The organism is Ruegeria sp. HKCCA5463 (assembly GCF_013034175.1).
Classification (GTDB): domain Bacteria; phylum Pseudomonadota; class Alphaproteobacteria; order Rhodobacterales; family Rhodobacteraceae; genus Ruegeria.
This window is the reverse complement of sequence record NZ_WQFL01000008.1, coordinates 224,599-266,821: the sequence shown is the minus strand read 5'-3', so window position 1 is coordinate 266,821 and position 42,223 is coordinate 224,599. Positions and strand designations below refer to the sequence as shown.

The window sequence follows — 42,223 nt, the reverse complement described above, 5'->3', positions numbered from 1 at the left end:
CCGCACCAAGATCATCCCGCCGCTACCGTGGTCGACTTTCTCACCGCCGTTCTCATAACCAACTGTAACAAGAGAACTTCATCGCTTTCAGAAAATGATCTCATAATCGGCGCAACTATGCAGAACGGGGAATCGATATGCTGTGTCGCTTCGAACCTGAAGGTTTGGTGGCACCGCGTTGAATAAAGGCTTCAGAAAAATTCTCCAAATCTGGCCCATGATCCATCTAAGCTGGTGTCTTTTACCGTGATTTCAACGGGTTCAACAATTTTGTCCGAGGGGGGCACAAATCAGATATTTCGCCTTGTATTCCCGTCGCTTGCAAGGATATACCCGTCGATGGAGACGTGGCCGAGTGGTCGAAGGCGCTCCCCTGCTAAGGGAGTAGGCGGGAAACCGTCTCGAGGGTTCGAATCCCTTCGTCTCCGCCATTTACCTATTTCAGTGAGTTGATGTGGCGTGTTTAACGTGCCGTATTCCTATAAATAGCAGGCACTTACTATCTAGTAGTATCATCTTGAGTTTTACCCAGTTGTCCTTAATATTTTCTATTGAGTGGTATATTGTGTGGTATTTCCATGGCTGCGCTCGGCGGGAAGCTGACAAAGAAGCTAGTAGAGAATCTTGGCCAGGGTCGGCATGGCGACGGTTCTGGCCTGTACCTTGTTGTTGACCCCTCTGGTGCGCGACGCTGGATCGTGCGCGTAACGGTCAAAGGGCAGAAGAACCGCAAGGGCGCACCGCTGAGAACGGATTTTGGTTTGGGCGGCGCTGATGTTGTCACTTTGAATCAGGCTCGAGAAAGAGCGCTCGAATATCGTCGGATGGCAAAAGCCGGGTTGAACCCGCGTTTCAATGCTCAGCGCGAAATCCCGACCTTTGAAGAACTCAGCCGCCAGGTTCACATTGATCGCCTGCCTACATGGAAGAATGCCAAACATGGACAGCAATGGCTCAACACCTTGCGCGACTACGCGTTCCCAAAGATCGGCCGTATGCCCGTGGACAGCATCGATCAGCCCGAAGTGCTGATGTGCCTGTCGCCAATCTGGACCGAGAAACACGAAACTGCAAAGCGGCTGTCGCAGCGGATCAAAACGGTACTCGACGTGGCAAAGTCCAAGGGCTTCCGCTCGGGCGAGAACCCGGTGACCGCGATTCGCGAAGGCAAGGTGCTGCCCACCGTCAAGGCCAAGGTCCAGCACCATGACGCGATGCCGTGGCAGGAGGTGCCCGCATTCTATGCCGAGTTGCAGACCCGCTCTGCCATGGCTGCCAAGGCGTTGCAGTTCACCATTCTGACCGCCTGCCGAACCTCAGAAGTTCTGGAGATGAAATGGCCCGAGGTCGACGTCGATGCGCGCCTGTGGACCATACCATCGGAGCGCATGAAAGGCGGGCAGGTCCACCGCGTGCCCCTCGCTGACGAAATGCTGGCCATTCTGGAGCCGCTGCGCGCGCTGGCCTCTGACTATGTATTCGAGGGGCAAAAGCGGCATCAGCCGTTGTCGAACATGTCCATGCTGATGCTGCTGCGCCGGATGCGGCAAGATGGCGTCACTGTGCATGGCTTCCGCAGTTCGTTCCGAGATTGGGCGGCGGAGTCTGCAAACGCACCACGTGAACTCGCAGAAGCAGCATTGGCGCATCAGGTTGGGTCCGATGTGGAGCGGGCTTATGCACGGTCGGATTTGTTGGAGCGACGAAGAAGCTTGATTTCTGATTGGAATAGATTTGTGTGTAACACCAGTCTTGAGGGCTGCTAGAGATGGCGGAAGACAACAAGTGGGTTAAACCCAACAGGCTCACAGAAATAATCGCACATCAAATCATTCCGGTAGTGATAGGTGATGTGCTTTCACCCAATCTAGAACTGCTCAATGGCGGGTATTACCAAGACGGTTTCGAAGAGCTCCAAGAAGGAGACACAATTTGGGAAGTTTCGGTTACAAGTCGGACAGGTCTGGACAAAGAACAAACAGGGCTTTCATATTTCCCGACCGAGGATGCGGCTCGTGAATACTTGAAGGCAATGCCCATCGGCCTGACGTACGGAGAACATTACGGTTACCCAAAACGACTAAAAGACTTATTTGGTTCAGTTGACGATCCATGCAGGTTCATGACTGCGATGTTTAGGCGTTGCGACGATGATGATGTTCACTCGGTGTGCTATCGGGCTCTTTCTGAAGCTGGTGTAATAGATAAAGGGGATTACAAGACATCCTCTCGTGTACTTGAATGGCTAGGTGACGAGCATATTGCTTGGATGAAAGAGAAATTTGGAGAGAATTGGTCTGCCGTTGCGCGATTTGAATACTGCCTGAACCATTTCCCGGACTCTTCACTGGCTAGTCTTGCGGCGCGTTTGTTTTTGTTCCAGTTCGTGACTTACGACGATTTTGCCGCTGGTTACTACACCAAGGAAATACAGTCGATTGCAGGCGGGACAGAAGAGGCGGCTATTTTAGCAAAAGAAACTCGAGTTAAGGCCGGAAAAGCCGGGGCGCGTTCATCACGACAACGCAGGCTCCAAAACTTGGAGCTACTGATGCAGCAAATCGAGCAGTTGTCAGGCGCGGTCGATTTTGTCAGTGAAGAACGCATCGTTGAGCAAGCTTTGGAAAAGACAGTTGAGAAACATGAGGACTTCCCCAAAACGCAAAAAACTCATGCGGACTACGGAACCGCGTTGCGGTCAGTGGAGCCTTTCAAATCGAGATACGAAGCAGTGTTCAGGAAAAACGCCTAAGCGTTTTCTCGCTTCTGGAAAGCGCTTAGGCGCAGGAAATAGTTTGGTGAAACTTCGGCAAAGCTGCCTATAATTAGGAGCCATCGCAACTGATCCAAGAGGATTTCAACGATGGCAAACGTCTTCAATGACGACCGGGTCTACTTCCCAGAAGACCCTGAAATGCAATTGCTGGGAAACCGCGAAAAGCTGGCTCAATGGCGCCACCGCATGTGTGGTCCGGCCTTTATCCGCATCGGTCGGCGGATCGCCTATCATGGCGCTGATCTGAACGCCTGGCTGGCGACGCGGCGCACCGATCCCAACAACGAGGCTGCATAATGAAAAACCCCAACTCCAAGCGCGGAGATGGGGCTTTTCCAGTGACATCAACTGCCACCCTAGCAAGTTCAGTTGATGCCACAGGATGCCCCGCGCCGACAAGACAAAACGAGCGCCGGTACTACTGGTCGCCTTTGAGCCACTCTGTAGAACGAGTGAATATTCGGAAAGGACGGATCGATCATGGCTGATGTGTCCGTTTCCAAACCGCGCAACCAGAGCTATGCAAGCGGGCCAGACACTGGCCCTCTTTCCCGAACTGATCATCGGGAAACCGCTGAGACCTACAGCGGCGAAATCTTTCGCCATGGTATCTACCGCGTCGCCGTATGCCGGGACAGTATCCAATGGCTGTTTCAGCGCCAGAGACCCCAATTTCCGGCCGGGGGAGCGGCCTGGGACACGCTCGGTTACTGTGTGTCCAAATCCGGCCTAATCCGGCTCGTCCGGGCACATATCAGCTTTGATATCCCTGAACTGAATGGTTTGCCCGAGCATTTCCCACGGAGTTGTCGCCATGAGTAGGCGGCGATCTCCCAAGGGTAAACGGTCGAATGAGGGTCAATATGTTCCTCTGCCTTATGCCATGATCAAATCTCCGGCATGGCGAGCGTTGTCCGGACCTGCAGTGAAGCTCTGGTTGGAGCTTCACACCCGCTACCACGGTGGCAACAACGGCAAGGTTTTTCTGTCGATGAACGAGGCGGCGGAAACTCTCGGATTGGGCAAGGCCACTATTCAGCGGGCTTTCGAGGATCTGCAAGACAAAGGCTTTCTTGAGCTGGAGCAGAAAGGCAACTGGTATCACCGTCGGGCTCACGAATGGCGGTTGACGACCAAGGCGACGCAGGCCCGGTCCGGCAAAAAAGCTGCAACCAACGATTGGCGGTTTTGGCAGCCCGAAAAAACAAAACGCGGTTCTAAGACGGACCCGTCAGCATCCTCGGTGGTTCCGTTTGAGAACCCAAAGACCTCCCATGGTTCCAAACCAGAACCGGTCAGGCCGATTTCTCGACGGTCCATCGGTTCTGAAACGGAACACTAATACTAACCACTCCCTGTTACGCGAGGCGGACATGAGCAAGACACAGAAAGACAATGGCAACGATCTGCTGACAAAGGGCTCCGAGCTCACCGAGGCGGAAATCAACGCGGTTGCTGATCTGAGGGATCGAAAGAAAACGCGCGTCCGGGCACCGGACATCAAGTTGGACTTCGATGAAGATACACGCAGGCTCACGGTTGGGCACAAGGGAAAAGATCCAACGGTGGCCTGTGCTTTGGCGATGCATGAGCTCGGCACAGCAGACTACCGGTTCTTCGAGGGCGTCATGGATCAAGTCGCGACTCTTGGGCAACAGGACAGCTCTGTCTCCGAGACAGCATCGAACTTTGTGATGTCGGTTGTTGCTGGCGTTAAGCCGCAGGACGAGATCGAAGCCATGCTTGCGATCCAAATGGGTGCGATCCATCAGGCTACGATGTTGATGGCACGGCGCCTGAACCATGTAAAAACTCTCCCTCAGCAAGATTCAGCGGAACAGGCGCTTAACAAACTCGCGCGTACTTTCACCAGCCAAGTTGAAACCCTCAAAAAGTATAGGTCAAAGGCAAATCAGACCGTGCGCGTTGAACGCGTCGAGGTGAAGGAAGGTGGCCAGGCTATAGTTGGGAACATCCACAGTGGGGGGCGGGGCGATGATAAAAAGTGACGACAACCCCATGGACCCTACGAAAAGACTCAATGATGCGCCCAGATGCACAGCAACGGCGAAGTCCACTGGCAAGCGATGTCGTGCTCCATCAGTCAGAGGTTGGACCGTGTGCCGCGTTCACGGCGCGCGCGGTGGACACGCCGCTGGGCCAAGCCACCCGTCATGGAAGCACGGTGAAAGATCGCGAAATGCTGAGCAGTTTCGCAAAACCATCAGCGAACTGATCCGAGCCGACAAGGAACTGCAGAAGCTGATCCATTGATTGGGTGCGGACTGGTCACCGACACAAAACAGTAATTCTACAGAACTAGTCGGATGTCTGCACCGAGCCCCTCCCTGCCGTTAAGCGAGGTTCGGTCTTTCGCATGTGTGACAGTTTGAAAACCGCATCTTCCGGACGTTCAAATTCCAGTGTCGGTTGGCAGGAGGGCGGGATATGACCTACCAAAAAACTCGGGAGGCGCAACTTCTACTTTGGGTTTACGCCGCTAGCTAACAGTCAGTAATTGATTGCAACCTTCAGTCGGCACTATTTTAGGACAGTGTTAGCCTTCAGTTCAGGCAGTTGCCTCCTTGAGGGCATAATAAATATCGCGGGCCTCTTGCAAGCGTTTGGTATCAAGGTTTTCAACCGTAGCAGCGTCAGGATTGGGAAGGAAATAGCGTTCGAATCTCTGGTGGGTACGCGACAGCCCTAACATGTCACATAAGGTCTCCATCGTTCGCTGAGGCGCAGAGCGCAGATCATCCTGAAACAAAAAAACACAATGTTCCTTATACTCCTGAAGCGCCCGAAACGCACAAATCCAATAGTCCAGCCAATAGTCTGGATGATACGTGTCTTTGTGCTCTGGCTCAAATCCGGGAAATAAAAACGGTTTATGCAGATCGCCAAATTCGAAATGGCCGATATCGGCCATATATCGGCTCACAAAACTGTCTCTGGCCTGAAGCTTGCTGAAATTGATGTGCTGTCGCAGAAGTGATTCAGCATGGCATTCCGGCCGTCGCACCGGTACGACGATCCTGCAATCCGGAATAGATTTAAGCAGATAGGGTATCCGGGCAATGTTGGCGTTGTTCTTAGAACAGTAGCGCGTTTTTAGCGCATTTTCCGGTCCGGCCTGACTGTTCCGCGCCCTGATGATGCTACACATGTGCTGCCGAAAAAAATGATCTGCCTGAGGGTTTGTATCGCAAGTGTTCCAAAGGGGAATCGAAGTCCCCTTGAAGCGATCTGGCCAAAACGATTTCCAAATGGCCTCCTCGAACGCCTCAGGGCTATCAAGATCGATCTCCAGCCCGTCGCCATGGGCGCGCTGCTGCCGCCGAACACCCCGCTTCGGCCCGCCCGCGATTTTATCCCATAGAACAGGAGCCGTCAGAAATGGCATATCCCGATAGATATGCGTGGCCACTTCGGGCGCATCATGCAAAGCGTTGAGGACAGCGGTGGTCCCGCCTCGTGCCAGGGATGTCACAAAAACAGGTTGCGTGGCATCAGCAGTGGAAGATTGCCTCGTCATGCGATCTTCAAGCCGCGAGGCCAGTTTCAGTATCGCCGGTCCTGAGAAGGCAAGGTTATGCACAAACTGGTCAACCGGTGAGTATTGGCCGCCTTCAACATGTTCCTCCGTATCCGCGCGTCGTAGCCGGCTGCCAATTTTTGCGCCTGCAAAAGCAAGGACCGATACCACGACGATGTAATCCAGACGAAGCATGACCCCAAGCACCGCCGCACCTGTTGCGATTCCGGACCAGTCCGCCAGCGCAATCGGGAGACCCGCCGCCGTCAGAGCCAGCGCAATGCGCCACGTCAAGTTCAGCCCACCCACCAGCAGCTTCAGCCCTGCTTGCCTTGCGGCCGCTTCCTTGGCGTCGTCAGAATGTTGGTTGTCAAATAGCGCGGTGACACCGGCCATACAGGTGCTCACGACGTGTTGGGCCGTCCCTGCGATATTTGTTTGCCACAGGGCCAGAATAAATCCGGCAACTGCCAAGAGCGAAACGGCTATCGCTGCTATCATGGCGTCGGATCGTTTTCGGAACCAGCCTGATTTTTCCGCCCCCCGATCCAACGTTTAAGCGGAAACCAGACCAGCCCGACAAGCAGAAACACAACACCAAGAATGACGGCAATCGTAACAGCAATCGCGCCCAACCCGGCACCGGGACCGATATAGGCATGTGCCGGACTGGCCAGCGTCGCAAAGGCCATGCAGCAAATAAGCCACAACGGGATTAGGCGACCTTTAAACTTATGATTAGCGGGCTGGTTCATTATGTGCATTCCTTCCAATCGACTTCAAAATACCCCGACGGATAGAGTTTTGAATTGGTGATCTCACCAACAAATTCAGCATTATATTCATTGACGTATTCCCAGATCACGTTGCCTGCTCTGTCCACTTCCAGAACACGCCCGGCATCAAATTCGGTAATCAATACTCCACCGTTTTCCAGAATTTCATGCTGTCCCCGAACGACCGACAGCATCTCCTGACCTGGTTTGCTTCCGAATACGATTTCCGTTTCCCGGCTCGCCGGATCAATCGCAATGATGTTGGTGTCGCGCGGCGCATCTACCCGTGTTTTTTCGGTCGCCGTATAAGAGGTCAGATATGCGTTGTTATTGAAGATCGAGATTTTTCCGTCCGGACGGAATTCAGGGTCATGCTGCCGGACCCACGGGCCGGTCTGGTGCCACTTAACTTTCCTGGTGTTTGCATCAACGACCATCACCAGATTAAGCCCTCGCATCGAAAGCACCCAATCCCCAGCTTTAAACAGTGGGAATTTGTCGGCCAGTTCTGATGGCAACTCATCAATTTTGTTGGCGTGGACCAGTTCACTGCGGATCACCCGCGTTGGCTTAATTTCCCTGCCATTGGCGGTCAGCAGTGCCGACAGGCCGCTATCGATGATAAAACCAGGTATTGAAATGCTTTCAAGAACCTGCCCCTGTTCATCAAGTTTCAGAATGACATCTTCCAGAATCGGCTCGCTTGTTGCAGGAGTCGAAAAGGGTGGAAAGCGATCGACAACTTCCGAGGCAATCCATTCGTTGCGACCAAGCGTCAGGTATCCACCATTTTCAGATCTGACCATTGAGTGGTGTGATTTCTCATTGAGTGTCCATAGAACCCTTGAACATTGATCTAGCTTAACCGCCCCGCAATATTCGTAGCTAAAAACAAGCTCGCCTTTCTCGGTCAGCAATGCGCCATGAACATCGGTCAACAGAGGGTTGCGGAAATGAGCACAGGGACGGGTGGCGATATCAGGAAAATGATCAATGTAATTCAGCGACCATTTACGAATGACACCACCATTACGGTTCACCAGCCTGGCCTGGTTCTCTCCATCAAAGAAACCCATCAGCAGAATGCTATCCTGACGGCCCGGTTTCGTGTTAATCACAACACCCTTGCCCTGTCCGCGTGCTGGCTGAAGGTGTTTGTGGTACGCCCGCGCCTCGCGGGTCAGTGATTTGTCTACGACCAAAACGTTATAGGCCGACAAAAGCTGCGGCACCGGTGGCCAGTTCTTTCTTTGCGCAAATATCCCGAACAGAACCGACGAGAAAACAATTGTCAGAAACAGGCAAACCCGGAACAGTCGTTCGGGTAACTCCTCAAAGTCGGTTCTCTTCTTACGTATTTTACCCATCAAAACCAAACTCACAACTCACACACAGTATCGGAAGCGCGATTTGTCGCCCAACCCAACGTTGCATTTATACGGAAGAAATTTTTCGCCTATTTTAAGTCTCAGCAGTACTCCTACCACTTTAACTTGAAGCGGGTCTTCAGAGGTTCAGAGATAGAGATCACAGATTGAATCAAATTAACAAATCTACACATTCTGAACGTTCTACCCCCCTTATATTTCCCTACCCCCCTTAATTTCCCTTTCTCGGTCTACTCGTTGTATCGACGCTCATTTTAGCTCTTTTCATCCTGAACGTACGAAAAACAAATCGTTCATCTTCGGTTAATCTTTGCACTGATAAACGTTGATACGCGTTAAAGCATCAGCGATATTGGGCTCGCTACTGCCTTTCTCTGCGGTGCGCTTGGACTGACGGCTTCGTACCCATAGCGACCGATGCCGCAATCTGCGCCAATGTCAGTCTCGGTCAGCAAACGGTCCTTGAAATGCAGACCTGGACGCCGTGTAGTCGTTGCGCGGTTGATCTTATTCGTCCACGGTAACGGAATGATCACCAAACCAAGCCCAACCCCATGAGCCTCAGAATTGAAGATCGTCGCAGTCAATCTGACGCCGTATTTAATAAGGTTCAAAGGGGGAAAGATGTATCGATCTTCTGTCGCGGCGATGCAATCCGTCGATCGTCCCATGTTGCACTTAGCGCTAGACGATGGCTCAACGACTCAGGGAGAAGTCGTGCGATATCCCCTGTACAATACGGCTGAACTGAACGACTAGAAGACGCGGCACTCTTCGAGTTGAGATCAGAGTCTATCGGCAAAATCCCAGAAATTCTGCAAAAGTGGCGAAGCCGAGGGCCAGAATTGAGGGGCATCGCGTTTGCCTTGGACTGTGCTTGGCATGGGCTTATTTCACAGCGCGCAGGCCTGCCCGTGCCCGCGCTTCTAAGAGGGCCTGCGTATGGCGTGGTTCCGGAAGTGTTCTCGTTGTCACCAGGTCCTCAGGAAGAATTGATTCAGCAGATCAGAGCGGATCGAGGGTCAACCCGTGCTATTCAAATTAAACTTGGGGTCGGCACGTTGGCAGACGACCTTGATACGGTGAGACAAATTCTGCAGGTCTTGAACTAGGACTAATTGCAGCACGCAGATTTCAACGGCTCCCTTTCCCAAGACACCACACTAAACGTTCTCCCAAGTTTCTTCGACCCCAAATTGCTTTGGGAAGAGCCTTGCAAATCTATTGATGCAAATATTGCTATAGTGGAGGCTTTGAACGGTCACATGACGTTTGACACGTGTTTGACGGATTTGGCCGGGTATAACGAGGTGATCTCGACCGGTGTTAAATACGCAGCGATCAAACCTGCGTTGATGGATGTCTGACTTCAGCACCTACCGGTAGATTTAGGGTTTTGAATAACGGAGGATTTCTGGTTGATCGACGCCATTATGGAGCGCAGATGAACAAGAAATCCGGAACATCGAAAGACGCGGCTGACAAGCTGGTCAGAGGCATCAAACGCAAGACCCGCAAGCACTACTCAGCTGAGGAAAAGATCAGGATTGTCCTGGCTGGTCTGCGGGAGAAAAACTTCATGTAGGCTCATGCTCCGTTTCTTCTGTCGTCAAAATGAGCATACGGATGACAAGATTCGGCGCAAGAAAATGACTGATTTTTTCAGCAAAGCAGTCATAGGGTAGAATTCACTGATTGATCGCTATGCGGACAAAGAGTGCTTTCGCCGCGCGCACCACCGACCGATTCGGCATTGTTGCTAATCCAGAAGATGGATTGCAAACAAGCTGGAGCTACGCCGTGACGTTCAGCGGAATAGAACAGTTCGGTTTTCTCAAGCTTTAATCTTCACTTCGGCGGCCAAGCCACCTAAGCGTTTCGATGTTCTGAGTTCCAGCGACCCACCGTAGGCATTCAATAAGTCAACGGAAATAGACAGTCCCAAACCTGTTCCCTTAACAGAGGTGTCCAGCCGACTGCCTGAACGAAGGACTTCCTCTCGGGCACCATCCGGAATACCGGGCCCGTCATCTTCAACGCAAAGTTCGATGCCGCTGTCACAGCGCCTCGCGGTGATTTGGAGTGTCGTCCGGCTCCACTTGAGAGCGTTGTCGAGGAGGTTTCCAATCACTTCCTCGATGTCCTGGGGGTCCATTCGAACTTGAAGACCAGCCTCGCAATTCGAAACGAGCGTCTTCCCCTCGCGTTCGGCCATGACCGAGAATAGCCGGGACAGTCGTTCGACCGAATTCGTCAGGTCTGTCCTGGAATGTGTTAACTCTCCGGTGTTTGATGCACGCATGCGCGCGAGTGAACGGCTAAGCTGGGCGTCAATTCGAGTTAGCGCTTCTTCCGCAGGCTCCGTATGTGCTCCTGCGTCTGCCAGTTCCGCCAATTCGTTTCGTAAGATAGCCGTCGGCGTCTTGAGGGCATGCGCCAGATCCGCCGCTTGTCTTCGCGAACCAGAGACAATCTCGCGGTTTCGATGCAGCAGTTTGTTGAGATCTTCCACCAAGGGCGAAACCTCTTCCGGGTAGTCTTCGGGAGTCAGTTCATCGCCTCGATCCCAGCGATGGGCGACATCGGCGCGCAACTTCCGGAGCGGGCCAACAATGGCGGACATCAGCAAAAGAGAACTTGCCACTCCGATCAAACCAACCAATCCGAAAACCGGGAGCAGGTATCTTTGTGCAGCGCTGCGTTCGTTGATCAGTTCGCTCCTGCTTTCGGCGACAGTTACGCCCCACTCGGTTCCGTCCTCGAACGTAATCTTTTGATAAACGCCACGAATGGCTTCGCTATCTGGACCGGAGGTGTTCCAAATGATTGTTTCGTCATTTCCGCGCGGAGGCTCGGCGATCGTTTCATCGAAGAGTGAAGCAGACGTATAGATGGCGCCGGTTCTGTCCGTTACTTGCCAATACCGCCCCGAATATGGCGTGCTATACGCAGGATCGAATACCAACTGTCGCAGGGTTTCAGGGTCATCCGTGGTGGCGCTGAGGCCAACAACAACCTGCGTGTGCCGGTCTTGTAGCGTTGCGTCGAACTGCTCCAGAACGCGCGTATTAATGTAGGAAAACACCATCAGCGTACCGACGCCTACGGACAACGCTCCCGAAGCGATACCTCCGAGTAAGGCCCGTTGGCGCAACGAGAGCATTAGGCGGAATCAATCATATAGCCGCGACCCCGGACGGTTGTAATCAAATCGGAGCCCAGCTTTTTGCGCAGGCGGGTCACAAATACTGCAATCGTGTTGGAATCTCTGTCGCCGTCATATTCGTAGATGTGTTCCGACAGCTCAGTACGCGACACCATGCGACCGATGTTGTGCGCCAGATAGGTCAGAACGGCGACCTCCTGCGCGGTCAAATCGACAGGAATGCCCCCAACGGCAACCCGCCCGTTCCGCGTATCCAGAGAGACATCTCCCATTTCTATCACGGGGTTCAATTGACCGCTCTGACGTCGCAAGATGGCCCGTACACGTGCCGCCAATTCGGGCATATGGAACGGCTTGGTCATATAGTCATCCGCGCCGGCATCCAAGCCGTCGACGCGTTCGCTCCAGCCATCTCTGGCCGTCAGGATCAAGACCGGTGTCTTGACGCCCGCGCTGCGCCATTCGCGCAGGACCGAAATGCCGTCACGCTCAGGCAAGCCGATGTCGAGGATGATCATGTCGTACGGTTCAGTCGACCCCAGGTGCAGGGCATCTGTACCATTGTTGGCCACGTCGACCACGCGACCTTCCGCACCCAATAGCTTTTTGACTTGCTCACAAAGCTGGGGTTCGTCTTCGGCAAGGAGTATTCGCATATCCAGAGACTACAGCTAAACCAGCGTGATCTTCACTTTATTTTTTGCCGCCACCGTTGCCGCCACCGTTGCCGCCACCGTTGCCACCGCCATTGCCGCCACCGTTGCCACCACCGTTGCCACCGCCGTTGCCGCCACCGTTGCCGCCACCGTTGCCACCACCGTTGCCACCACCGTTGCCGCCACCATTGCCGCCACCGTTGCCACCGCCGTTGCCGCCACCGTTGCCACCACCGTTGCCACCGCCGTTGCCGTTACCATTGCCGCCGGCATTGCTTCGGCCTGCACTGTTTCCACGAGTGGTAGAGGCACTATGAGCGTTGTTGCTTTTGGATTTGGTTGAATTGCGTGCGGCTTCAGAAATCTCGCGCCCCGTACTTGAGCGGTTCGAGACGACTGTGCCGGTTTCGGCGTTCACGATCACGCTGACGATTTTCCCGCCCGGCTTTTTGACCAGAATACGATAGTAAATCTTGTCTGTTTTGAATGCGCGCGCATCAACAGGTGTTCCGCCGTATGCTTTTTTCACGCCTTTGATCACACGGTTCAGCCGTATCGCACTGCCTGACAACGTCGCCATGCGCAGTTCAGACTGTTTGAGTTCGCGTGCATCTGCCGCCGCTTGCCCACCAGACAAGACAGTCAGCAAAGCTGCAACCAGAAAAAACGCTTTGGCCTGCATAACACCCTCAAACACCTTCATCGAAGACTACTAGGCCAGACATGAACCGATGATGAACAAGCAGTTAGCCCTGCGTTCAAGCGACCTAAAGTTAAATCAGTGGCAACGGTTTTGATTCGACTGCGAGTCAGACTGCCGAAACACCGTGGTCAACCTCAGCGCGCTGATTGCCATTGCTGGAGGTTTTGAGGAGATTGAAAATGAAAACCACCAAGTGCGGACTGCTTAAAGCTTCGACGATCGCGATTGCCTTGTTGGGGTCCACGGCCATTGTAGCCACCGTCGCAGCTCCTGATTTTGCTTATGCCAAGCCGGGCAACGGTAATGGTGGCGGCAATGGCGGTGGAAACGGCAATGGCGGCGGAAACGGTGGTGGTAACGGTAATGGCGGCGGCAACGGCGGTGGTAACGGTAATGGCGGTGGGAATGGCAACGGCGGTGGCAATGGAAACGGCGGTGGGAATGGCAACGGCGCCCAGGGAGATCGCGGAGACAAAAGCTCGGCTGGGAATGGTGGCCGTGGGAAAGGGGTCGACAAAAGCCGTAGCGGGGCCAAGGCCGGGATATTCGGACTGGGGAAAACAAAATCGCAGTCTGCTCGGTCTGGTACCAAAAAAGGCGGAGGGTTTTCTCTGAAAAATCTGTTCAACGGGAAAGGCAAAGCTCGCAATACAGCAACCAACTCAAGGGTTGCTACGACAACCCTTCAAACGCAAAAGACCAAGGCGCAAAGAACGGTTCGCCAGAATGTGATTTTAAAAGAGTCCAAGCGCCCAGTTGCCCGGGCAAAAGGCAATCGTATGGCTGCGCTGCTTGGTGCAGATCCCTCTGAGTTGGGCGCACTGAACGCCGCCAATGCAAGCCCAACGGCCCTGGCCAATGCAGCACCCAATTCGCGGGTTGGCAGAATTGCCACGTACCGAGACACAGTGCTGGCCGGAGAGCCTTTGCGGGAGGAACTGGAAGAACAGTTGGAGTTTCTTGAAGGGTTGGAAGAACCAGAGCGGACAGTTCAAGAAATCGAGGATGACTTGGAAGTCGCAGTAGGTGAGGTACAAACCAACCGGGATACGGTCGCAGAACTTGAACAAGCTTTGGAGGACGCGGGCGGTAGTGATCCGGATATCGAAGCGCAGCTAGAAGCGGCCCAAGCCGAATTAGACGCTTCGATTGATGAAGCCCAGACTCTGAATGACGAAAGACAGGCAGCCATTGAATACAATGAAGCCGTTGAAGAGGTGGAAGAGTTGACTGAACTTGTCGAAGAGCAAGATCTGGCCGAACGTGAGGCACTGGAAGCCGCTGCCAACAAGCCTGTTACGGATGCAGTTGAGGAACAGGTTAAAGCGCTGCTGGGGCTTTGACCTGAGGCTTCCCGGCCATCGCCAGCCTCCACTTCAGGACGAACTGAAAGCTGGAGCGTCGATAAGCCTTTCGGATACTAAGTTGGAAGGTAGATTCAGTCGGCCTGCTAGGCGCAAGCTCTTGATGATTGCGATGCGCAACAAGAAAATCCCGCCCCAAGCTGGGACGGGTTCCTGTTACAATTCAGATGTTTAGGGCGAAAATCGAGAATTGTCGGGGGGCAGCCGAATTGCCTTCAGACGTTTTGGTGAGCCTCGGATAGCCGCTTGTTTTTTGTGATCTCTGTCAGTGCATTTTCGATAGGAGGGAAGCGGCTATTGCTCGAATTCATCGCGGTTTGCAGGCGCTCTTCAGCAGATTTGCTAGAGGTCCGCATCGCAATTTCAGGGCTGCGATCTTCAGTCACAAAGGCAGGTTTGACCATTTTGTTCCCCTTGTTTCCGTCAAACGATATACGTCTCGTTCGATCCAACTTGGTCAGTATGCGCAAAGTTGTTTGAACCTAATGAGAATACACTGTTCATGTTCGGTTAATGTTGTTTACGAAATAAGAACAAAGGATTGGTCTGGCCGGGCGCCACTTCAATTGCCCCATTCCAACTTGAGGGTTTCTAAGGTCGTTAGATGAGAATGTTGTGCCAAGCGAACCATAGTTTCACAGCAGAAGACTTCGGCAGTAAGCCAGTCTCCGCCGATGCATTGGTCAAATCCCGAAGATGATCATAATTGGAAAGATCAGTTAAAGGAGGCGGAAAAGATGAAAACGGCTTTGGCAATCACGGCGACGGTGTTCACTATGCAGGCCGGGCCCTTTGCGGGTGCGAGTTTTGACATCCAGTCTCTTGATCTTGGACAGAGTATCGGGTCGCACAATGCACTGCAGCCTGTTTTCGTGAAATCAAAAGCAGGTAACTGTCCTCCGGGTTTGGCCAAGAAAGCAGTGCCGTGCGTTCCGCCCGGCCAAGCTAAACGATACCGAGTCGGGGATTTCATCTACAATGGGTACGTTCGCATCGATAATCCTAGCCGATATGGCCTGCGGCGAAACGGCTACTATGTGCGTGCCGGAGACTATGTTTACCAAGTGAACCGGGAGACACACGAGGTGCTGAACCTAATAGGGGCAGTGGTCGATGTTCTTAATTGATTGCATACTTTACGATCAATCACTGCTCGGATTAACGCCTTTGGGTTGTAGATGAAGCACGGGAGTTTGGGCTTTTCGAGGCCGTCATAGGCGAAGCAGCATTACCGTTAATCTTACCCTGTAACGTCACTAGGGAAGGTCCAGAGCCGACTTTGAATATTCCCTCACAAGTCTGTCGTCGCAGCCCGCTTTCCGATCATGTGCCGCAGATCTAGGTTCTAGGCTTCAGCGAATTCACCAGATGCGCAGGAAGCCGCCGCTAGCTGCACTGCGATGCAAAGAGACCATTTGAATGTCTGGTCTGCGGACAAAGCTGCCGTTCGGAGTTACCGAATAGATGTCAGCTTTCGAGGGTCAGTGATCCCGGCCACATAGGTCATGGTCTGCGAGCGAGGCCAAGACATAACAGTCCTCTGCCACGCCGCGACCATCACATCCTTGAGCAATACGCTTCAGTTCGTTCTCAAGCGCTTTGAGTCGTTTGATCTTGGCTCGCACTTCGGACAACTGACCTTCGGCGATCTCGGTGGCGGCTTCGCATGATCGGTCTGGATGGTTTTGCAACTCGATCAGAGATGAGATCGCGTCGATGGAGAAGCCAAGATCACGCGCATGACGGATGAAGCTCAGGCGTTCCAGACCATCGTTTGTGTAACGCCTCTGGTTGCCTGCTGTACGTTCCGGTGGAGCCAGGAGACCCATTTCTTCATAGTAGCGGATGGTAGGCACTTTGACCTTCGTCCGCTTCGAAAGCTCTCCAATTGAGAACATGCGAAAACCCTCTTGAACCTCTAGTCACTAGAGAGACTACATTAGAACCGAGGCGATTCTGAAGAGGTTTCAAAAATGGCAGGATGCTGCGGTAGCGACGTGAAGTTTGACGGGATGTCGAACGAATACAAACGCCGGTTATGGATCGTCATCGCGCTGAATGCGACAATGTTCGTGGTCGAGATGACCGCCGGACACTATGCAAAGTCTCAGGCACTTCAAGCAGACGCGTTAGACTTCCTTGGGGACGCGCTCACCTATGGTATTTCCCTCGCCGTGATCGGTGCTTCTGTTCGCGCTCGAACGAACGCAGCCTTGGCGAAGGGGATCAGCCTCTTCCTGATGGGCGCGTGGGTGTTTGGTTCGACCGTCTATCGGGTGTTCTACGTGGGTGTTCCAGAGGCCGAAATCATGGGGATCATCGGTGCGCTGGCTCTCGCAACAAACCTTGCGAGCGTACTCTTGCTTGTCAGCTACAAGGATGGAGACGCCAACGTGCGGTCGGTTTGGCTATGCTCGCGGAACGACGCCATCGGCAATGTGGCCGTGATGATTGCCGCTTTGGGTGTCTGGGGCACCGCAACGGGCTGGCCTGACCTCATTGTCGCTGCGATCATGGCGAGCCTATTCTTGTCATCTTCGTACCAAATTGTCCGACAGGCACTTGAGGAACGGCGCGAGGACGCCGCGCACGAGCATGGAGCAGCCCGGACAAGCTGACATTCGCTGCGGGGAGCACACCGGGTAGGTATGGGCTCGGTGCTGTCGTTCGCTGTGATCTGTCCGAGGGACTGCTATGCGGACATTGCTGCCTTTGACAGGAAGAGCCTAAATGTCGGCTAACCGCGGTCTCTCTAGGCTGGGCGTATTCCATTCAATGGCGGACATCTGCTTTTCTGACCTTTCTCGATTTTGCAGATGACAAAGCTCCGTCGCTGCTGGTATCTGGATAAAGGCGTGCGCATCACAAATTGGAGAACCGTCAATGAACTGCGCAGGTTGGCTCATTGGCTGAGAATGGGCACTGGCACCCCAAGACTTATCCGGTCACGCAATTGCTCATTCGGAGTTGAGAATGTCAGGTTTCGCACAGACAACCCCATCGGTTCTTGGAAACGCGAACGCACCTTGGGTGTTGGGCGGTAGAGCGGTCGCCGAAAACCTCGGCGTGAACCCTGAGACGGGATTGAATCCGGACGAGGTGGCCAAGCGGCTTTCAACACACGGTCCAAACCGCTTGGAAGAGACTGCAACAGTTCCGCCATGGAAGATGCTCCTGCGGCAATTCGCAAGCCCGCTGCTGATCATCCTGATAGCAGGTGCTCTTGTCTCGGCCTATACGGGGCATTGGGTTGATGCGATTGCGATATTCGCGATCGCCGTCTTTAACGCCTTCATCTCCTTCTGGCAAGAATATAAGGCCGAGCAGTCCTTGGCAGCCCTGCGGGAGATGTCTGCACCGCAGGCCTTCGTGCGTCGCGGCGGCGAGATCGTCGAGATACCGGCGGCGGATCTCGTGCCGGGCGATATTCTGCGAGTAAAAGCCGGTGACATTCTGGCCGCCGACATTCGCTTTGTCACCGCCAGCCGGATGCAGGTCGACGAGGCCGCGTTGACGGGAGAATCCGAACCGGTTGACAAACATGCCGATCCGATCGAGGACAAAGACGTCGTTTTGGCCGATCGTCTGAATATGGGCTTCATGAGCACGCAGGTCACTGGCGGCGCTGGTGAAGGCATTGTCGTGGGCACCGGAATGGAGACCGAGGTCGGTCACATCGCTGCCCTCATGTCCTCTGCGAAAGAGCCAAAGACCCCGCTGCAACTCAAGATCGAGGGCCTTTCCAAGGTGCTGATCATGGCGGCCCTGATCGTGGTCGCCATCGTGATCGGCATTGGCGTGGTCAATGGAATGGATGCGGCTGAGATGCTGAACACGGCAATCTCGCTGTCGGTCGCGGCGATCCCGGAGGGTCTGCCGACAGTAGTCACCATCGTTCTGACGCTGGGATCACAAAACATGGTTGCCAGCAACGCCTTGGCGCGACGGCTTTCCTCTGTAGAAACGCTCGGCGCGACCTCGGTGATCTGTTCAGACAAGACCGGCACGCTCACGCAGAACCAAATGCAGGTGATGCAATGCTGGGCCGGTGGCAAGGACTGGGAAGTGACCGGCGAGGGGTTCGATCCGCATGGCGAGTTCCGTTCCGAAGACGGCAGCGTGGCCGAGATCGAGGCCGAAACGGATCTTCGGCAGATGCTGGCCGTCTCCGCCTATTGCAACGATGCGCGTATGGTCGAGGCTGACGGGCGCCCGGCGATCCAGGGCAACCCGACTGAGGGCGCTCTGGCCGTGGCCGCGGCCAAGGTCGGGATTTCCCGCGAGAAGTTGACAGAAGCGCGGGTCGAGGCGCTTCAGCAATTCCCCTTCGATTCAACGCGCAAGATGATGTCTGTCTTCGCTCGATTGCCGGATGGGCGCACTGTACTCGGCGCCAAGGGGGCGCCCGATGTGATCCTGTCAAGGGCGAGCCATGTCCGCATGGCCGGGGAAACGCTTGAGATCTCCCCGGCTTTGCGGGAAGAGATCGAGGCGGTGATCGACAGTTTCGGCGAGAAGGCGCTCCGGACCCTCGCCGTGGCTTATCGGGAGGTGGCAGAAGAGGATCTGGACCATGCCGATCCTGAGCAGCGGATCGTACTGCTTGGCATTCACGGCATCATGGACCCGCCGCGCAGCGAAGTACCCATCGCCGTTTCGGAGGCAACCGGGGCCGGCATCCGAACGGTGATGATCACCGGCGACCACGCCGTGACCGCCCAAGCGATTGCGGAACAGATCGGCATTCGCACCAGCGACGCGCAGACGGTTCATACCGGGGTCGAGCTCGACCAGATGAGCGATCAGGATTTGAAAGAGATGGTGCAGCACGCGGCCGTCTTTGCCCGGGTGACCCCGGAGCACAAGCTGCGCATCGTCAATGCCATGCAGGAGAATGGCGAGGTGGCGGCAATGACCGGGGATGGCGTCAACGACGCGCCCGCTCTGCGAGCGGCGGATATTGGTGTCGCCATGGGCATCACCGGCACGCAGGTCGCCAAGGACAGCGCTGCCCTCGTGCTGCTCGATGACAATTTCTCCACCATCGTGACGGCAGTCCGCGAAGGCCGGCGCATCTTCGACAATCTGTTGAAATTCATTCGGCAGGCGCTCACCGCCAACGTGGCCGAGGTCTCAACGATCCTGTTCGCCTTCCTACTGATGGGGGCAGACCCGCTCCTGCCGATCACACCGCTGATGATCCTCTGGGTGAATCTTGTATCGGATGGGCTACCGGCTCTGACACTCGGCTTCGAGAAAGCGGAACCCGACCTGATGCAGCGCCCACCGCGCCCGCGCGACGATAATCTGTTCGGCGGCGGAATGAAGGAGCGGATCCTGATCCGGGGAACGATGCTCGGCCTGCTGACCTTTTATGTCTTCCAGGAGTTTCTCGAACGAGGCGCCTCCTTGGAACACGCCCAGACAGCAGCGTTCATGACACTGATCTTTGCCCAGATCTGGCATATTTTCGACGCCCGAACGACCTCCACGCTCTACCGCAAGTCGCCGCTCGGCAACCGCACCTTGCTTGGAGCGGTGAGCATTTCCATATTGCTGTCTCTTCTCGCCATTTACACCGGCGCTGGACATTTCGTGCTTGGAACAGTTTCCCTGCCTCTGTCGCATTTGCTCGGAGTGTTCTTCATCGCCGCACTGCCCACGCTTCTGTTGTCTGCGCTGAAGGAAATGTTCGGACTGAAATGGCTCTGACGCTACCTTTGCTTAGAACGGCACTGAAGGTGCTAGAATGGACATCCTGAAGCACCCATTCGTTGTCAATTTCTTGGCAGAGGGTCTGCATTGTGCCTGGCCAGCATTCCGCCCACAAGGATGTCAGAGGAAGTTAAATTTTATGGCCTGATAACCCATACGCACGATCTAGTGACGCGCAGCGCGCAGTGTCGACCCCGGTGTCTCATAGAAGGCATTACAATCAACAAAGCCTATTCTTCGGGCCTAGTGAAACTGTGTTTCCCCCGCCTCTAGCGATACCGTCGTACCTTTTTCACCGCGAACGGCTGCAGGAACGTCAGCAAGCGCGCAAATAACGGCCCGACCGCCCGAGGATCGCACAAAGTCTTGTGCGGACTGCACCTTGGGACCCATTGATCCAGCGGGGAAGTCGTACTCATCCAACGCGTCGGGGGTGATCGACCGAATACCTTTTTGGTCAGGCGTTCCCCAGTTCAGGAACACGGCTTCTGCATCTGTAGCGATGACAAAGAAATCTGCGCCAAGGTTCTGCGCCAGTAGGCACGAGGCGAAATCCTTGTCGATGACGGCTTCGACCCCGACCAGTTTCCGTTCTGCGCCTGCCTGGTACATCGTCGGGATGCCGCCTCCGCCAGCAGCGATCACGGTCGCGCCCTTTTCCAGGATCCAACGGATCGGTTCGACCTGAAAGATACGTTTCGGGCGGGGCGAGGGCACCACGCGCCGCCAGTACTCGCCATCCGGTTTCACCGTCCAGCCCTTGTCAGCCGCCTCTTTCTTGGCGTCCGCTTCGGAATAAACCTGCCCGATGAACTTGGTCGGATTGTCAAAGGCCGGGTCGCTCGGATCGACCTCGATCATGGTCAAGAGGGTGGCGATGTGATGCTCAAAAGGCAGGATGTTCCCAAGCTCCTGCTCGATCATGTAGCCAATCATCCCCATCGTCTCGCCCACCAGCACGTCCAGCGGGTATTCCTCCACATCCGTATACATGATCTCTTGCAGGGCCAGCATCCCGACCTGCGGACCATTGCCATGAGTGATGACGGTTTCGTGCGCTTCGCAGAGCGGGGCGAGGGCTTCGGCGGCAATCTTTGCGTTCTTGCGCTGATTGTCCGCCGTCATCGCCTCCCCCCGTTTGAGAAGCGCGTTGCCGCCAAGTGCTACAACAACGCGTCCCATGGATCAGGCTCCCAATGTCGCGACGAGGATCGCTTTGATCGTGTGCATCCGGTTTTCGGCTTGCTCGAACGCGATATTCATATCACTTTCGAAAACCTCCTCGGTGACTTCCATCTCGGTGATGCCAAACTGTTCGTGAATGTCCTGACCGACCTTGGTCTCCAGATTGTGGAAGGCGGGCAGGCAGTGCATGAACTTGACGGCTGGATTGCCGGTTTTCTTCATCAGATCCATGTTGACCTGATAAGGGCTCAGCAGCTTGATCCGCTCAGCCCAGACTTCTTTAGGCTCACCCATCGACACCCAGACATCGGTATGAATGAAATCCGCGCCTTCTACGGCCGAGGTATCGTCCGTGATGGTCACGCGTGCGCCGGTCTTTACAGCCCGCTCTATCGCCAATTCGCGCACATCGTCATGGGGCTGGGTTTCTTTCGGCGAGATCATCCGCACGTCGCAGCCCATGATCGCGCCCAACATCAGCAGCGAGTTGCCCATGTTCGACCGACAGTCGCCCGAGTATGCATAAACAATGTCCTTGCGGGGTTTGTCGGCGTGCTCGATCATGGTCTGCATATCGGCAAGCATCTGGGTCGGATGCCAGTCATCCGTCAGGCCGTTATAGACCGGAACACCGGCATATTCAGACAGCGTCTCAACCATGTCCTGACCCGCACCGCGGAATTCGATCCCGTCGAACATGCGGCCCAAAACGCGGGCAGTGTCTTTCATCGACTCTTTGTGCCCGATCTGCGATCCCGACGGATCGAGATAGGTGATGTTTGCACCCTGATCGTAGGCGGCCACTTCAAATGCACAGCGGGTACGTGTCGACGTTTTCTCGAAGATCAGGCAAATGTTCTTGCCGGTCAGCGAGGGCTGTTCGGCGCGGGCATATTTCGCGCGTTTCAGGTCACGTGCCAGATCCAGCAGGTACAGCATTTCACGCTGGCTGAAATCGGCAATTTTCAGATAGCTACGGCCTTTTAGATTGAATGCCATTTTGTCTCTCCCTAACAAAAAATCAGTGGGCGCAAGGGCGCGCGCCCTCGGTAAACTCAATAGGCGGGGTCGCGGTCGATCGGGCAGGTCATGCAGTGGCCACCGCCGCGGCCGCGACCAAGTTCCTGGCCTGAGATTTCGATCACATCGACACCAGCTGCGCGCATCTTGCCGTTCGTAAACGTGTTGCGCGCATAGCCGACGACCACGCCGGGCGAGAGGGCGACGACGTTATTCCCGTCATCCCATTGTTCGCGCTCGGCCTGGAATTCGTTGCCACCGGTCGAGATGACCTCAAGCGAGTTCAATCCCAAGGCTTCCTTGTAGACGTCGAACAGGTGCCCTTTTTCAACGTGGATATCCAAATCTCCACGGTCACCCGGACGGATCGAGATGCAGGTGATCTGGTCCGCAACTTCCGAGAATGCAGTAACTTTGTCATGGTCAAGGCAAGTGAAGACGGTATCCAGATGCATGGCCGCGCGGCTTTTTGGCATGGCACAGGCGACGACACGTTCGGCGCCGCCCTTCCTGAACAGCGCTTCCGCAACCTGAGCGACGGCCTGCCGGGTTGTGCGCTCGCCCATCCCTATGAAGACGGTGCCGTTGCCCACCGGTTGAACGTCGCCACCCTCAACCGAAGCGAGGCCGAAATCGTCGTCGCTATCGCCCCACCAGAACTCGAACTCGGCGTCCTTGAACATCTTATGGTGGCGATACACCGTTCGCATGATCAGGGTTTCTGGCTTACGAGCAGGCCAGAACATCGGGTTCGTCGTCACGCCATCGAAAATCCAGCAAGAGGGGTCGCGCTGGAACTGCGCGTTGGGGATGGCGGGAAGGATGAAGTCGCCCAGAGAAACCAGATCACCGAACTGTTCGTCGATCATACCCTTGGGCAGGTCTGCAAAGATGATGCCGCCAAGCATATGGCGAGCAAGCAGCTTGGCATCCATCTCGTCCAACCAGGCACGCATTTCTACAGAAAAGCCCAGGCCGACCATGTTGGGCGTGATCAGTCGGTCCAGCAGGAAGGCGCGCGCTGCGGGGTCGTCTGCGATAGCTTGGGCGAGCAGATCCTGAATATCGTAGACCTCGACCCCGCGTTCCCGCATCAGGGAACAGAATTCTGCGTGGTCCTTGCGGGCCTGCTCGACCCAGATCACGTCATCGAACAAAAGCTCTTCGCAGTTTCGTGGTGTCAGACGATCATGCGCCAGTGAAGGGCGCGAGACGATCACCTTGTTGAGCTTTCCGATCTCGGAATGAACACCGAGCTTCATTGCAACTCTCCTTTCGAACTATCGGTTTTCTGAATTTCTTCAATATCATTGGCCTGACTCCAGCGGACCCAGACATGGATTGGCACGCCCATAAGCAACAGGACCGAGCCAACCAAAACGGTTTCAGCGCCTGAGCCGATGAAGGCCCAGACCGAATAAATGAACCCAAGTGCGCCCAGCACGACGACCTTGGCCAATTCCGGGCCGTGCAGGACCTGCCCGCCTTTCAGCCGGATCATAATCTCCGCCACAGAGCAGATGGCATAGGGCAACAGGCTGGCGACAACGGCGAGCAGAATGACAAAGTTGAATGCGGCGACCAGCCCTTGCGCATAGTTCATGATGATCAGAACCGAAGCCAGCGCATTTGACAGGATTAACGCGTTGGCAGGCGTTCCAAATTTGGATTTTTGGCCCAAGGCTGCAGGGAAGACGCGATCCAAGGCAGCACCGTAAGGGACCTGGCCACTGAGCAGTGTAAAGCCGTTCAAAGTGCCAAAGGTCGAAATCACCGCACCCACTGCAACAAGGACACCACCAACGGGACCAAACATCACCTCACCGACGGCTGCCAGAGGTGCGGCGGAAACAGCGAGCAACTCGGCAGGAATGACGCCCATCGAAACGGCGGTTACCGAGATATAGACGCTTGCCGCGATAATCACGCCGATCACGGTGGCGCGTGGAATGGTCTTTTCCGGCTCGATAACATCGCCAGAGGGAACTGTTGCAGATTCAAGGCCCAAGTAAGCCCAAAGCGTCAGAGCAGCCGCGGCGGAAATCGCCGTAAACGCCGTGGTGCCGCTTTGATTGACCGGAACATAGTTCTCAGTGTTGATCCAGAAGATACCCAATATGCCAATCAATATCAGCGGAGCGAGCTTGAGCACGGTGGTCACGATCTGAACCAAACCAGCCCCTTCGACCCCTCGGATGTTAACCAAGGTGAGCGTCCAGATTGCAACCAACGCGGTCGATAGGCCGTACATTGGCACTTCGATGATAATCGGGAACAGGAATCCCAGATATCCCACCAACGCGACAGCAACAGCTGCGTTCCCAGTCCAAAGTGCGATCCAGTACCCCCAGGCAATTATGAAGCCTGCAAAGTCTCCGAATGCTTCTTGCGAATAGGCATAGGGGCCACCGGGTTTCGAAACGACGCGAGACAGCCTTCCGAAAATGATCGCGAGAACAAGCGCCCCTGCCGAAGTCAGAATCCACCCGCCGATTGCGATTGGCCCAAACGGTGCAAGTGACGCTGGTAGAAGGAACACTCCCGACCCGATCATGTTTCCGACAACCAAGGCAATACAGGCCGTCAGCCCAAGGGCACCGGATGTCGATGTTGTCTCTGTGGCGGCGCGATCGGTCATTGCGACGGCTCAGTTCGATGTTGTGTCTGAAGTCTCGGTTGTGGGCCCGTCGATCCCCGGATCAGTGATGGCCCCAACGGTAAGTGCCGCGCAGATGATCACTGCCAGAATAACGAGCAGCGGGAAAACAAAGCGTAGCCACCGGTCATAAGAGACACGGCCAATGGCTAGACCACCCATGACGACGGCAAATGTCGGGTTGAAGAGGTTCACCCATCCGTTTGCCGACTGGTACGCTGTAACCACCAGGTCACGACCGACGCCCGCAAAGTCTGCCAGTGGTGCCATGATCGGCATCGAAAGCGTGGCCAGCCCTGACGAGGACGGCACCAGGAATGACATCAAGATCTGAATGCCAAACATCGCGTTGATAAAGGCGAACTCGCTCAGTCCTGAGACAAACCCTTCGGCTCCGGCGAGGATTGTATCGGTGATTTTGCCCGCGTCCATAATGACGACAACACCGCGCGCAACGCCAATGATCAGAGCAACGCCCAGCAAATCGCGCGCGCCATCAACGAAGGTTTCCACAAAGGTCCCTTCGTCCATTCTGGACCCTTCATCCGTTTTCCCGACCCACCAAACGATGATGGACATCACCAGGAAGAGACCGGACATTTCCGCCATCCACCACCCCAGCGCGACAACACCATAGATCATAATGGCGAAGGTAATCCCAAAAAGAACCAGAATGATCGAACGCGTCTTGGTCATATCGGGGAACGTATCATCGCCTTCCGAACCCTTTAGAAAATGCGCCCGGTTTTCCTCGGCCTGATCGGCCACCACGGACAATGACGGGTCGGCTTTCACGCGTGATGCGTATCGCATGACGAATGCGATGCCTGCAGCAAGACAAAGGACAAGGATAATGAACCTAAGAACGATCCCGTTCGTGAACGGAATACCCGCACCTTGCGAGGCAACAACTGTCGCAAATGCGTTGAAGGTTGAGCCCAGGGTCCCAATGCCTGCGCCAAGCATGATCACTGCGACCCCGGTCAAGGAGTCGTACCCTGCCCGAATAAAGACCGGAATAATCAGAGCGTAGAACGCGAGGGATTCTTCGGCCATGCCATAGCTTGTCCCGCCAAAGGCAAAGGCGATCATCAGGATCGGGATCATCAGGATTTCCCGCCCGGCCAACCTGTGCAGCAACCAACCGATACCGGCGTCGATAGCTCCTGTCTTGGTGACAACCATAAGGAAACCGCCGATGACTAAAACAAACAAAGCGACATCAATCGCCGCGCTGGATGAACTTCCCAGAAGACCGGGATCGTACATACCTGCAATCGGGGCAAGGATAACTGCCGTAAGTCCTTGGGGGTTCGGCTCGACTTCGTGGTAGGTGCCCGGGACAGGCGCTTCGTTGCCCAGAGCTTCGTTCATCTGACGGTCGTACTCACCGGCCGGAATAACCCATGTAAGGGCGGCCACGACGGCAATCAGTATGAACAGAATGGTAAAGGCGGTAGGAAATTTGAACTTGGACATATGAAACTCGCGCTGGGTGAAGCTGAGAAACTGGGCAGTCAAATATTTGAATATTTATGTCTCAACTTAGTACTAACGCGGTGACTTGTCACTTTCGTAAAACGTGAGGTTGTCGAACACATTGAACAATGTCTGCCATGGGCTCAACTTGGTCATCTGAACATTTTTTTCAGATGACAGCTTATGAGCGGAAAGTAGACACATAAGAGTATGGCAGTGCGGGTTAAGGCCTGCCTCTGCCGTCCAAATACTCTTTATCAGGCTCTTTATATCCAGTTCCTTCATGGCTGCACACCCTCACAACAATGATTATGAAGAGTGCCATCAGGATTGCTCTGGCACTTGGGGTTTGGAGCAAATATTTCATTATTCATTTTTATTATTGCGTGAGTGACTTGGTAAAGAAGTCCCGTGCCTTTTCATTCAGCCCGCCAGTTGAGCTCAATTAACTGGCAGCAGGCCGCATTGGGAAGCGGTTCGGAGGAGGTCACTTGATTGGTTTTTGTTCCGAGCGCCAACAGTTCGTGAGCATCCGTGATTTTAGTTATCCGAATTTCAACGTAACAAACGACAACCACTCTGTAAATTTTACGACGTCAGAGTTAGTAGCGCGGTTTTACGAAGGCTTTGATGTTAAGAAGGAAATGACGCAGGATGAAACCTTCTATTCAAACGCCAAAGCAAAAAGACTTCTAAGTTTTGATCCTCAGCATGATTGGTGGGACTACCTGAAATCCTTGTTGCCGCATCTTAAAGAGTTCGCATTAAACTGCGTGTGCAATGCGACCAGAATCAAGCCTTGGATACGCCGTTTCTCGCAGCTACGAAATCCACAAGGTGAGGAACATAGTCGTTCGGTCCGTCACCCCCAGCGGCGAGCGCCATTGCAAAACTGTTTTTTGCGGCGTTTCCGATTGGATTGGACAACCCCACTTCATCTGCCATGGCTTCTAGGTAACGCAAGTCTTTTAGAGCATTGGATAGAGTGAATTTGTGGGACTCTCGATTGCCTTCAACGGCGTACCCCATGAAGGTTTGATAAAACCCGCAATCCATCCTGCTGCCACGAATGACAGAGTCGAATTCCTTGGTGGATATTCCGACTTTTTCGGACAGTGCCAACGCTTCCGAATAAAGCGCCGCGTATCCCAGTGAAAGAAAATTATTCAGAAGCTTCATTTTGTGCCCTGCAGCACATGGGCCGATGTGAACGATGGTCTTTGCCCAAGCTGAGATAACAGGCTTCAACCGCTCAAAAACAACAGGATCAGCGCCGACCATGGTCGCCAGCTCTCCGTTCTGTGCCTGCACGGGTGTCCCGCCCAACGGCGCGTCCGCCATATGGTGACCGGCCTGCGCTAACTTAGTCGCGAGTGCCATAGTGGAATTCGGGTCTGACGTGGAACAATCCACAACGACGCTACCGGCCTGAATGGTTGGCATCATGGCGGCCACGATTGCCTCGACCTGAGGAGAGCCGGGCGCACAAATATGGGTAACTGACGATACTGCCGCAAGCTCCGCGAGGTTTTCCGCCTCCGTCGCGCCCTCAGCGACCAACTCATCAACAGGCCCACGGTTTCGATGAGCAATCACGTTAACTGTGAAGCCTGCTTTTAACAGATTCGAGGCCATACCTTGACCCATCAAGCCAACACCAACAAATCCGATCGTTTCTTCGCTCATCGAGTTCTCCCTTTACCATTCACGGAGAGTCAGTGTGGACTAGTACAGAATGAAAAAGCAATGGCGGCTTAACTTTGCTTCGTGAACCAAGGCGCAGGACGCAGCGAATGAACGTTTCTAGTCCCTTTCGACAGATGGTTCGCTTGATCCAAATGTCTGCATTGGGCTCAAAGCAGTCGTTTGCTACAACCGGCGTGAGTGTCAGCTATAAGCGTTTAGCCAACTTTCTGTCGCATGACACGTTGCGCTATCCGCGCTTGATATCCGGCTTTGTGTGGTATGTATTGTGGTATCTTTTCTGAAGGTTTGAATAAATTATATACTTAACATAAGTTTGTAGGCTTAGTTAGGCTGACTTCGTCTCCGCCATCCAACTTTCTTTAGCTTTCTGTCCGGGGAGATTCAGCCCGAAGATGGCTGGGCCCCAGATATCCTGTTTTGCATTGGATTCTGCGATTTCTCGAAAGATCGGAAAGCGGCGGCGGGGCTTGGTGTCCAGTGCGATCGAAGCCCTTTCTATCCCAAATATTCCCAATCTCTTTCAGAACAGGGCAAAAAGCCTGTCGGAATGACCGGTCACGATCCAGTAACGGCGTCGTGCGAATCGTTGTTTCCGTCGATCGGGAGAGCAACATGCCGCAACATATCATTCCGTCTGAACCCTGGCAGGACTTGGAAAAGCCCAATCGTGGATTGAACCGGGATCAGTGTCACTCGAGCGCGCCGACTGGTGCCCGAGACAGGGCGGCCGCAGAACATAACGGCGAAGCAGACCTGTTTGCCGGGACTTGGCCCACGAGCTTTTCGAAGGGCTTGCGGCATGACGAAAATGGCATTGTCGACGTGCAGGTTTATACCGAATTTCTGGAAGAAGTGGCTGATCCTACCTGCACCGACAATCAAGGAAACAGGCTGACGCTGTTTGACACGCCAGCCTATTCCGGGCCCTTCCGCACCGCGCCATCAGAGGGTGGTGAATTTAGATGGCGTGCGTGGGAAGGGCCAATCCTGGGTCATCGGTTGGGGTTCAATGGATTGGACGCCGGCGGTTTGGGTATCGCGCCGGCGCCCAGGCTTGGGTCAGATGAATTGGCGGCAGAGATGGCCGAACTCTATGCGATGGCCTGTCTGCGAGATGTGTCCTTCGAAACCATTCGGGATGGTGCCGAGGGAACCGACAAGGTGCTTGGCGCCCTTGGCCGGTTGGAGTGGTTCCGCAAAGACGGTTTCCCAAAGGATGCCAGCGGCGCCGAGATCGGGAAAGTACCGGCGGCGCGCCGGGTCCGAGATGGCGAAGGTCTGTCTTCGCGAACTTTGTTCCGCGGCTCGAGCCAAGGCTGTTCGGACGGGCCTTACGTGTCGCAGTTCCTTTTGCAGGGTTACGACCCGCTGACGTCAGACGCGGCGCATGTGCAAGGGCGGTGGTTGGCAAATACAACTGCGCCAAGGGCAATGCCGTTTGGTTCGTTTCGGGTTGACCAAAGAGTTGCACCACAGGCCGTTGGCGTGGACTATTTGCGGGACTGGGCCGAGTGGCTGGACGTTCAGAACGGCGCGGACGCGACCGGTGAACAAGCCTTTGAGACCTGTGGCCCGAAGTTTATTGAAACACCTCGCGACCTTGCTACCTATGTGCATTTCGACTCGATCTATCAGGCTTTTTTCAATGCCTGCCTGTTGATGTTGGGCCGAGGTATTCAAGCAGATGACGGTCTGCCCGAAGTCTGGAATTCCCGTGCGGAGGATGGCGGGGCCCATTGGGGCGGATCACACGCGCTGTCGATGCTGGCAGAAACCGCGACCAGGGCAATGCGGGCCGTGCGACGCCAGACCTTTCAGGTGCACAACCGCGCCCGCCCTGAAAAGCTGGGCAGCGTTGCAACCTTGGTGGCGAATGGTCATGGCGCGGTGCTTGGGGCAGCGGAACCGTTTGCCGCAGCCCATCTTGAGAAATTGGAAAGCGCCGCCTGCGAAGATTTCAGTCTTGTGGAAGCCATTGCCGCCGCGCCGGCCACCAAGCGGTTCGCCCACAACGCGGGTTCTCATAAGGGGCTGCCTCAAATCGATCGCAACCTGCTGTTGCCTGTTGCTTATCCCGAGGGCTCGCCAATGCAGCCGTCCTACGGGGCGGCGCATGGCGCAGTTGCCGGGGCGTGCGCGACGCTGCTCAAGGCGTTCTTCAGAACACATGCGCTGGACGGGTCACGGGTATCCTTGGCAGAGGCGGGTATGGAGCGCGTCTTTGTTCCGGCTCCGGGTGGAATGAAACTGGTTGAGTCCGTGCGGCCAGAGGACAGCGCAGCGAAGCTTACGCTGAATGGCGAGCTGAACAAGTTGGCTGCAAATATCGCGATCGGGCGCAATTTTGCAGGGGTACATTTCTACAGCGACTATTTCGACAGTATCCGAATGGGTGAACGCGTTGCAGTGGGCATTCTGGCCGAACAGATGGCGAATTTCCGGGGGGCCGCGAAAATGTCGCTTGAAACATTTGATGGAGATCGCCTCAACATCGTTGGCGGTCGTTCTTGCAGTAGCGAAATCCACATTGTGAACAGTACGCCCGAATTGTGGTGGACCCGTCATTTGCCTGAACAGGCGGGGTGGGCAGGATGAATGTATCAGACCCCATGACAGGTCGGTCTACATGATGCTTCCTTGTGCGTCACCGGTGGCGATCGCCCCGTCGGAATTGAAAACCTGCGGGCATCGACCTCTGACTTTCCATTCTAGTGTCTCTGAAGCCCAACGGTGTTCTTTGATGTCTGTATTCCAATCGCCGGGACTTGCTGATCAAGGCGTGAACGACGCCACCCGGTCAGCGTGGAATTCAAGCATTCAGAACATATTCGACGTGCAGGGCGTCAGCCCGTTTCTGGTCATGGATCCGCGTGACATCGAGGCGGGCCAACCTTCGAATGGGTTCAGATGGCGCGCCGATCCCCGGGAACCGCGGGACTGTCTGGGCGATGAGCTGGCGGCGCGCGTGTGTGACCAAGGCTGGCCCGGCAGGGTTGAGCTGCACAATGAATATCTTGAATACACGTTGGTGATGCGACCCGATGCCGGTGGCAGGCTGCGCCCGAAGCGATTTGTGGCCACTACCGAGTTTGTGGAGTGGTGGCAGTTCATGGCGGTGTTCGATCTCGATCACTTCCTGTCGGTGGTCGCATCGGTGACCGGGCGCTTCTACTCCTGCAAGGATCTGTTTGAAGTCTCACGGTCGGTATGGACGTCGATGGATGTGTCCGAGCGTGCAGCCCGCTTTCACAAAAGGCTGGTGGGTAGGGATCACGCGCATCCGCCGGAACATCCGTTGAATATCCAGCATGCCCTGTTTCTGGCCAAGGGTACGAACCGTTTGACCGATCTGATCCAGACCATGCATTTTTTTTCCTTCCCGTATCTCGTGAAGGACGGCGAGAGCAACCGGCGCGCCCGGCTTGAAGAAGTTCTTGATTTCGCGAACCGGCAGGATCTGTACTGCGGGCATGCAGGGTTCCGCCTGGTGAGCGATACGCTTGAACTGGCCGCGGGGAAATGTGGTAAGTCACCAGCGGGTCGGGCGATGGCATTCTCTGATCCGCTTGGGCTGTATATTCAGGCATTCCATACATCACGACTGTTTGTGGGTGCGGGCAGGGTGCCTCGGGGCTGGGTCCGGTTCAGTCGCGGTGCGCGGGGAATGCACATGCGCCTTGAATTCGGGCCTGCCGACGACGATCCCCGGTTTCTGGATGATATCACGCTGGGAACAGGCCCTTCGGCTCGCCCTGTCTCGGGCTATGCTCTGGCCAGCCTGATCGAGGTCGGCCCGATGATCACAGTTGCCGCCAGGCCGCGCGTGATCACCCGTGTCGAATTTGTTGAAACTCCGCATGTTGATCCGGGGCGGGTTGTCCGCAGCCTGCCCGAGACCGAACGTTTCAGGCAGCTTTTGGAATTCGCGGACCGTTGCAAGGCAGAGACCAACGGCGACACGACACGCTTTCGCAGAGACGGATCCTGACCGGTGCTCAAACTGCTACGGCTTTGACCACCGGCAGGGGAATTTCAGGTGCGGTCATGTCAAAAACCGCAACCGGACGACCGAGGGCGCGACTTGCCGCTGTCAATACCGTCGTCAGCGATGGGTTCGGGCTGTCCCACGCCCGCGTGTCGAACAACCGCGTCGGAGCAACAGGCCGGTCATTCTGCGCGCCGCGATAAAGCCGGAACAGACGGGCCTGTTCAGCATCCATGCCGTGATCCGTTACACCGTTGTGTTCAAGCATCACCATGTTGCGCCAGGACACCACCGCCTCGGATGCTGCGTGCCAGACGCCCTGCGCCAGATTTGCGGAAAGCGCCGATCCATAGGTCGGCCTGCCGCCATCCGCATCTGCGCAGACCGCGCGCAGCAGAAGGCCGATGCCCGGAACTTCGAGGATGTGAAGGCTCAGTTGCCGCAGTTGGACGTGCAGCCACTGCGTCAAATCATGGGGCAGGACCGTGTCCGGCGCCAGGTGGTCAAACCCCTGCGATCCAAGAGCGTGTTCCAAACACTCCAGCGCCGCCCACAGCGCGGCGGCTTCATGTGTCGGGCCAGCCGCGGCACCTTTCGAAGTGACCTTTCCGTCACTGCCCGGAACACCCAGTGCAAGCGCGTCGTTTGGCATCACATGGGATGCGCCATCCGACGCGATCAGGCTTTCGCGGGTTTGTGGTGCTTCGGTACTGTATTGCAAGGCATAGCGCTCAATCGCCTCGAACCCGGCCAGCCGCGCCGCCTCTTCCGGTGTGCGGCCAGTGCCGAAAGACACGCGATGACCCATCCCGCCCTTGGGGGGCAGAGCTCCGTCGCGCAGCTCGATCAAGCGAAAAGCCGCGTGGATCGGCGCATCTTTGGGGAATTCGGCAAACGAGGGTTTGGAAATTAGCCGAGCAGTTTCAGCGCGTTCTATCAACGTGTCGGTCATTTTCATTTCCGGATAAGCATATAACGGGGTATACAAGTGGGCATTGTTGTTTGAGAAGGAGATTTTACATGGCTCGTTTGACAATCAACCCGAATTATTCGTTGAAAGACTTGGGGTGCGAAGTTCTGAATGCCGCGCGCGGCCGTGCGTTGGGGTCGCAAGATAATCAGGACGCGGCGGAACGCAAAATTCAAGAAATCCTTGCGGACAGTGGTAATCCAGAGGTCAGGTTTGTCTATGACACCAAGGATCTGGTTCATATCGTTGTTCCGGACCTGAGTGACAAAAAGCCGGATCCGAACCCCGATCACGAGTCATGGTGCTGCAAACTGGCCTATGAAGCGATGGGCGGTATCGTCATATTTGGATGCAGCGGTTAACGACAACCCCCGAACGTTTTTGAGGGCCGTTAGTGACTGAGGCAAAAACCAAGGTTTTTTTGACCGGACCGTTTCAGATTATCCGTGACGACGGTCAGGATGTGACGCCTCGGGGCACCAAAGCGAAAGCTCTTCTTGCTTTGGTGCTTCTGTCGAAAAATGCGATACGCAGCAGGGCTTGGTTGCAGGACAAGCTCTGGAGCGAGAGTTCGCCCGCACAAGGCGCGGCGTCGCTGCGCAAAGAGCTGAGTGTTCTCAGCAAGCACTTTTCCAAGCACAAACTTGATATTCTTGAAATCACCCGTGAAACGGTGTCGGTCAATCTGGCAGCAGTCGAGGTTGATCTGTTTGACGAGCAGCTCAGTCCCGATCGGGCTGAATTGCTGGAAGGGTTGGACGTTGCCGACCCCGAGTTCGAGGCATGGCTGACGGTTGAACGGCAGGCCTATTGGGACATCGATACAGACTCAGACGGGCCGGTTCTGGCGGGCCGCGGTTTGCCGGTGCATTGGGGGCGCTTGCGTCCAGCGGTTGTGGTTGAGCCTTTTGAAGTTGTCGGGGAAACGCCGGATATCAGCATCGCTGCCTCCTCCATACGAGACGAACTTATGTTTCTTCTGGGCACAATGTCCGACGTGATCGAACTGCGTGACGCGCGCAGGCAGGAAGGCCCGGTTGAAGGTTATGTTCTCAGCGGCAGCGTGGTTGGCGCGGAAGGCTTGCGGGTGGCCGCTCAATTGACGTCAACCGCGGATCAGGTGTGCCTTTGGACACAGCGGTTCCGCTTTCGTGCGAAGGAAACATTCGACGCGGTCGAAGAAATCGCCATGAAGGTCGTCGAAGCGCTCCAACTGCGATTGCGTGACGGGTATTGGTCAGAAATCTGGTCAGGCCGTGCCACTTCGACCGAGGCCTGGTCTGCATTCCAGAAAGCGCGCATATTGGAAAGTCAGGCAACGGAAGACGGGTTGCAGGATGCCATCCGTCAATACCGCGCCTGTCTCGAGTTTGACCCCGGATACCTGCCGGCCCGTGTGGCGATCGGTTTCTGTCATTTGGACATGATCCGCCTGGGCATGGATGCAAACCCGGCCGAGACGCTGGCAATGGTAGAGGCCGAATGCAAAAAGCTGCGCGATCTGAACCCGACTGACCCGTATTGCTCGGCTCTCCATGCTTTTACCCACAGTGTTGCCGGCAACACGTCAGAGGCTTGCAGCTTGATGCTTGCCGTCGTGGAACGTTTCAGTGGAAGCCCGGAATTGTTGGGATATTACGGCATCCTGTTGGTGTATGATGACCGGGCCGAAGAAGGCGTTTCGGTCTGCAAGAAAGCGTTGGCGTTGACGCCGCATCCGCCCATTTGGATCGAAGCAAATCTGGCAATTGCAATGATGATGACCGGGGACAAGGCCGCGTGGCAGCATGCCCATAACGTGTTGCGGGTTGACCCCGGACGCGTTCGTCCCAGGGTCGTGCTGTGCATGCTGTCCGCCGCTGCCGGGAACCATTCCCTGGCGCGTCGACATGCCCGGCAGATTCTGGAATTGCAGCCGGGCTTTACGGCCGAACGCTGGGCCTGGCCCGGCTGTTTCAAGAACAGGCAACACTACGAAAAAGGCGTGCGGCTGTTGTCGGCGGCCGGTTTGTGACGGGTCGTCAGGTTTCTTCCAGCACCTTGCGGGCCACGCGAAAACACTCCAACGCCTGAGGAACACCGCAATAAATCCCGACCACGTGGATGATGGCGCGGATTTCATCCTTTGAAACCCCGTTGTTGATCGCGCCCCGGCAGTGGATTTCCCATTCATGCATCTTGCCCAGCGCACCGATCATCGACAGGTTCATCATCGACCGGGTCTTGGCGTCGATCACGTCGTCGCCCCACCCAAACCCCCAGCACCAGGCCGTCATGGCTTCTTGAAACGGGCGGGTGAAGTCGTCGGCGGCAGCAAGGTTTTTTTCCACATACTCTGCGCCCAGCGTGTTCTTCCTTTGCTCGAGCCCTTTCAGAAACAGGTCTTCGTCGAAAATGTCGGCCATTGCGGGTCTCCGGTGTGTCAGTGTGTCAGGCGGTGTCTGTAAAGGTGATCGTAATGCGGTTTCATCCTGCGGTGCACCTGTTTCACGCGGTCTGGCGCGTCCGCGATGTCGATATGCGTGCGGGTCTGCGGGGCAAGCCCGGTCGATTTCGCCAGGTTGCCGTGGAACGACCCGCCGTCCCACCAACTATGGGCGGACGGATCACCGCCCGGTTCCCATGTCAGCGCTTCTTGGATGAATGGGATTCCCACCGCGTCACAGAAGGCCCGGGTCATGCCGTGTGGGTCTTCCAGCAGGTCATCGCTGTCAATGACCGGCGGCGGAGTTCCGTTCAACGCCGTCAACAGATCGAATAGCGCGCGCTGTTCGGGAAAGCCAACCTCGCCTTCGGCAAAGTCCGGCCATTGTTTGTACATCGAAGTGATGGTCTTGGCCGGGTCCCGGATCAGGAAGGCGTGGGTGAAATGCGACAGAAACTCGGCATCCCACATGTGGTTGATGTAATGCGGAAAATCCTTGAGAAAGACCGGCCCCCGTTTCGCCCGCTGCTGAATGTCCAGCCACACGCTGTCTAGTGTCAGGCCCGGCGTTGTCACATCACCCGGTTGGAACCGATGCCAAAGCGGGTCTTCACCCTGATACCACGCCTCGCCAAAGGGCTCGTGCAGGCAGTCGAGATCACCGCGTTGCCGCATCATCCACTCGAATGCGGTTGACGTGGATCTGGGCACGGCCCAGAGCGCGAGGATTTTGTGCATGGTCATGGCCTCTCGAACAACTCAAGACGTTTCAGCAATTGCCCGTGCGGTTTGTCGGGTGCGATACCGAGGGATTTGAAGATGCGCCAGTAAAGCGCGATGTCGTGGCCGATCACCGGTTTGCCCAGCGCGTCTTCTAGCGTATCGGCCAGATGCAGCGGGCGCTGGGGCAAGCCACCGGGTCCGGTGCGGAAATTGCACATGCCATTGATCAGGATCGCTTCGGCCTGAGGTGCCTTGTCGGCCACATATTCAAAGCTTTTCAGTGCCAGATCGCCGTCAAAGACCCAGCGACAGGAATTGACTTCTTCCTGACTGTCGAACCAGCCCTGATCGTGGAAATTCCCGGCCCAGACCACATCAAACCCGGCTTCTTTCAAGAAACCGACCGTGCCCTGCCACCATTCCGGCCAATGATAGGCGGCGTTCAGGGCAACCTTTTCGACATTCAGGTCACGCAATGCCTCGACCATGGCATATCCTGCCATGTGAAAGCGGGTTTCATATTTGTCTGACAGGTCTTCGCAGTGTTGCCGAACGCCTTCCACGCCCAGCCCGCAGGCATGGACCCAATTCGAACCGACCTGACCGCAGACATCCACACCGTTGCGGGACATGCAGTGCACGAAGTCTTCGAGCATGCCAAAGTTCTTTCTCCGCTGATCCAACCCGTGCACATAATCCGGCACATGCAGCATCCACCCGTGAACGCCCACCGTTTCGGGGCACATGCGCAGGAAATCCGAGGGCGCGGCGTCAAAATCGAACGGCGGGCAGGTGAACCCGACCTGATGGCGGAACAGTTTGTGTTCCGGGCGCCAGACTTCAGGCATCAGCATCAGCGTGCAACCTCGGCCACTAATCCACAGCCTCGCGCATCCATTGCTGAAGCCGCGCGATGGAATGTTCCGACATCACCCCACAGCCCGGATCCAGAACAAGCGGTCCGGGGCGATAGCCCCGCGACTTGAGCCCGCGATGAACGGATTCCACAAGGCGGATGTCTTCCTCAACCGTCGTTTCACGGTCCTGGACCGCCAATTGCCGGATGACCGCACTGTCCGAGCCTCCCTCGGTGTACCAGCCGCGCCAGACGGTGCAGTGATCGGCATCAACCGCGCGCCAGTGATAGGTGTTCAGCACATTGCCGGGGTAACACTGGAACGAGAACATCGGCCACAGGAACCACGATTGGTAATCGCCTGCGTGCGGTACCGACAGGTCGATGGGGTAGGTCATCTTGTCGAGGCTCTGGCATTCCGTCGTGTGACGCAGGACGTAGCCGCCGCCCGCGTCGGGCTGAATGTCATAGGTCTCGGGCTTGACCACACCTTCGGCAAAGGTCGGGTGGTTGGTCGGGCAGTGATAGCATTCCGAGTAGTTCTCGACACTGACCTTCCAGTTGCAGTTTTCGGGGATCTCCACCCATTCCAGCGGTTCCAGATCGTCGATATGCGGAACGAATGCGCGGATTTCCTCGCGCACGCCGGGGTACCATTCATCCATCGGCGCGGCGTCGTCATCGAGGTTGACGAAAATGAAACCGTTGAACACTTCGGTGCGCAACGAGGTCAGGCAGATCGCGCGGCGGTCGAACCCGGGGACGGATTTGATGTTCGGTCCGGCGCGCAATTGGCCGGACAGCTCATAAGTCCAGGCGTGGTAGGGGCAGACGACGACACGCGTGTTGCCTGCGCCGGTGACCATTTCATGGGCGCGGTGCTGGCAGACGTTATAGAAGGTGCGGATTTCGCCGTCGCGGCCGCGAATGCAGAACAGATTCTGGCCGGCGATCTCAAACGCAAAGTAATCCCCCGTTTCCCGGACCTGCGCGACATGGCCCGCAAACTGCCACGTTCGGGCCAGAAGCCCCTGCATTTCCTGCTCGAAAATCGCAGGGTCGACATAGTATCGCGCGTCCAGTGAGTGGGTCAGGGGTGCGTTCATTCGGGCTCCTCCGCGTAGAGGCCAAGTTGGTGTCTGCGTTGGTGAAACCGTTCCACCCGCTCGACGATCTCATCGCTGGACACGGCGATCACGAAGGACAGCAGAGTTTCCAGCAAGGCAATCGTCGAAACGGATGACGGGAAGAATTGCGGCGTGTCGGCGGCGACGACAAAACCGTGATGGGCGTTCAGGATCACCGGGCTGGCCGGGCTGTCGGAAATACCGATGACGGTCAGGCCCTGTTGACGAGCCAGCTTGATCGCCTCGATGACTTCGGTGCGATAGGGGTGGCAGGTGATCGCGATCAGCACGTCCTGTTCATCGGCCCAGGCCAGATCATCCACCGGGGTCGAGCCGGGGCGTGGAATCGCGTGGAACTGCTTCATCCCGGTTGACGCAAGATAGGTGAAATTGCGCGCGTTCGAGTTGTTGACGCCAACGCCCAGCGTGAAGATCTGGCGGCAGTTCCAGATATCCTCGGCGGCGGATTTCAGGCTCGTTTCATCAATTCCAGCGAAGGTGTCTTCAATATTGCGGATCGCCGCACCCACCATATCGGCATAAAGCCCACCCAGCTCACCTGACTTGCCGATCTCTTGCAGCCAACGGGCGCGGTCGGGAAACGACACGTTGCCCCGTCGAATCGCTTCGCGGAACGGGGCCCGGAAATCTTCGTACCCTTCGAAGCCCACCTGCCGGGCCATACGCACGAAAGTATTGGGTTTGACCTTGGCCGCCTCGGCAATCTCGCGCACGGTCGAGACCCCAACATCCGTTGGGTTCTCCAACACGTAGCGCGCGGCTTTCTGTGCCTCGGGGGTGAGGGCGTCCCATTCCCGGCTCAGGCGGTCGAGGACGGTTGATGATACATTTGTGTCATTCATGATTGACGATGGTACATTTGTGGAATTAGCCTGTCGAGCAGAAACGCGACTCGGGAAGAGGAAAAATCATGTCCGAGAAGAATCTGCCGTCACATGCCCGCGTGGTCATCGTGGGCGGAGGTGTCATGGGGGTCGGTCTGGCCTATCATCTGGCGCATGAAGGGTGGGGCGCTGACACCGTCCTGCTGGAAAAGGCCGAGCTGACCAGCGGCAGCACCTGGCATGCAGCAGGGCAGATCACGCATTCGACGTCCAGCTTTGGGCTGGGGAAATGCGTGGATTACAACATTGGCCTGTACTCTGGTCAGTTGGAGGCCGAAACCGGCCAGCCCGTCACATGGCATGGCTGCGGTTCGTTCCGTCTGGCCTATACCGAGGATGAGATGGACTGGTTGCGTCACACCTTGTCGGTTGGTCGGTCGCTGGGCTTCAATATCGAGCTTGTCGGCCCCGAAAAGGTGGCTGAACTGCATCCGTTCTACAATCTCGAAGGCGTTCTGGGCGCGCTGCATACGCCGGATGACGGGCATGTGGACCCGACCAATGTGACCATGGCCATGGCCGCTGGAGCACGGCAAAAAGGTGTTCGCATCTTTCGCAGCTGCCGCGCCACCAACATCACGCAAGCCGAGAATGGCGAATGGGTGGTTGAGACCGAGCAAGGCACCATCACCTGCGAGCATGTGGTGAATGCAGGCGGCACCTATGCAAGGCAAATGGGCGAGTGGTCGGGGCTGCAACTGCCGATGACCTCGATGACGCACCATTACTTCGTGACCGAACCGGTGCCTGAATTCCAGAACCTGGACACCGAACTGCCGGTGATCCGTGATGACCGCAAGGTCTCGGGCTATATCCGGATGGAGCAGCAGCGCGGTCTGATCGGGATTTACGAAAAAGAGAACCCGAACTCGGTCTGGCATGACCACTGCCCGTGGGAATACGAAAACTGGTTGTTCGACGCGGATTACGACCGGGTGATGCCGTGGCTTGAGGAAAGCCTGAACCGGATGCCGATCTTTGCCGAACTGGGCATTCAGCGCGACGTGCACGGGGCGATCTCGCACCCGCCGGATGGCAACCCTTTGATCGGACCAGCGCCGGGGGTTCGGAACTATTGGTGCTGCTGCGGGACGCAGATCGGCATCGGCTGGGGGCCGGGTCTGACCCGCGAACTGGCGCGCTGGATGGTGCATGGCGCAGCTGACATCTCGATGCGCGAATACGACCCGCGCCGGTTCGGCAGCTATGCCACCAAGGACTGGCAGGTGATCAAGGCCGAGGAAGATTACTGCTTGCGCCACGAAATTCCCTTCCCGCATTTCAACCGTTTGGAGGGGCGACCCATCAAGCCGTCGCCGCTGCATGAGCTGCTGCAATCCAAGGGCGCGGTGCATGAAGAAGTGTATGGTTTCGAACGCCCCCGCTGGTTTGCGCGGGAAGGTGTGGAACAGCGCGATCACTACTCCTTCCGCCGCACCCCCGCCGACGACATGGTCGCGGCCGAGGTCAAGGCGGTGCGCGAGAGCGTCGGCATCATGGACGTCACCGCCTTCACCAAGGTCGAGGTTTCGGGACCGGGGGCCTATGCCCTGCTTGACCGGCTGACCGCCAACCGGATGCCGCAAAAGGTAGGCTCGATCACGCTGACCCACATGCTGAACAGGCGTGGCCGGATCGAGTTGGAGACGACTATCGTGCGTATTGCCGAGGACCGCTTTTATCTGGTCTGCGCCGCATTCTTCGAACAGCGCTTGCTGGATCATCTGGCGCAGCAGCGCGCGGATGAGGATGTGCAGATCACCGCTCTGTCCTCTGACTGGTCTGCCCTGGCCCTGAACGGCCCCCGCTCGCGCGACGTGCTGGCGCGCTGCACCGATGCCGATCTGACCAATGCCGGGTTCCGCTGGCTTTCCGCGCAGGAAATCACCATCGCCGGTCACAAGGTCTGGGCCTTCCGCATGTCCTATGCCGGGGAACTGGGCTGGGAGCTGCACATGCCCAACGCCGCCTGCCTCGACGTCTACAACGCGCTTTGGGCGGCAGGTGAGGCGTATGGCATCACCGACTACGGCAGCTTTGCCATGAACGTGATGCGAATGGAGAAGGGCTTCAAAGGCGCGGGCGAGTTGACCAACGAGGTCACTCTGGCCGAGGCCGACGTGCTGCGTTTTGCGCGCACCGACAAGGATTATCTGGGCAAGGACAAGGCGCTCAACACCGATCTGCCCTGGATCTGTGCCTATCTTTCAATTGAACCGGATGGAGAGATTGATGGGCATGGCGGAGAGGCGGTTCTGCTGGACGGGCGCGTCGTCGGGTCCACGGCGTCGGTCGCTTATGGCCACACCGTCGGCAAGATTCTGGCTTTTGCATACCTCAAGCCCGAAGCGGCCAAGGCCGGGACACAGCTGGAGGTCGTGATCCATGGCCAACCCCGTGCCGCCCGTGTTCTGGACAAACCTGCTTACGACCCCGACAGTTTGCTGCCCCGCAGTGACGCCATACTGGAGACCGCTTGATGAGCCTGCCCGATACGATGAGAGCCATGGTCACAATGGGCCATGGTGGTCTGGAACAGATGGTGATGCAGGAAGACTGGCCGCGCCCCGAACCCGCGGCCGGTGAAGTTCTGATCAGGGTCGCAGCCTGCGGCCTGAACAATACCGACGTCAATACGCGGTCCGGCTGGTATTCCAAGACCGTAACGGATGCGACCACCGGTGGCGCATTCGAGGAAGTCGGTGAAGAAGACCCGACATGGGGCGGCAACCCGATCACCTTCCCGCGCATTCAGGGCGCAGATGTCTGCGGCCGTATCGTTGCCGTTGGCGGGGGCGTGGACAGCGCTCGTATCGGCGAGCGTGTCATCACGGATGGCTGGCTGCGAGATCCGGCTGATCCCGGCAACATGAACAAGACAGGGTATTTTGGTTCGGAACGCGATGGCGGGTTCGCCGAATATACCACGACTCTGGCGGTCAATGCGGTGCCGATCACTTCGGAACTGTCGGATGCCGAACTGGCCACATTCTCCTGTTCCTATTCTACCGCCGAAGGGATGCTGTCCCGTGCCAACGTGACGGAAAAAGACACCGTTCTTGTGCCCGGTGCCTCTGGCGGGGTGGGTGGTGCTTTGGTTCAA

Annotated in this window: 37 protein-coding genes and 1 tRNA gene (1 of these 38 cut by a window edge); 18 read left to right on the top strand and 20 right to left on the bottom strand. The window is 56.1% G+C overall.

All coding sequences use genetic code 11. The features are described from left to right. From GOW09_RS22400 to GOW09_RS17530, 7 genes are all read left to right on the top strand, one after another. The coding region (locus tag GOW09_RS22400) for a hypothetical protein (protein ID WP_216602525.1) at positions 1-186 on the top strand (186 nt) is incomplete at its 5' end. Positions 187-341: 155 nt separating this feature from the next. Continuing rightward, positions 342-431 (top strand) — tRNA-Ser (locus GOW09_RS17555). 147 nt (positions 432-578) lie between these two features. Then, positions 579-1,766: a site-specific integrase gene (locus GOW09_RS17550; RefSeq protein WP_171119822.1), complete on the top strand. Its 1,188-nt coding sequence runs from the start codon at positions 579-581 to the stop codon at positions 1,764-1,766. A 2-nt stretch (positions 1,767-1,768) separates the two neighbouring features. Next, positions 1,769-2,752, top strand: coding sequence for a hypothetical protein (locus GOW09_RS17545; protein WP_171119821.1), 984 nt, complete (start codon positions 1,769-1,771; stop codon positions 2,750-2,752). Between the two features lie 111 nt (positions 2,753-2,863). Continuing rightward, entirely contained in the window at positions 2,864-3,073 is a 210-nt protein-coding gene (locus GOW09_RS17540; protein WP_170707014.1) for a MerR family transcriptional regulator, read from the top strand. A 517-nt stretch (positions 3,074-3,590) separates the two neighbouring features. Further along, entirely contained in the window at positions 3,591-4,118 is a 528-nt protein-coding gene (locus GOW09_RS17535; protein WP_171119820.1) for a helix-turn-helix domain-containing protein, read from the top strand. Between the two features lie 31 nt (positions 4,119-4,149). Beyond that, entirely contained in the window at positions 4,150-4,785 is a 636-nt protein-coding gene (locus tag GOW09_RS17530; RefSeq protein WP_171119819.1) for a hypothetical protein, read from the top strand. A 560-nt stretch (positions 4,786-5,345) separates the two neighbouring features. Here GOW09_RS17530 and GOW09_RS17525 read toward each other — a convergent pair. From GOW09_RS17525 to GOW09_RS17515, 3 genes are all read right to left on the bottom strand, one after another. Continuing rightward, positions 5,346-6,788: a sulfotransferase gene (locus GOW09_RS17525; RefSeq protein WP_217360288.1), complete on the bottom strand. Its 1,443-nt coding sequence runs from the start codon at positions 6,786-6,788 to the stop codon at positions 5,346-5,348. A gap of 23 nt (positions 6,789-6,811) precedes the next feature. Beyond that, positions 6,812-7,006, bottom strand: coding sequence for a hypothetical protein (locus GOW09_RS17520; protein ID WP_171119836.1), 195 nt, complete (start codon positions 7,004-7,006; stop codon positions 6,812-6,814). 62 nt (positions 7,007-7,068) lie between these two features. Then, positions 7,069-8,472: an arylsulfotransferase family protein gene (locus GOW09_RS17515; RefSeq protein ID WP_171364717.1), complete on the bottom strand. Its 1,404-nt coding sequence runs from the start codon at positions 8,470-8,472 to the stop codon at positions 7,069-7,071. A gap of 1,450 nt (positions 8,473-9,922) precedes the next feature. Between GOW09_RS17515 and GOW09_RS17510 the strand changes: the two genes are divergently transcribed. Then, entirely contained in the window at positions 9,923-10,063 is a 141-nt protein-coding gene (locus GOW09_RS17510; protein WP_171119816.1) for a hypothetical protein, read from the top strand. A 249-nt stretch (positions 10,064-10,312) separates the two neighbouring features. Here the strand turns inward: GOW09_RS17510 and GOW09_RS17505 are convergent, their stop codons facing one another. The 3 genes from GOW09_RS17505 to GOW09_RS17495 form a co-directional block, all read right to left on the bottom strand. Then, complete coding sequence (locus GOW09_RS17505) at positions 10,313-11,566, bottom strand: HAMP domain-containing sensor histidine kinase (RefSeq protein WP_171119815.1); 1,254 nt, start codon at positions 11,564-11,566, stop codon at positions 10,313-10,315. A gap of 74 nt (positions 11,567-11,640) precedes the next feature. Beyond that, entirely contained in the window at positions 11,641-12,300 is a 660-nt protein-coding gene (locus GOW09_RS17500) for a response regulator transcription factor (RefSeq protein WP_171119814.1), read from the bottom strand. A 37-nt stretch (positions 12,301-12,337) separates the two neighbouring features. Continuing rightward, the gene (locus GOW09_RS17495; protein ID WP_171119813.1) at positions 12,338-13,003 is read right to left on the bottom strand and encodes a PepSY domain-containing protein; all 666 of its coding nucleotides are present in this window, start codon (positions 13,001-13,003) and stop codon (positions 12,338-12,340) included. A 179-nt stretch (positions 13,004-13,182) separates the two neighbouring features. Between GOW09_RS17495 and GOW09_RS22395 the strand changes: the two genes are divergently transcribed. Then, positions 13,183-14,346 carry a hypothetical protein gene (locus GOW09_RS22395; RefSeq protein WP_216600300.1) on the top strand — a complete coding sequence of 388 codons (1,164 nt, stop codon included), beginning with the start codon at positions 13,183-13,185 and terminating at the stop codon, positions 14,344-14,346. A gap of 236 nt (positions 14,347-14,582) precedes the next feature. Here the strand turns inward: GOW09_RS22395 and GOW09_RS17485 are convergent, their stop codons facing one another. Then, positions 14,583-14,771 (bottom strand): hypothetical protein, encoded by a 189-nt coding sequence (locus tag GOW09_RS17485; protein ID WP_171119812.1) that lies wholly within the window; start codon positions 14,769-14,771, stop codon positions 14,583-14,585. 270 nt (positions 14,772-15,041) lie between these two features. Between GOW09_RS17485 and GOW09_RS22685 the strand changes: the two genes are divergently transcribed. Then, entirely contained in the window at positions 15,042-15,494 is a 453-nt protein-coding gene (locus GOW09_RS22685) for a hypothetical protein (RefSeq protein WP_253282657.1), read from the top strand. A gap of 354 nt (positions 15,495-15,848) precedes the next feature. Here the strand turns inward: GOW09_RS22685 and GOW09_RS17475 are convergent, their stop codons facing one another. Beyond that, positions 15,849-16,265, bottom strand: coding sequence for a helix-turn-helix domain-containing protein (locus GOW09_RS17475; RefSeq protein ID WP_170363786.1), 417 nt, complete (start codon positions 16,263-16,265; stop codon positions 15,849-15,851). 75 nt (positions 16,266-16,340) lie between these two features. On the opposite strand from GOW09_RS17475, the gene GOW09_RS17470 reads away from it, so the two are divergent. Then, positions 16,341-16,985 (top strand): cation transporter, encoded by a 645-nt coding sequence (locus tag GOW09_RS17470; protein WP_170363787.1) that lies wholly within the window; start codon positions 16,341-16,343, stop codon positions 16,983-16,985. A gap of 355 nt (positions 16,986-17,340) precedes the next feature. Beyond that, a complete protein-coding gene (locus tag GOW09_RS17465; RefSeq protein ID WP_171119811.1) occupies positions 17,341-20,079 on the top strand; it encodes a cation-translocating P-type ATPase in 2,739 nt (912 codons plus the stop codon). Positions 20,080-20,325: 246 nt separating this feature from the next. Here GOW09_RS17465 and arcC read toward each other — a convergent pair whose 3' ends face one another. The 6 genes from arcC to GOW09_RS17435 form a co-directional block, all read right to left on the bottom strand. Then, positions 20,326-21,264: a carbamate kinase gene (gene arcC, locus GOW09_RS17460; RefSeq protein WP_171119810.1), complete on the bottom strand. Its 939-nt coding sequence runs from the start codon at positions 21,262-21,264 to the stop codon at positions 20,326-20,328. 3 nt (positions 21,265-21,267) lie between these two features. Next, complete coding sequence (argF, locus tag GOW09_RS17455; protein ID WP_171119809.1) at positions 21,268-22,266, bottom strand: ornithine carbamoyltransferase; 999 nt, start codon at positions 22,264-22,266, stop codon at positions 21,268-21,270. 56 nt (positions 22,267-22,322) lie between these two features. Beyond that, the gene (locus GOW09_RS17450; protein WP_171119808.1) at positions 22,323-23,549 is read right to left on the bottom strand and encodes an arginine deiminase; all 1,227 of its coding nucleotides are present in this window, start codon (positions 23,547-23,549) and stop codon (positions 22,323-22,325) included. Next, positions 23,546-24,925 carry an amino acid permease gene (locus tag GOW09_RS17445; RefSeq protein ID WP_171119807.1) on the bottom strand — a complete coding sequence of 460 codons (1,380 nt, stop codon included), beginning with the start codon at positions 24,923-24,925 and terminating at the stop codon, positions 23,546-23,548. The genes GOW09_RS17450 and GOW09_RS17445 overlap by 4 nt, the downstream gene beginning before the upstream one ends. 9 nt (positions 24,926-24,934) lie before the next feature. After that, positions 24,935-26,422, bottom strand: a complete 1,488-nt coding sequence (locus tag GOW09_RS17440; RefSeq protein ID WP_171119806.1) for a YfcC family protein — start codon at positions 26,420-26,422, stop codon at positions 24,935-24,937. A gap of 792 nt (positions 26,423-27,214) precedes the next feature. Next, entirely contained in the window at positions 27,215-28,108 is an 894-nt protein-coding gene (locus tag GOW09_RS17435) for an NAD(P)-dependent oxidoreductase (protein ID WP_171119805.1), read from the bottom strand. 633 nt (positions 28,109-28,741) lie between these two features. Between GOW09_RS17435 and GOW09_RS17430 the strand changes: the two genes are divergently transcribed. Then, entirely contained in the window at positions 28,742-30,724 is a 1,983-nt protein-coding gene (locus GOW09_RS17430; RefSeq protein WP_171119804.1) for a hypothetical protein, read from the top strand. A gap of 145 nt (positions 30,725-30,869) precedes the next feature. After that, positions 30,870-32,117 (top strand): hypothetical protein, encoded by a 1,248-nt coding sequence (locus GOW09_RS17425; RefSeq protein WP_171119803.1) that lies wholly within the window; start codon positions 30,870-30,872, stop codon positions 32,115-32,117. 7 nt (positions 32,118-32,124) lie between these two features. Here the strand turns inward: GOW09_RS17425 and GOW09_RS17420 are convergent, their stop codons facing one another. Then, positions 32,125-33,066: a YcaO-like family protein gene (locus GOW09_RS17420; protein WP_171119802.1), complete on the bottom strand. Its 942-nt coding sequence runs from the start codon at positions 33,064-33,066 to the stop codon at positions 32,125-32,127. A gap of 68 nt (positions 33,067-33,134) precedes the next feature. Here GOW09_RS17420 and GOW09_RS17415 point away from each other — a divergent pair, with 68 nt between their 5' ends. Both GOW09_RS17415 and GOW09_RS17410 read left to right on the top strand, forming a co-directional pair. After that, positions 33,135-33,446 carry a hypothetical protein gene (locus GOW09_RS17415; protein WP_171119801.1) on the top strand — a complete coding sequence of 104 codons (312 nt, stop codon included), beginning with the start codon at positions 33,135-33,137 and terminating at the stop codon, positions 33,444-33,446. Positions 33,447-33,478: 32 nt separating this feature from the next. Continuing rightward, positions 33,479-35,098, top strand: coding sequence for a hypothetical protein (locus GOW09_RS17410; RefSeq protein WP_171119800.1), 1,620 nt, complete (start codon positions 33,479-33,481; stop codon positions 35,096-35,098). A gap of 7 nt (positions 35,099-35,105) precedes the next feature. Here the strand turns inward: GOW09_RS17410 and GOW09_RS17405 are convergent, their stop codons facing one another. From GOW09_RS17405 to GOW09_RS17385, 5 genes are read right to left on the bottom strand one after another with little or no spacing between them, the layout of a single operon-like run. Further along, complete coding sequence (locus tag GOW09_RS17405) at positions 35,106-35,489, bottom strand: carboxymuconolactone decarboxylase family protein (protein ID WP_171119799.1); 384 nt, start codon at positions 35,487-35,489, stop codon at positions 35,106-35,108. Between the two features lie 17 nt (positions 35,490-35,506). Then, a complete protein-coding gene (locus tag GOW09_RS17400; RefSeq protein WP_171119834.1) occupies positions 35,507-36,247 on the bottom strand; it encodes a sulfotransferase family protein in 741 nt (246 codons plus the stop codon). Positions 36,248-36,249: 2 nt separating this feature from the next. Further along, entirely contained in the window at positions 36,250-37,086 is an 837-nt protein-coding gene (locus GOW09_RS17395; protein ID WP_152456720.1) for a hypothetical protein, read from the bottom strand. A 19-nt stretch (positions 37,087-37,105) separates the two neighbouring features. After that, positions 37,106-38,194: an aromatic ring-hydroxylating dioxygenase subunit alpha gene (locus tag GOW09_RS17390; RefSeq protein WP_171119798.1), complete on the bottom strand. Its 1,089-nt coding sequence runs from the start codon at positions 38,192-38,194 to the stop codon at positions 37,106-37,108. Beyond that, positions 38,191-39,078, bottom strand: a complete 888-nt coding sequence (locus tag GOW09_RS17385) for a MurR/RpiR family transcriptional regulator (protein ID WP_170346254.1) — start codon at positions 39,076-39,078, stop codon at positions 38,191-38,193. Before GOW09_RS17385 ends, GOW09_RS17390 begins: the two co-directional genes overlap by 4 nt. Before the next feature lie 68 nt (positions 39,079-39,146). On the opposite strand from GOW09_RS17385, the gene GOW09_RS17380 reads away from it, so the two are divergent. Together GOW09_RS17380 and GOW09_RS17375 are read left to right on the top strand one after the other, a co-directional pair. Then, positions 39,147-41,600, top strand: a complete 2,454-nt coding sequence (locus tag GOW09_RS17380; RefSeq protein ID WP_171119797.1) for an FAD-dependent oxidoreductase — start codon at positions 39,147-39,149, stop codon at positions 41,598-41,600. Next, positions 41,600-42,223, top strand: partial view of an alcohol dehydrogenase family protein gene (locus tag GOW09_RS17375; RefSeq protein ID WP_253284277.1) — the 5' portion only. Its footprint extends 459 nt past the window's final position; 624 of the gene's 1,083 nt are visible here — the first part of the coding sequence; it begins with the start codon at positions 41,600-41,602; its stop codon lies beyond the right edge, outside the window. Before GOW09_RS17380 ends, GOW09_RS17375 begins: the two co-directional genes overlap by 1 nt.

Coding starts and splice junctions, on each gene's coding strand:
- GOW09_RS17550 (WP_171119822.1), top strand. CDS start 579: ATGGCTGCGCTCGGCGGGAAGCTGACAAAGAAGCTAGTAGAGAATCTT.
- GOW09_RS17545 (WP_171119821.1), top strand. CDS start 1,769: ATGGCGGAAGACAACAAGTGGGTTAAACCCAACAGGCTCACAGAAATA.
- GOW09_RS17540 (WP_170707014.1), top strand. CDS start 2,864: ATGGCAAACGTCTTCAATGACGACCGGGTCTACTTCCCAGAAGACCCT.
- GOW09_RS17535 (WP_171119820.1), top strand. CDS start 3,591: ATGAGTAGGCGGCGATCTCCCAAGGGTAAACGGTCGAATGAGGGTCAA.
- GOW09_RS17530 (WP_171119819.1), top strand. CDS start 4,150: ATGAGCAAGACACAGAAAGACAATGGCAACGATCTGCTGACAAAGGGC.
- GOW09_RS17520 (WP_171119836.1), bottom strand. CDS start 7,006: ATGGCCTTTGCGACGCTGGCCAGTCCGGCACATGCCTATATCGGTCCC.
- GOW09_RS17510 (WP_171119816.1), top strand. CDS start 9,923: ATGAACAAGAAATCCGGAACATCGAAAGACGCGGCTGACAAGCTGGTC.
- GOW09_RS17505 (WP_171119815.1), bottom strand. CDS start 11,566: ATGGTGTTTTCCTACATTAATACGCGCGTTCTGGAGCAGTTCGACGCA.
- GOW09_RS17500 (WP_171119814.1), bottom strand. CDS start 12,300: ATGCGAATACTCCTTGCCGAAGACGAACCCCAGCTTTGTGAGCAAGTC.
- GOW09_RS17495 (WP_171119813.1), bottom strand. CDS start 13,003: ATGAAGGTGTTTGAGGGTGTTATGCAGGCCAAAGCGTTTTTTCTGGTT.
- GOW09_RS22395 (WP_216600300.1), top strand. CDS start 13,183: ATGAAAACCACCAAGTGCGGACTGCTTAAAGCTTCGACGATCGCGATT.
- GOW09_RS17485 (WP_171119812.1), bottom strand. CDS start 14,771: ATGGTCAAACCTGCCTTTGTGACTGAAGATCGCAGCCCTGAAATTGCG.
- GOW09_RS22685 (WP_253282657.1), top strand. CDS start 15,042: ATGCATTGGTCAAATCCCGAAGATGATCATAATTGGAAAGATCAGTTA.
- GOW09_RS17475 (WP_170363786.1), bottom strand. CDS start 16,265: ATGTTCTCAATTGGAGAGCTTTCGAAGCGGACGAAGGTCAAAGTGCCT.
- GOW09_RS17470 (WP_170363787.1), top strand. CDS start 16,341: ATGGCAGGATGCTGCGGTAGCGACGTGAAGTTTGACGGGATGTCGAAC.
- GOW09_RS17465 (WP_171119811.1), top strand. CDS start 17,341: ATGTCAGGTTTCGCACAGACAACCCCATCGGTTCTTGGAAACGCGAAC.
- arcC (WP_171119810.1), bottom strand. CDS start 21,264: ATGGGACGCGTTGTTGTAGCACTTGGCGGCAACGCGCTTCTCAAACGG.
- argF (WP_171119809.1), bottom strand. CDS start 22,266: ATGGCATTCAATCTAAAAGGCCGTAGCTATCTGAAAATTGCCGATTTC.
- GOW09_RS17450 (WP_171119808.1), bottom strand. CDS start 23,549: ATGAAGCTCGGTGTTCATTCCGAGATCGGAAAGCTCAACAAGGTGATC.
- GOW09_RS17445 (WP_171119807.1), bottom strand. CDS start 24,925: ATGACCGATCGCGCCGCCACAGAGACAACATCGACATCCGGTGCCCTT.
- GOW09_RS17440 (WP_171119806.1), bottom strand. CDS start 26,422: ATGTCCAAGTTCAAATTTCCTACCGCCTTTACCATTCTGTTCATACTG.
- GOW09_RS17435 (WP_171119805.1), bottom strand. CDS start 28,108: ATGAGCGAAGAAACGATCGGATTTGTTGGTGTTGGCTTGATGGGTCAA.
- GOW09_RS17430 (WP_171119804.1), top strand. CDS start 28,742: ATGCCGCAACATATCATTCCGTCTGAACCCTGGCAGGACTTGGAAAAG.
- GOW09_RS17425 (WP_171119803.1), top strand. CDS start 30,870: ATGTCTGTATTCCAATCGCCGGGACTTGCTGATCAAGGCGTGAACGAC.
- GOW09_RS17420 (WP_171119802.1), bottom strand. CDS start 33,066: ATGACCGACACGTTGATAGAACGCGCTGAAACTGCTCGGCTAATTTCC.
- GOW09_RS17415 (WP_171119801.1), top strand. CDS start 33,135: ATGGCTCGTTTGACAATCAACCCGAATTATTCGTTGAAAGACTTGGGG.
- GOW09_RS17405 (WP_171119799.1), bottom strand. CDS start 35,489: ATGGCCGACATTTTCGACGAAGACCTGTTTCTGAAAGGGCTCGAGCAA.
- GOW09_RS17400 (WP_171119834.1), bottom strand. CDS start 36,247: ATGCACAAAATCCTCGCGCTCTGGGCCGTGCCCAGATCCACGTCAACC.
- GOW09_RS17395 (WP_152456720.1), bottom strand. CDS start 37,086: ATGCTGATGCCTGAAGTCTGGCGCCCGGAACACAAACTGTTCCGCCAT.
- GOW09_RS17390 (WP_171119798.1), bottom strand. CDS start 38,194: ATGAACGCACCCCTGACCCACTCACTGGACGCGCGATACTATGTCGAC.
- GOW09_RS17385 (WP_170346254.1), bottom strand. CDS start 39,078: ATGAATGACACAAATGTATCATCAACCGTCCTCGACCGCCTGAGCCGG.
- GOW09_RS17380 (WP_171119797.1), top strand. CDS start 39,147: ATGTCCGAGAAGAATCTGCCGTCACATGCCCGCGTGGTCATCGTGGGC.